Origin of the sequence: Pseudomonas sp. KCJK9016, assembly GCF_046231795.1 — a bacterium.
In the GTDB taxonomy this organism is placed as follows: domain Bacteria; phylum Pseudomonadota; class Gammaproteobacteria; order Pseudomonadales; family Pseudomonadaceae; genus Aquipseudomonas; species Aquipseudomonas bananamidigenes.
In genome coordinates this window covers 1-42523 of sequence record NZ_JBJJMM010000039.1, presented here as the reverse complement: position 1 = coordinate 42523, position 42523 = coordinate 1, and the positions used below count along the sequence as shown (strand labels likewise).

General features: G+C 59.6%; 38 protein-coding genes, 1 pseudogene and 1 riboswitch. Of the genes and pseudogenes, 16 read left to right on the top strand and 23 right to left on the bottom strand.

Annotation, left to right across the window (positions count from 1 at the left end):
• Positions 1-139: 139 nt before the first annotated feature.
• On the bottom strand, positions 140-1549 hold the full coding sequence (ahcY, locus tag ACK6BI_RS26105) for an adenosylhomocysteinase (RefSeq protein ID WP_065261843.1): 1410 nt from the start codon (positions 1547-1549) through the stop codon (positions 140-142).
• A gap of 22 nt (positions 1550-1571) precedes the next feature.
• Positions 1572-1670: riboswitch (S-adenosyl-L-homocysteine riboswitch) on the bottom strand.
• A 197-nt stretch (positions 1671-1867) separates the two neighbouring features.
• Here ahcY and ACK6BI_RS26100 point away from each other — a divergent pair.
• Together ACK6BI_RS26100 and ACK6BI_RS26095 are read left to right on the top strand one after the other, a co-directional pair.
• Positions 1868-2275: an acyl-CoA thioesterase gene (locus ACK6BI_RS26100; protein WP_065261842.1), complete on the top strand. Its 408-nt coding sequence runs from the start codon at positions 1868-1870 to the stop codon at positions 2273-2275.
• A gap of 128 nt (positions 2276-2403) precedes the next feature.
• Positions 2404-3291: a formate/nitrite transporter family protein gene (locus ACK6BI_RS26095; protein ID WP_409319368.1), complete on the top strand. Its 888-nt coding sequence runs from the start codon at positions 2404-2406 to the stop codon at positions 3289-3291.
• Here ACK6BI_RS26095 and ACK6BI_RS26090 read toward each other — a convergent pair whose 3' ends face one another.
• Positions 3292-4557 (bottom strand): cation:proton antiporter, encoded by a 1266-nt coding sequence (locus ACK6BI_RS26090; RefSeq protein WP_409319366.1) that lies wholly within the window; start codon positions 4555-4557, stop codon positions 3292-3294. It lies immediately after the preceding gene.
• A 239-nt stretch (positions 4558-4796) separates the two neighbouring features.
• Between ACK6BI_RS26090 and ACK6BI_RS26085 the strand changes: the two genes are divergently transcribed.
• On the top strand, positions 4797-5630 hold the full coding sequence (locus tag ACK6BI_RS26085) for an EamA family transporter (protein ID WP_409319364.1): 834 nt from the start codon (positions 4797-4799) through the stop codon (positions 5628-5630).
• Positions 5631-5667: 37 nt separating this feature from the next.
• Positions 5668-6051 carry an MAPEG family protein gene (locus tag ACK6BI_RS26080; RefSeq protein WP_134828375.1) on the top strand — a complete coding sequence of 128 codons (384 nt, stop codon included), beginning with the start codon at positions 5668-5670 and terminating at the stop codon, positions 6049-6051.
• Between the two features lie 49 nt (positions 6052-6100).
• Here ACK6BI_RS26080 and ACK6BI_RS26075 read toward each other — a convergent pair whose 3' ends face one another.
• On the bottom strand, positions 6101-7273 hold the full coding sequence (locus ACK6BI_RS26075; protein ID WP_409319362.1) for a murein transglycosylase A: 1173 nt from the start codon (positions 7271-7273) through the stop codon (positions 6101-6103).
• 128 nt (positions 7274-7401) lie between these two features.
• Between ACK6BI_RS26075 and ACK6BI_RS26070 the strand changes: the two genes are divergently transcribed.
• On the top strand, positions 7402-7851 hold the full coding sequence (locus ACK6BI_RS26070) for a c-type cytochrome (protein ID WP_409319360.1): 450 nt from the start codon (positions 7402-7404) through the stop codon (positions 7849-7851).
• A gap of 52 nt (positions 7852-7903) precedes the next feature.
• Here the strand turns inward: ACK6BI_RS26070 and ACK6BI_RS26065 are convergent, their stop codons facing one another.
• From ACK6BI_RS26065 to ACK6BI_RS26050, 4 genes are all read right to left on the bottom strand, one after another.
• The gene (locus ACK6BI_RS26065) at positions 7904-8299 is read right to left on the bottom strand and encodes a DUF1090 domain-containing protein (RefSeq protein ID WP_085731609.1); all 396 of its coding nucleotides are present in this window, start codon (positions 8297-8299) and stop codon (positions 7904-7906) included.
• Between the two features lie 96 nt (positions 8300-8395).
• Positions 8396-10075 (bottom strand): NAD-dependent DNA ligase LigB, encoded by a 1680-nt coding sequence (gene ligB / locus ACK6BI_RS26060; RefSeq protein ID WP_409319359.1) that lies wholly within the window; start codon positions 10073-10075, stop codon positions 8396-8398.
• Between the two features lie 148 nt (positions 10076-10223).
• Complete coding sequence (gene metK, locus ACK6BI_RS26055) at positions 10224-11414, bottom strand: methionine adenosyltransferase (RefSeq protein ID WP_065261833.1); 1191 nt, start codon at positions 11412-11414, stop codon at positions 10224-10226.
• A gap of 18 nt (positions 11415-11432) precedes the next feature.
• Positions 11433-12428 (bottom strand): ArsR/SmtB family transcription factor, encoded by a 996-nt coding sequence (locus ACK6BI_RS26050; protein ID WP_409319358.1) that lies wholly within the window; start codon positions 12426-12428, stop codon positions 11433-11435.
• A gap of 258 nt (positions 12429-12686) precedes the next feature.
• Here ACK6BI_RS26050 and tkt point away from each other — a divergent pair, with 258 nt between their 5' ends.
• The 6 genes from tkt (at position 12687) to fba (ending at position 19081) form a co-directional block, all read left to right on the top strand.
• Positions 12687-14684: a transketolase gene (tkt, locus tag ACK6BI_RS26045; protein ID WP_409319357.1), complete on the top strand. Its 1998-nt coding sequence runs from the start codon at positions 12687-12689 to the stop codon at positions 14682-14684.
• A 151-nt stretch (positions 14685-14835) separates the two neighbouring features.
• Entirely contained in the window at positions 14836-15888 is a 1053-nt protein-coding gene (epd, locus tag ACK6BI_RS26040) for an erythrose-4-phosphate dehydrogenase (protein ID WP_409319356.1), read from the top strand.
• 12 nt (positions 15889-15900) lie between these two features.
• Entirely contained in the window at positions 15901-17064 is a 1164-nt protein-coding gene (locus ACK6BI_RS26035; RefSeq protein ID WP_409319354.1) for a phosphoglycerate kinase, read from the top strand.
• A gap of 34 nt (positions 17065-17098) precedes the next feature.
• Positions 17099-17320: a hypothetical protein gene (locus ACK6BI_RS26030; protein WP_065261798.1), complete on the top strand. Its 222-nt coding sequence runs from the start codon at positions 17099-17101 to the stop codon at positions 17318-17320.
• A 57-nt stretch (positions 17321-17377) separates the two neighbouring features.
• Positions 17378-17710: an MliC family protein gene (locus tag ACK6BI_RS26025; protein ID WP_065261797.1), complete on the top strand. Its 333-nt coding sequence runs from the start codon at positions 17378-17380 to the stop codon at positions 17708-17710.
• Between the two features lie 306 nt (positions 17711-18016).
• Entirely contained in the window at positions 18017-19081 is a 1065-nt protein-coding gene (gene fba / locus ACK6BI_RS26020; RefSeq protein ID WP_064380164.1) for a class II fructose-bisphosphate aldolase, read from the top strand.
• A 73-nt stretch (positions 19082-19154) separates the two neighbouring features.
• On the opposite strand, the gene ACK6BI_RS26015 is transcribed toward fba, so the two are convergent.
• Positions 19155-20354: a type II toxin-antitoxin system HipA family toxin gene (locus tag ACK6BI_RS26015; protein WP_409319353.1), complete on the bottom strand. Its 1200-nt coding sequence runs from the start codon at positions 20352-20354 to the stop codon at positions 19155-19157.
• Positions 20354-20602: a helix-turn-helix domain-containing protein gene (locus tag ACK6BI_RS26010; RefSeq protein ID WP_409319352.1), complete on the bottom strand. Its 249-nt coding sequence runs from the start codon at positions 20600-20602 to the stop codon at positions 20354-20356. Before ACK6BI_RS26010 ends, ACK6BI_RS26015 begins: the two co-directional genes overlap by 1 nt.
• Before the next feature lie 83 nt (positions 20603-20685).
• On the opposite strand from ACK6BI_RS26010, the pseudogene ACK6BI_RS26005 reads away from it, so the two are divergent.
• Positions 20686-21075, top strand: a pseudogene (locus tag ACK6BI_RS26005) (class II fructose-bisphosphate aldolase); the annotation flags it as partial.
• A 606-nt stretch (positions 21076-21681) separates the two neighbouring features.
• Here ACK6BI_RS26005 and ACK6BI_RS26000 read toward each other — a convergent pair.
• From ACK6BI_RS26000 to ACK6BI_RS25975, 6 genes are all read right to left on the bottom strand, one after another.
• Entirely contained in the window at positions 21682-22116 is a 435-nt protein-coding gene (locus ACK6BI_RS26000; RefSeq protein WP_409319351.1) for a hypothetical protein, read from the bottom strand.
• 620 nt (positions 22117-22736) lie between these two features.
• Positions 22737-22994: a hypothetical protein gene (locus ACK6BI_RS25995; RefSeq protein WP_409319350.1), complete on the bottom strand. Its 258-nt coding sequence runs from the start codon at positions 22992-22994 to the stop codon at positions 22737-22739.
• A gap of 17 nt (positions 22995-23011) precedes the next feature.
• Positions 23012-23434 carry a hypothetical protein gene (locus ACK6BI_RS25990; RefSeq protein WP_409319348.1) on the bottom strand — a complete coding sequence of 141 codons (423 nt, stop codon included), beginning with the start codon at positions 23432-23434 and terminating at the stop codon, positions 23012-23014.
• A gap of 245 nt (positions 23435-23679) precedes the next feature.
• Positions 23680-24099, bottom strand: coding sequence for a hypothetical protein (locus tag ACK6BI_RS25985; RefSeq protein WP_409319347.1), 420 nt, complete (start codon positions 24097-24099; stop codon positions 23680-23682).
• Positions 24100-24415: 316 nt separating this feature from the next.
• Entirely contained in the window at positions 24416-24775 is a 360-nt protein-coding gene (locus ACK6BI_RS25980) for a DUF6124 family protein (protein WP_409319346.1), read from the bottom strand.
• Between the two features lie 517 nt (positions 24776-25292).
• Positions 25293-25961: a polysaccharide lyase family 7 protein gene (locus ACK6BI_RS25975; protein WP_409319345.1), complete on the bottom strand. Its 669-nt coding sequence runs from the start codon at positions 25959-25961 to the stop codon at positions 25293-25295.
• Between the two features lie 333 nt (positions 25962-26294).
• Here ACK6BI_RS25975 and ACK6BI_RS25970 point away from each other — a divergent pair, with 333 nt between their 5' ends.
• From ACK6BI_RS25970 to ACK6BI_RS25960, 3 genes are read left to right on the top strand one after another with little or no spacing between them, the layout of a single operon-like run.
• On the top strand, positions 26295-28418 hold the full coding sequence (locus ACK6BI_RS25970) for a putative bifunctional diguanylate cyclase/phosphodiesterase (protein ID WP_409319344.1): 2124 nt from the start codon (positions 26295-26297) through the stop codon (positions 28416-28418).
• Between the two features lie 40 nt (positions 28419-28458).
• Positions 28459-28950 (top strand): M48 family metallopeptidase, encoded by a 492-nt coding sequence (locus tag ACK6BI_RS25965; protein WP_260521325.1) that lies wholly within the window; start codon positions 28459-28461, stop codon positions 28948-28950.
• Positions 28951-28974: 24 nt separating this feature from the next.
• Positions 28975-29271 carry a helix-turn-helix domain-containing protein gene (locus ACK6BI_RS25960; protein WP_409319343.1) on the top strand — a complete coding sequence of 99 codons (297 nt, stop codon included), beginning with the start codon at positions 28975-28977 and terminating at the stop codon, positions 29269-29271.
• A gap of 42 nt (positions 29272-29313) precedes the next feature.
• Here ACK6BI_RS25960 and ACK6BI_RS25955 read toward each other — a convergent pair whose 3' ends face one another.
• Positions 29314-29766, bottom strand: coding sequence for a GNAT family N-acetyltransferase (locus ACK6BI_RS25955; RefSeq protein WP_065261000.1), 453 nt, complete (start codon positions 29764-29766; stop codon positions 29314-29316).
• 257 nt (positions 29767-30023) lie between these two features.
• Here ACK6BI_RS25955 and ACK6BI_RS25950 point away from each other — a divergent pair, with 257 nt between their 5' ends.
• Entirely contained in the window at positions 30024-30761 is a 738-nt protein-coding gene (locus ACK6BI_RS25950) for a substrate-binding periplasmic protein (RefSeq protein WP_409319342.1), read from the top strand.
• 22 nt (positions 30762-30783) lie between these two features.
• Here the strand turns inward: ACK6BI_RS25950 and yccS are convergent, their stop codons facing one another.
• From yccS to betA, 7 genes are all read right to left on the bottom strand, one after another.
• Positions 30784-32958, bottom strand: a complete 2175-nt coding sequence (gene yccS, locus ACK6BI_RS25945) for a YccS family putative transporter (protein WP_409319341.1) — start codon at positions 32956-32958, stop codon at positions 30784-30786.
• A gap of 110 nt (positions 32959-33068) precedes the next feature.
• Positions 33069-34247: an NAD(P)/FAD-dependent oxidoreductase gene (locus tag ACK6BI_RS25940; RefSeq protein ID WP_409319340.1), complete on the bottom strand. Its 1179-nt coding sequence runs from the start codon at positions 34245-34247 to the stop codon at positions 33069-33071.
• A gap of 156 nt (positions 34248-34403) precedes the next feature.
• A complete protein-coding gene (gene dbpA, locus ACK6BI_RS25935) occupies positions 34404-35741 on the bottom strand; it encodes an ATP-dependent RNA helicase DbpA (RefSeq protein WP_260523587.1) in 1338 nt (445 codons plus the stop codon).
• Between the two features lie 280 nt (positions 35742-36021).
• Positions 36022-37449, bottom strand: a complete 1428-nt coding sequence (gene mdtD / locus ACK6BI_RS25930; RefSeq protein ID WP_409319339.1) for a multidrug transporter subunit MdtD — start codon at positions 37447-37449, stop codon at positions 36022-36024.
• Between the two features lie 97 nt (positions 37450-37546).
• On the bottom strand, positions 37547-38884 hold the full coding sequence (locus ACK6BI_RS25925; protein WP_409319338.1) for a TldD/PmbA family protein: 1338 nt from the start codon (positions 38882-38884) through the stop codon (positions 37547-37549).
• A complete protein-coding gene (locus ACK6BI_RS25920; RefSeq protein ID WP_409319337.1) occupies positions 38884-40326 on the bottom strand; it encodes a TldD/PmbA family protein in 1443 nt (480 codons plus the stop codon). Before ACK6BI_RS25920 ends, ACK6BI_RS25925 begins: the two co-directional genes overlap by 1 nt.
• Before the next feature lie 283 nt (positions 40327-40609).
• Positions 40610-42313 (bottom strand): choline dehydrogenase, encoded by a 1704-nt coding sequence (gene betA / locus ACK6BI_RS25915; protein WP_409319336.1) that lies wholly within the window; start codon positions 42311-42313, stop codon positions 40610-40612.
• Positions 42314-42523 lie beyond the last annotated feature (210 nt).

Below are 42523 nucleotides of genomic sequence, written 5' to 3'. Positions count from 1 at the left end.
AGTGTGTTTGGGGGGGCGGGGGGTTCCGCCCGGGGGGGCGGCCGCACACAAAAAAAGGGGGGGCGCCCCCGCGGCACAGGGGAGCGACCCCCCTTCCTCGCCACAACAAGCCAGTCCGACAGATAAAACAGCCGGTTACTTAGTAGCGGTAAGCGTGCGGCTTGAACGGGCCTTCGACGGTCACGCCGATGTAGTCAGCCTGTTGCTTGGTCAGTTTGGTGACCACGCCACCGAAGCCACGAACCATTTCCAGGGCCACTTCTTCGTCGAGTTTCTTCGGCAGTACTTCAACGGTCAGACGCTCGGCTTTCTGGGCTGGCGACAGGTCGGCGTACTTCTGGCCGAACAGGAAGATCTGTGCCAGAACCTGGTTGGCGAACGAACCGTCCATGATGCGGCTCGGGTGACCGGTGGCGTTGCCCAGGTTCACCAGACGGCCTTCGGCCAGCAGGATCAGGTAGTCGTCGTTCTGCGCATCGAACGCGCCAGGGCCGGTACGGTGGATCTTGTGTACCTGTGGCTTCACTTCTTCCCATGCCCAGTTCTTGCGCATGAAAGCGGTGTCGATTTCGTTGTCGAAGTGACCGATGTTGCAGACAACGGCGCGCTTCTTCAGGGCTTTGAGCATGTTTGCGTCGCAAACGTTGACGTTGCCGGTGGTGGTCACGATCAGGTCGATCTTGCCCAGCAGCGCCTTGTCGATGCTCGCTTCGGTGCCGTCGTTGATACCGTCGATGAACGGCGAAACCAGTTCGAAACCGTCCATGCAGGCTTGCATGGCGCAGATCGGATCGACTTCGGAGACCTTGACGATCATGCCTTCCTGACGCAGGGACTGGGCCGAACCCTTGCCCACGTCACCGTAACCGATGACCAGCGCCTGCTTGCCGGACAGCAGGTGGTCGGTGCCGCGCTTGATGGCGTCGTTCAGGCTGTGACGGCAGCCGTACTTGTTGTCGTTCTTGGACTTGGTCACCGAGTCGTTGACGTTGATGGCCGGGATGCGCAGTTCGCCCTTGGCCAGCATGTCCAGCAGACGGTGAACACCGGTGGTGGTTTCTTCGGTCACGCCGTGAACGCGGTCCAGAACCTGTGGGTATTTCTTGTGCAGCAGCTCGGTCAGGTCGCCGCCGTCGTCGAGGATCATGTTGGCATCCCAAGGCTTGCCATCCTTCAGGATGGTCTGCTCCAGGCACCACTCGTACTCTTCTTCGGTTTCACCTTTCCAGGCGAAAACCGGGATGCCGGCAGCGGCGATGGACGCGGCGGCCTGATCCTGAGTCGAGAAAATGTTGCAGGACGACCAGCGCACTTCGGCACCCAGGGCAACCAGGGTTTCGATCAGCACGGCGGTCTGAATGGTCATGTGGATGCAGCCGAGGATTTTTGCGCCCTTGAGCGGCTGCTCGGAAGCGTACTTGCGGCGCAGACCCATCAGGGCCGGCATTTCCGACTCGGCGATGATGGTTTCGCGACGGCCCCAGGCAGCCAGGGACATGTCGGCAACTTTGTAATCGTTAAAATCTGCAGGCGTGATAACAGCGCTCATGAGAGCCTCCATTCGTAATGTATGCGAATGGGCGCCGTTGTGCGTTTAGTGTCCGGCCTGAGCCGGTCAACGCCCCATCCGAGCCTGACAGGTTGAACCTGCTGCAGCGCCCCTCGGACAGGTGGCGGGAAAACGGTATCAAGTGAAGGTTACCGTTTTGAAACGGGGGCGATTATAGCCGTCTGGACTGATCTTCCAAAGGGTTTCTGTCGGCCAAATGAAGATCGCTAATAGCGACCATAGTAGAAGGCTCATGGAGCATGACCGCTCAGTCTGCCAAGATGGCCCCATCATTCGGCAAGACGCTCAGGAGTGAAGATGAATTTCCACACCCGCAAGTGGGTAAAACCCGAAGACCTCAACCCCAACGGCACCCTGTTCGGCGGCAGCCTGCTGCGCTGGATCGACGAAGAAGCGGCGATCTACGCCATCGTCCAACTGGGTAACCAGCGCGTGGTGACCAAGTACATTTCCGAGATCAACTTCGTCAGTGCCTCGCGCCAGGGCGACATCATCGAACTGGGCATCACCGCCACCGAGTTCGGTCGCACCTCGATCACCCTGACCTGCGAAGTGCGCAACAAGATCACTCGCAAAAGCATCCTGACCGTCGAGAAGATGGTCTTCGTCAACCTCGGCGAGGACGGCCTGCCGGCGCCGCATGGGCGGACCGAGATCAAGTACGTCAAAGACCAGTTCAAGGATGACGAACTCGTCACCAAGTGACATCGGCGAGGCCTTCTTCGCGAGCCTGCTCGCGAAAGCGATGTGGCAGGCAATGTAGATTCATCTGCCTACTGAACAGCCGGGAACCGCTGGGGTCGTAGCTAAATGCCCACCACGGTCTCCACGCCATGACTACACCAACAGAAGGCAAGACCCCCGACCTCTCGGCAAAGGAACGGCACGAAGTCGAAAAAAACCAGCCGCCCCGGGCGGCGGTGCTGCATGAAATCATCCGTAAACAGGGCGATCAGGAACTGGAGCGCAGCATCGCCGCGCTGTGGTGGTCGGCGCTGGCGGCCGGGCTGACCATGGGCCTGTCGCTGATGGGCATGGGATTACTCAATTCACGTCTGCCCGAGGGCGACGAATTCAAGGTGATCGCCAGCTTCGGCTACTGCGCCGGTTTCCTCGCGGTGATTCTGGCTCGCCAGCAACTGTTCACCGAAAACACCCTGACCGCGGTCCTGCCGGTCATGACCAAACCGACGCTCGGCAATCTCGGCCGGCTGATCCGGCTCTGGACAGTCGTGCTGTTCGGTAACCTGTGCGGCACGATTCTGGTGGCCTATGTGATGCTGGAACTGCCGATCTTCGACAGCAAGACCGACATCGCCTTCCTCGAAATCGGTCGCAAGGTCATGGAAAACCATGCCAGCCAGATGTTCGCCAAGGGTATCGTTTCCGGCTGGATGATTGCCACCATGGTCTGGATGATCCCGTCCATGGAAAGCGCGAAGATGTGGATCATCATCCTCATCACCTACCTTATGGCGCTGGGTGACTTCACGCACATCGTGGTTGGATCGGCGGAGGTGTCGTATCTGGTATTTGCCGGCGAGTTGCCGTGGCGTGATTTCTGGGCGGTGTTTGCCGGGCCGACCCTGGCGGGGAACATCATCGGCGGCAGCTTCATCTTCGCCCTGATCAGTCATGCGCAGATCCGCAGCGAAAGCGGCGCACCGAAAGAGTCTGCGGATCCGGCCGAAAAGCCCGATCCGCAGCAGATCAGAAAATGATCAGTGGTGCGCCGGTCCGGCAGTGGTCGCCGGTTCATCATGGGTGGCGTGCCGAACCAGCTTGCCGATGGTCAGGCCCTGCAACAGGATCGATGACAGCACCACGATGTAGGTGATGCTCAGCAGCAGATCGCGCTCCGGACCCAGCGGCAAGGCCAGTGCCAGTGCCACCGAAACCCCGCCACGCAAGCCGCCCCAGGTCAGGATCCGAATAGTGCCGCGCGGCACCGTGCGCCAGCGGCGCAGCAGGACAATGGCCGGTGCCACGGTGAGCAGGCGCGACAGCAGAATCGCCAGCGCCAACAGGCTTGCCGCTGCCACGTGCAGCCAGTTGAACGGCAGTAGCAACAGCTCCAGGCCGATCAGTGCGAACAGCAAGGCGTTGAGCATGTCGTCGAGCAATTCCCAGAAGCCGTCCAGGTATTTGCGCGTCATGTCGTTCATCGCCAGGTTACGGCCCAGGTTACCGATGATCAGACCGGCGACCACCATCGCAATCGGCGCCGACACGTGCAACTCGGTGGCCATCGCCGAACCGCCGATTACCAGTGCCAGGGTCAGCATCACTTCAATCTGGTGCTGCTCAATGCTTTTGATCATCAGGTAGACCAGGTAACCGATCAGCCCGCCGAACAGCACGCCGCCGATGGCTTCATGGGCAAACAGCAGGGCGGTGGCACCGACGGTCGGAGTTTCGCCCAGTTGCGCGATGCCCAGCAACACGGTGAACACCACCACGGCGGTGCCGTCGTTGAACAGTGATTCGCCGACGATTGTGGTTTTCAGCGGTTTCGAGGCATTGGCGGTACGCAATACACCGAGCACCGCGATCGGGTCGGTCGGGGAAATCAGTGCGCCGAACAACAGGCAGTAAAGGAAGCTCACGTGCCAGCCGAACAGGGCGAAGATGTAATAGGCGAGGCTGCCGATCACGGCGGTGGCGATCAGCACGCCGATAGTCGCCAGCAGGCCGATCGGCCAGCGGTAGCTGCGCAGGTCGTTCAGGTTGACGTGCAAGGCGCCGGCGAACAGCAGGAACGACAGCATCCAGTTCATCAGCAGATCACCGAAGTCGATCTGGCCGATCAGTTGCTGCACGCGTTCTTCAAGGCCGGGATAACCGAGCAGGCTCAGGCCTTGCAGCAGCAGGGAAAACATCAGAGCGGTCACCATCACACCGATGGTCGGAGGCAAACCGATGAAGCGGAAATTCACGAAGGTGAGCAGGGTGGTGAGGCAGATGAAAGCGGCGACAAGTTCAAGCATCCGGGGTCCTTTGGATGGGAGGTGAAAAGACAGCGCGCCGGTTCGTGGGCGCAAGGGTTGGATGGGTAGACACCGGGCGGGGGCACAATTGTGTATTCCCGGGCAGGATTTTCGGGATTTTGTCTGCGCACAACCGGGTGTATCGAGGTCACTTGACGTATAAACATCGCCTGACACATCGCGAAGCAAAGACCTGATCAAGTGGCTCAGGTTCAACAACAGGAATGAAGGAGCGGGACGTGCTGGCGACAGCTCTGGTGTTGATGGCGGCGTTGCTGCACGCCGCATGGAATACCCTGATCAAATTCAGCGCCGAGCGCCTGCTGGTGGTGGCCTGCATGGACACCGTGGCGCTGTTGTTCGTGGCGCTGGCGTTTCCTTTCATAAGCTTGCCACCGGCAGAGATCTGGCCGTGGATTCTGGCCTCGGCGGCGTTCGAGCTGCTGTATCGCTACCTGTTGATCCAGGCCTATCGGGTCGGCGACCTGGGGCTGGTCTATCCGTTGATGCGCGGATTGTCGCCGCTGGTGGTGCTGGCGCTGACCCTGATCTTCGCCGGCGAAGTACTGAACACCCAGCAAATCTTCGGAATCATGCTGATCCCGCTGGGCATGGCCTGCCTGCTCTGGCAGGGCGGTGGCGGGAAACACTTGCCATGGTCAATGCTGCCGGTGGTGGCGCTGATCGGGCTCTGCATCGGTTGTTACACCTACATCGATGGCCAGGCTTTGCGGCGTTGGTCGCATCCGCTGGATTATCTGGTCTGGGTCACGCTGCTCAGTGCATGGCCCTTCCCGTTGCTGGCGTGGGTCGCCAGGCGTCCGGCGTTCAGGCTGTTCTGGCGCGAACAATGGAAGCTGGGGCTGGCGGTCGGATTCTGCGTGTTGTTCAGCTACGCTCTGGTGCTGTGGGCGATGCAACTGGGTTCGATTGCCGAGGCTGCGGCATTGCGTGAAATCAGCGTGATCCTGGTGGTGCTGTTCGGTATGCGCTACCTGAAAGAACCTTTCGGCCGGCCGCGGCTCTTAGCCTGTGGGCTGGTGCTGATCGGCATGCTGGTGATGAAGTTCTGACCCGCCAACACTCAAAAAACCGAAGAAGGACGGCGTTATGACGGTGGCTCTGTGGTGTGTTTTCATTGCGATTTTTCTGCCCTATGTGTGCACGGGCGTGGCCAAGGCAGTCGGTGGTTACCGGCTGAGCGACAATCACGATCCCCGGGACTTCCTTGAAAGCCTGAATGGTGTGGCCCGACGGGCTCACGCGGCGCAATTGAACAGTTTCGAAGTGACACCGGCCTTTGCAGCGGCGGTAATCGTCGCGCACCTGGTGGGCACCGCGCAATTGGTGACGGTCAATGTGCTGGCAGTGCTGTTCATCACCAGTCGCTTGCTTTACATCATCTGCTATCTGGCGGACTGGGCGATTCTGCGGTCGCTGGTGTGGTTTGTCGGGATGGGGCTGATTGCCAGTTTCTTCTTCGTTTCAATCTGAAGCCGAAAGGATCGCAGGCTGACGAGGCCGGCGATCCTTCGCGCAGCGCTTACTGCTTGTCGGCCACCTGCGGCACTTGCGGCAACGCCGCGCCTTTCGGCCAGAGCATCCAGATCTGCCCCTGCTGCTTCATATCGCCGGCCAGTTGCCCGGCGGCATCGCCGGTGCCCCAGAACAGATCCGCCCGAACCTCGCCAGCAATTGCGCCGCCGGTGTCCTGCGCGGCCACCGGGCGTACCAGTGCCGTACCGTCAGGGCGTGTGGTCGACAGCCACAACAGACTGCCCAGCGGAATCACCTTGCGATCCACCGCCGCGCTGTAACCGGCGGTCAGTGGCACATTCAACGAACCGCGCGGGCCTTCGTTGCTGTCCGGGTTGCGGGTGAAGAACACATAACTCGGGTTGCTGCCCAGCAGTTCCGGGATGCGCGACGGGTTGGCCTTGGCCCAGTTGCTGATCGCGCCCATGGTCACGTCCTCTTTCTTCAGTTCGCCCTGTTCCACCAGCCAGCGTCCGATCGGACGGTATGGGTGACCGTTCTGGTCGGCGTAGGCGATACGCAGTTGTCGGCCGTCATCGGTCTGAATCCGCCCCGAGCCCTGGATCTGCAGAAATTGCAGGTTCATCGGATCGGTCAGCCACGCCACCACGGGCGCCTTGACGCCTTTGCTCTCGATGGTCGCGGCGTCGTCGTAAGGTTTGAGCACGCGGCCCTCAAGTCGTCCGCGCAGGCGCTTGCCTTTCAGCTCCGGGTAAATGCTGTCCAGGGAGACGATGATCATGTCTTCAGGCACGCCGTACACCGGCACATTGGCGGTGGTGGTTTGCGTCAGGCTGCCGGGATAGACCGGTTCGTAGTAACCGGTGATCAGCCCGTTGGGGTTGTCATTTTCGGCGCGCAAGCCAAACACATCGAGGTGTTGCTTGAGGAACGTGCGGATATCGCCAGCGCTTTGCGGCACATTGGCCGCCGCCGCGCAGGTGGCGCCCCAGATCGGGTCAGCCTTGAGTCGGGTGCAGGCGCTGCGCCACGAACCGAAGCCGGCCACCAGATCGTTGTCGGAAACCGCAGGCAGAGATTCCCAGGTGGCGCTGGAGTAAGTGGCCAGTGCGTGGGTTTTCGGCTTGGCACTGTCGCCGCCGGTGCAGCCGGCGAGGATCGCCAGCAGCGGCAGGGTTGCGACGAGCGGGTGGCGCCAGGCCTTGAAACGGCTGTTCATGGAGAATTTCCTGTGTCGATTGCAGGCGTGCTCCATGCGCGCCAGCAACCCATATTATTAATAGGGCTATTGGTGTTTGGCGGTGACGCGAGGATACTGGCCGCCGAATTCCGTGACCTGAAGCCACCATGACTCTTAAAAGACTTTCTGTTGTATTGCTGGCCTGTCTGACCTTGTCCGCCTGCGGCGGTGTCGACCCGAATTCCCCGCTGGGCCAGCGCAAGGCGATCTTCAAGCAAATGCTCAAGACCGGCGAAGACCTGGGCGGCATGCTGCGCGGGCGCATCCCCTTCGACGGACCGAAATTCACGGAAGGCGCGGTCAAGCTCGATGCGTTGTCCCATGAACCGTGGAAGCATTTCCCGTCGGTGCGCGAAGAAGATCACACCAGCGCCAGGGACGATGTCTGGCAGCGACAGGCACGTTTCCAGGAAATGGCCCGCACCCTTGAGGCGGCCACCGGTGAACTGGTGATCGCCAGCCAGGTTCAGCCGTACAAGGCCAGCAACCTGGGGCCGGCGGTGCAGAAGGTCGAAGATGCCTGCAGTGCCTGTCATAAAGAGTTTCGGGATCATTGATCCTGAGGCGCGGTGACGGAGAAAGCTCTGTCACCGCATATGGCCTGCCGAATTACTTGTCCAGTTCGTCCAGCGCGTCCTGCAATTCCTTGCGCGACTCGGCGAGCTTGTTCTTGCGCTTGTCGATCTTCTCCGGGTCGCCTTTCTTCATGGCCTTGTCGAGGTCGGCCTGGCGCTTGCTCACTTCATGCTTGGCATCGAGCACCTTGTTTTCGCGTTCCTTCTTCAGGCCGGCATCGGTGCAGTGTTCGGTGACTTCGCGCAGGGCGGTTTCCAGGCCGGCCTGCTGGTCAGCGTTGCCACGGGATTTGGCCTGTTCGATCTGATTGATGATGCCTTGCTTCTTGGCGGCACAACCGGTCAGGCCCGGGGCGTCTTCGCCAGCCATCGCGGGTGCGGCCATTACGCCGCAAAGAGTCAGCATGGCGAGCGGTGCGAGAAATTTCATAAAAGCTCCATGTGCAAAGGCAATCGGGTCGGGAAAGCACTGCGCTGTTGGAGCGCTTCGGCGACCGTTGGGTTCCCGGCTTGCCGGGATGCATGTTCAGAAGCCGTCGATTCCGGCGGCACGTAAGGTTTCACTCAGGGCCAGCACCTGCGGGTCGCGGAAAAAAGCGCTCAATTGCGCCGCGCGACCGGGGCCGATTCCGGGTTCTGCCTGCCATTGTTCGGTATTTCGTTGTGCCAACGCTTGCCATGAATCAGCCAAAGAGGCCTGACCGGTCGGCGGCAGCCCGAGGGCCTTGAGCCACTGGGTGAACGGCCGCTGGCGAGCGCTGTGAAAACTGTGGAGCAGGCGGGCGCTGCTGCGCTCGCCGAGGCCGGCAATCTTAGCAAGCTCTGGCTCGTCGAGGGCCAACCAATCCAGCAGGTTGTTCAGGCGGCCTGTATCCAGAAGTTTCTCCCACGTACCGCGACCGACATGGGGCAGTGCCAGTCCCTGTTTGCCGCCAAGCCAGGTCAGGCGCGCGAGGAATTGACTCTCGCATCCGGGCGTCGGCTGCCAGCAGCTCAGGGAGTGAAAGTCACTTGTGAGCGGCACCTTGAGCTCGACACGCTCCGGGCTGCGCAGCACAACGCTGTCGAGCCGCGGAATGGTCATTCCAGCCAGGCTGATCGCCACCTGATCACCGGGACGAATGTCCAGTTCCTGCCAACGATTGAAAGAGCTGACGCTGACTCGTGTGATCTGGCGGTCATCGAGCCTGACCGGCGCCAGTTCCAGCACGGGAGTGATACGCCCGGTGCGGCCGACCTTGAAATCGACCTTGCGCACATCGGCCAATGCCTGGGCGAACGGGTATTTCCAGGCCACGGCCCAATAGGGTGGGCGCGCCTGCCAGCGTTCGGCGGGAGGACGCTGGCTCTGCCGCAAGACGATGCCGTCACTGGCGAACGGTAGTGGCGAGCGATACCAGTGATCGCGCCACTTTTGCGCATCGGCAAGGCTGCTGACAGGGTGGCTGTAAGGTTCTGTCGTGGCGAAGCCCAGTGTCGTCAGCCCGGTGATTCGCTCTTTCAGGGTGTTCGGTCCCAGCGGCCAATCCCATACGAAAAGCCCGATACCCGCTGCCTGTTCGACGCTCAAGTCCTTGCGTCCCATCAGGCCGGCAACGGTCGCACGGGCGTTGGCACTGCCGGTGCGGGCCTGGATATGGTCATTGAGTCGCCAATAGAGTTCGCCCTGCACCGACAGATCCAGAGGTTGTGTCAGCTGTCGGGGAACGGCGTTGATCTTCTGTGCCGAAGCCGTCCAGTCCTGCCCGCGAACGCCGTCACCGCGACTGATCGCCTGCTGCAACCGCCCGGCGCGGTAGATCAGCGTGACAGCCACGCCATCGACCTTGGGTTGTACCCAGACCTCCTTGCGGTCACGCAGCCATGCTTCGACGTTTGCTGCGTCGTGAAGCTTGTCGAGGCCGGTATGGGCGATTGGATGCGCGATCGGACCTGATGCGGTGCTTAATGGCTTGGTCGGTGAAGGCAGTCCGAGGCACTGGCGCCATTCGCCGAGCCGGATGCGGGACTGGTCATAAAGTTCGTCGGCAATCAGCGAGCGGCCTTCACGGTGATAAGCATCGTCCCATCTATCGATCTGCTGTTGCAGGGCGGCGATTTCGCTTCGGGCCCGGTCGGCAGCCCAGTCCGGGCAATCGTCAGCGAAGGCGCCGAGGTGGATGGAGAACAACAGGAAAATACAAAAAAGGCGCAGTGTGGCAAGCATCTTGAGCGTCCTTGCTCAGGGAGATACCTGAAGGCTAGCCCGAATTTTCCAGCGGGCCGGACGGCTGTTTTGCCGGGTGTTTCGCGGCCATGAAAAAGCCCCGCACGGCGCGAACCGTGCGGGGCTTTTCTGTACCGCCAGGGAAGGCTTACAGGCCGGCAGCGGAACGCAAGGCGTCGGCGCGGTCGGTTTTTTCCCAGGTGAAAGTGGAGAAGGTGTCTTCGCCAACAGTCTTGGTCTGCGGTGTACGACCGAAGTGGCCGTAGGCTGCGGTGTCCTGGTACATCGGGTGCAGCAGGTCGAGCATGGTGGTGATTGCGTATGGACGCAGGTCGAACACTTCACGGACCAGTTTGATGATCTTGTCATCGCTGATCTTGCCGGTGCCGAAGGTGTTCAGCGAGATCGAGGTAGGCTGGGCCACACCGATCGCGTAGGAAACCTGGATCTCGCAACGCTCGGCCAGGCCGGCAGCCACGATGTTCTTGGCAACGTAACGGCCAGCATAGGCAGCCGAACGGTCAACCTTGGATGGGTCCTTGCCGGAGAACGCGCCGCCGCCGTGACGGGCCATGCCGCCGTAGCTGTCGACGATGATCTTGCGACCGGTCAGACCGCAGTCGCCTACCGGGCCGCCGATGATGAACTGGCCGGTCGGGTTGATGTGGAACTGGGTGTCCTTGCTCAGCAGTTCGGCAGGCAGTACGTGCTTGACGATCAGTTCCATCACGCCTTCGCGCAGGTCGTTGTACGACACTTCAGGGTTGTGCTGGGTCGACAGCACCACGGCGTCGATACCGACAACCTTGCCGCCTTCGTAACGGCAGGTCACTTGCGACTTGGCGTCCGGACGCAGCCATGGCAGCAGGCCCGATTTGCGGGCTTCGGCCTGGCGCTGTACCAGCTGGTGCGAGAAAGTGATCGGTGCCGGCATCAGCACGTCGGTTTCGTTGCTGGCGTAGCCGAACATCAGGCCCTGGTCGCCGGCGCCCTGGTCTTCAGGCTTGGCACGGTCAACACCCTGGTTGATGTCAGGGGACTGCTTGCCGATGATGTTCATCACGCCGCAGGTGGCGCCGTCGAAGCCGACGTCGGAGCTGGTGTAGCCGATGTCGCAGATCACGTCACGAACGATCTGCTCCAGGTCGACCCAGGCACTGGTGGTCACTTCACCGGCAACGATGGCCACGCCGGTCTTGACCAGGGTTTCCACGGCAACGCGTGCGTGCTTGTCCTGGGCGATGATGGCGTCCAGCACTGCATCGGAAATCTGGTCGGCGATTTTGTCCGGATGCCCTTCAGACACGGACTCGGAGGTGAAGAGGGAGTATTCGCTCATCTCGATGTTTTCCTGAATTTACCGATGGTGAGTGTCGCCAGCCGGCCGCTGAAAGTGGCGGACCTGGATCTGGAAACCATTACGTAAGCCTACATAGAGGCTTTCCCCGGGAACGAGTCCCGCAGCGGTGGCCCAACGGGCCAGATCGTCCTGTTCAAACCCCAACCACAGATCACCGCAGGCCTCCCTGGCCCAACTCTGGTTGTGGCTGCATAACTCTGTCACGAGCAGGCTACCGCCCGGTTGCAGCAGGCCGGCCATGTGCTTGAGCGCTTCGGCCGGCGCAGCGAAATGGTGCAACACCATGTTCAGTACCACGCAATCGGCCTGAAGGCTTGTGCCATTCAATGCATCGGCCAATCGCAGGCTGACGTTAGTCAGCTTTTCACGTTCACACACCTGTCGCGCCAGTTCGAGCATCGCCGCGCTGTTGTCCAGTGCGGTTACGGTGCCGAAGCGGCGTGCCAGTTCCGGCAGGAATGCTCCATCGCCGGGGCCGACTTCGATGGCCGAGGCTGCACCATCGAAATTCAGTTTGTCGAGCAGGGCCAGCACGCTGTCGCGGTACTGCGGGAGGCCGGCAATCAAGTCCTGCTGAGCGCGGAATTTTTCTGCAACCCGGGCGAAAAAGTCCTGGCTGGCAGCGGCCCGTTGTCCGTGGACCTGGCCAATGCGCGCCTGCACATCGTCCGGCAGCGCCAGATTGTCGACTTCTTCTAACAGGGCGCTGTGCAACTTGCCGCCCAGCAGCTCGGTATGGGGCAGGGCGCGGCGATAAAAAATCGCGTTGCCTTCGCGGCGGGTGGCCACCAGATCCGCCTGTGCCAGCACCTTCAGGTGGTGGCTCATGCCGGACTGACCGATACCGAAAATCTGTGCCAGCTCCAGTACGCCGAACGAATCGTTGGCCAGGGCGCGCAATACGTTCAGCCGCAGCGGATCGCCGCCGGCCTTGCACAGGGCCGCCAGCTCGTCGCAATCGTCATGGCGAATGGAAGGCACACGTAAATTCATAGGGCCGCAGTCTAGTGATGGCCGAAAAACACCGCAAGGGCAATATCAAAAAGTTTTGATATTGCTCGATGGATGGCACTTCTCACGGACCGGCCAGCTCTACAAACGAACAGCGGAAAGGTTTCATCAACCGAAACCGATGTTATCCATGGGAAAAACGCCTCCGGATGACTATCTGTCATTGCCCCGAGGCGCTCGGGTGAGGGAAAATGCCCTCCTTTTTTCCGTTTCAATCCATTCACACCCAGGAGATCAGCGATGCCTAGCCGTCGTGAGCGTGCCAACGCCATTCGTGCCCTCAGCATGGATGCCGTGCAAAAAGCCAACAGCGGCCATCCCGGTGCCCCCATGGGTATGGCAGATATCGCCGAAGTGCTTTGGCGCGACTACCTCAAGCACAATCCGAGCAATCCATCGTTCGCCGACCGTGACCGCTTCGTGCTGTCCAACGGCCACGGCTCGATGTTGATCTACTCGCTGCTGCACCTGACCGGTTACGACCTGTCGATCGACGACCTGAAGCAGTTCCGTCAACTGCACAGCCGTACCCCGGGCCACCCGGAATTCGGTTACACCCCGGGCGTTGAAACCACCACCGGCCCGCTGGGTCAGGGCCTGGCCAACGCCGTGGGCTTCGCCCTGGCTGAAAAGGTCCTGGGCGCACAGTTCAACCGTCCCGGCCACAACATCGTCGACCACCACACCTACGTGTTCCTGGGTGATGGCTGCATGATGGAAGGCATTTCCCACGAAGTCGCTTCCCTGGCCGGCACTTTGGGCCTGGGCAAACTGATCGCCTTCTACGATGACAACGGCATTTCCATCGACGGCGAAGTCGAAGGCTGGTTCACCGATGACACGCCGAAGCGTTTCGAGTCCTACAACTGGCAGGTGATCCGCAACGTCGACGGTCACGATCCGGAAGAGATCAAGACCGCCATCGAGACCGCTCGCAAGAGCCCGCTGCCGACCCTGATCTGCTGCAAGACCACCATCGGTTTCGGTTCGCCGAACAAGCAGGGCAAGGAAGATTGCCACGGCGCCCCGCTGGGTGACGCGGAAATCGCCCTGACCCGTCAGGCGCTGAACTGGAACCACGGTCCGTTCGAAATCCCGGCCGACATCTACGCCGAATGGGATGCCAAGGAAAAGGGCCGCGCGGTCGAAGCCGAGTGGGACCAGCGTTTCGCTGCCTACTCCGCCGCGTTCCCGACCGAAGCCAACGAGCTGATCCGTCGCCTGAGCGGCGAGTTGCCGGCCGATTTCTCCGAGAAGGCCGATGCCTACATCGCTGACGTCGCGGCCAAGGGCGAAACCATCGCCAGCCGTAAAGCCAGCCAGAACACCCTGAACGCGTTCGGCCCGCTGCTGCCGGAAATGCTGGGCGGTTCGGCCGACCTGGCCGGTTCCAACCTGACCCTGTGGAAAGGCTGCAAAGGCGTCAGCGCCGAAGACGCGAGCGGCAACTACATGTACTACGGCGTGCGCGAATTCGGCATGACCGCGATCATGAACGGCGTTGCCCTGCACGGCGGTCTGGTGCCTTACGGCGCGACCTTCCTGATGTTCATGGAATACGCCCGCAACGCGGTGCGCATGTCCGCCCTGATGAAGCAGCGCGTGATCCACGTCTACACCCACGACTCCATCGGTCTGGGCGAAGACGGCCCGACGCACCAGCCGATCGAGCAACTGACCAGCCTGCGCAGCACGCCGAACCTCGACACCTGGCGTCCGGCCGATGCCGTTGAATCGGCGGTGGCCTGGAAGAACGCTCTGGAGCGCAAGGACGGTCCGTCGGCGCTGATCTTCTCCCGTCAGAACCTGCAGCATCAGACCCGCGATGCCGGCCAGATCGCCGACATCAGCCGTGGTGGCTACGTGCTGAAGGACTGCGCGGGCGAGCCTGAGCTGATCCTGATCGCCACCGGTTCGGAGGTGGGTCTGGCCGTTCAGGCCTTCGACAAACTGACCGCACAGGGCCGCAAGGTGCGCGTGGTTTCCATGCCATGCACCAGCGTGTTCGATGCCCAGGACGCCAGCTACAAGCAATCGGTCCTGCCGTTGCAGGTCGGTGCGCGTATCGCGATCGAAGCGGCTCACGCCGACTTCTGGTTCAAGTACGTGGGTCTGGAAGGTCGCGTGATCGGCATGACCACCTACGGCGAATCGGCTCCGGCTTCGGCTCTGTTCGAAGAGTTCGGCTTCACCCTGGAAAACATCCTGGGTCAGGCTGAAGAGCTGCTGGAAGACTGATACAGATCAGGTGTCGTCTTAACTGACACCATCGCGGGCAAGCCCGCTCCCACATGGGCGATGCAGATCCTTGTGGGAGCGGGCTTGCCCGCGATGGCGGTCGGTCGGGCAACATCGCTCTGACTGATACACCACGGTAATCGAGAACCCCATGCCTCAACCGCGTCCCTACAAAGTTGCACTCAACGGCTACGGCCGGATTGGTCGTTGCGTCTTGCGTGCGTTGTTCGAGCGAGGCGAGAAGGCTGGCTTCGAGATTGTCGCGATCAACGATCTGGCCGACATGGCCAGCATCGAATACCTGACACGCTTCGACTCCACTCACGGTCGGTTCCCCGGCGAAGTGAGGGTCGACGGCGATTGTCTGCATATCAATGGCAACTGCGTGAAAGTCCTGCGCAGTGCCACCCCTGAAGGCATCGATTGGGCGTCGCTGGGCGTCGATCTGGTGCTCGAATGCTCAGGCGCCTGGCACACCCGTGACGACGGCCAGCGTTTCCTCGACGCCGGCGCGCCGCGTGTGCTGTTCTCGCAGCCGATGGCCAGCGAGGCGGATGTCGACGCCACCATCGTTTACGGCGTCAATCAGGATTGCCTGACCGGCGACGAACTGCTGGTGTCCAACGCTTCCTGCACCACCAACTGCGGCGTGCCGCTGCTGCGTCTGCTGGACAAGGCGATCGGCCTGGAATTCGTGTCGATCACCACGATCCACTCGGCGATGAACGATCAGCCGGTGATCGACGCCTATCACCACGAAGACCTGCGCCGCACCCGTTCGGCGTTCCAGTCGGTGATCCCGGTGTCCACCGGTCTGGCGCGGGGCATCGAGCGCCTGCTGCCGGAACTTGCCGGGCGAATCCAGGCCAAAGCCGTACGCGTGCCGACGGTCAACGTGTCCTGCCTCGACATCACGATGCAGACCGCGAGCGACACCGACGCCGATGAGGTCAACCGGATCCTGCGCGACGCCGCCACCAGCGGCCCGCTCAAGGGCCTGTTGGCTTACACCGAACTGCCTCACGCAAGCTGTGATTTCAACCATGACCCACATTCGGCCATCGTCGATGCCAGTCAGACCCGCGTTTCCGGCCCCCGGCTGGTGAACATCCTGGCCTGGTTCGACAACGAATGGGGTTTTGCCAACCGAATGCTGGATGTTGCAGAACACTATCTGCAGACAGCGACTTCAAAAAAACCGTAGGAAGTGCGACCCATGACCGTGTTGAAGATGTCCGACCTCGATCTGCAAGGTAAGCGCGTATTGATCCGCGAAGACCTCAACGTCCCAGTCAAGGACGGTGTTGTCACCAGCGATGCGCGTATCCTGGCTTCGCTGCCGACCATCAAGCTGGCCCTGGAAAAAGGCGCGGCGGTGATGGTCTGCTCGCACCTGGGGCGTCCTACCGAAGGCGAGTTCTCCGCCGAGAACAGCCTCAAGCCAGTCGCCGACTACCTGAGCAAGGCCCTGGGCCGCGAAGTGCCGCTGGTGGCTGACTACCTGGGCGGCGTTGACGTCAAGGCCGGCGACATCGTGCTGTTCGAAAACGTGCGCTTCAACAAGGGCGAGAAAAAGAACGCCGACGAACTGGCCCGGCAATACGCCGCCCTGTGCGACGTGTTCGTGATGGACGCTTTCGGTACTGCTCACCGCGCCGAAGGTTCGACCCACGGTGTGGCCAAGTTCGCCAAGATCGCTGCTGCCGGCCCGCTCCTGGCCGCTGAACTGGATGCACTGGGCAAGGCCCTGGGCAATCCGGCCAAACCGATGGCGGCCATCGTTGCCGGTTCCAAGGTCTCGACCAAACTCGACGTGCTGAACAGCCTGAGCCAGATCTGCGATCAACTGATCGTCGGCGGCGGTATCGCCAACACCTTCCTCGCGGCAGCCGGTCATCCGGTCGGCAAATCGCTGTACGAGCCGGACCTGCTGGACACCGCCCGCGCCATCGCCGCCAAGGTCAGCGTGCCGCTGCCGGTGGACGTGGTGGTTGCCAAGGAATTTGCCGAAAGTGCTGCAGCGACGGTGAAACTGATCGGTGACGTGGCCGCTGACGACATGATCCTCGACATCGGCCCGCAAACCGCGGCCAACTTCGCCGAACTGCTGAAGTCGTCGAAAACCATCCTGTGGAACGGTCCGGTCGGTGTGTTCGAATTCGACCAGTTCGGCAACGGCACCAAAGTGCTGGCCGAGGCCATCGCCGAAAGCGCAGCGTTCTCGATTGCCGGCGGTGGCGACACCCTGGCGGCCATCGATAAATATGGCGTGGCTGAAAAGATCTCCTACATTTCCACCGGCGGTGGCGCGTTCCTCGAATTCGTCGAAGGCAAGGTGCTGCCGGCCGTTGAAGTCCTGGAAAGCCGGGCCAAGGCCTGAGGCCGCCCGATTGACCAGGCAAAGGAGTGTTCAGATGGTCAAGTCGTTAGCGCTGTTGTTGCTGACCGGTACATTGGCAGCCTGCGGGAGTCACCCGAAGGCAGCGCCTGAGCCGGCACCCGGCGAGGACCGGAAAGGCTGCTACCAGGCCGACTGGCAGGCCGAAACCAACCCGGTGCTGAACAAGCGCTCGGGGCCGGAAGGCCTGGACAAATACGAGACGCAAACCCCGGCCAAGGAACATGGTTGCCCTTGACCGGTCTGACTCTTTAACTCAGGGCCGGCGGCGTGCGCTGCCGGTCGAGGAACACGGATGAAAGGCTTGATCGCCGTTGCGGCGCTGGGATTGTTGGGTGGTTGCGCGCAGTGGAACCCGTTCCAGTCGTCCGCTCCTGTGGACAACTGGACCACCTGGACCTGCGACAGCCAGGCCAAGGTGCTGTGGCGCTACACCGACGCCGGCCAGAAGGAAGTCGATGTACGGCTGGGCGGCGGCGATCAGGTCTATCGCCTGAAAGAAGAGCCGGGCGCCTCGGGCGCGTTGTACAGCGACAACATGCTGGCGTTTCACATCAAGGGTAATGAAGGCCTGGTCTACTGGGTCGCTACCAATGATCTGATCGGTCGGGGCTGCAAAGCGCAGTAATCGAATACGCCGCAGATTCATTGTGGCAATGGCCTTTGTGGCGAGGGAGCTTGCTCCCTCTGGAGCGCGAAGCGATTCCAAAACCTTGCAGCGCGGTGTTTCAGATTGTCCGTGTTGACAGGTTTTACGACTGCTTCGCAGCCGGGCGCGAGCAAGCTCGCTCGCCACAGGTCAGCTGGACACACGATTTTGCTTTATCGAATCACCAGGCCGGGCCTCAACCCCCGATCTGCAATCACTTGAATAGCCGCCGCCGCTCCGGCAGGCTGGCACGATTAACGACCCAAACCGGGAGAGAGACACACAATGGCACTTATCAGCATGCGCCAGATGCTGGACCACGCAGCCGAGTTCGGCTACGGCGTTCCAGCCTTCAACGTCAACAACCTTGAGCAGATGCGCGCCATCATGGAAGCCGCTGACAAGACTGACTCCCCGGTGATCGTCCAGGCTTCGGCCGGCGCTCGCAAATACGCCGGCGCGCCGTTCCTGCGTCACCTGATCCTGGCCGCGATCGAAGAATTCCCGCATATCCCGGTGTGCATGCACCAGGACCACGGCACCAGCCCTGACGTCTGCCAGCGTTCCATTCAACTGGGTTTCAGCTCGGTAATGATGGATGGCTCCCTCGGCGAAGATGGCAAGACCCCGACCGATTACGAATACAACGTCCGCGTGACCCAACAAACCGTTGCCATGGCTCACGCCTGCGGCGTTTCGGTAGAAGGTGAGCTGGGCTGCCTGGGTTCCCTGGAAACCGGCATGGCCGGTGAAGAAGACGGCATCGGCGCCGAAGGCGTTCTGGATCACAGCCAGATGCTGACCGACCCGGAAGAAGCCGCCGACTTCGTCAAAAAGACTCAGGTCGACGCCCTGGCCATCGCCATCGGCACCAGCCACGGCGCCTACAAGTTCACCAAGCCGCCTACCGGCGACGTGCTGGCCATCGACCGCATCAAGGAAATCCACAAACGCATCCCGAACACCCACCTGGTGATGCACGGTTCCTCGTCGGTTCCACAAGAGTGGCTGGCGATCATCAACCAGTACGGTGGCGACATCAAAGAAACCTACGGCGTACCGGTTGAAGAAATCGTCGAAGGCATCAAGCACGGCGTGCGCAAGGTCAACATCGACACCGACCTGCGTCTGGCATCCACCGGCGCCATGCGTCGCCTGATGGCCACCAACCCGAGCGAGTTCGACCCACGTAAATTCTTCGGCGAAACCGTGAAGGCGATGCGCGACGTATGTATCGCTCGTTACGAAGCCTTCGGTACTGCCGGCAACGCTTCGAAGATCAAGCCGATCTCGCTGGAAAACATGTATCAGCGTTATCTGAAGGGTGAGTTGAACGCCAAGGTCAATTGAGACTGGGTGTTGAGCTGATTTGAAAGAAACCCGCCGTGAGGCGGGTTTCTTTTAGGTGATGGTTTTGTGCGCGTCACCCGAAAGTCAGCGTAAACGGCGCTGCTGCTTGCTCAATGGCATTGACCACATGAGGCGCCTGTTCCCGATACTGTGGATAGCGCGCAAGCACCGCTTCAACCGAGGCCAGCAATCGCTGAATGCGCGCCCTCGGCTCCTCGATCTCACAGGTGTGGGCAAACTCCAGCAAACCCTGTCGGGAGGCAAACATCGACTTGTTGCCCGCCAGATCCAGAGCCAGAACATCCTCCGGAATATAAGCCGTGGTGTTGACGATGTCGTAAGCCGGCGCCAGACGCGCATCGCGCTGAGTCGGTTCGGAGTAAAGCAATCCATAGTTTTTCAAATGAGCGTCGCCATTCCCGACAATGCAGCTCAAGGCAACGCTATCGAAAAGTTGATCAAGTGATGCGCGTACATGCTTGGCCGGGCAGTACACGCGGATGGCTTTGGCGATTGCCGCATAGCTTTTGCTGTACTTCTGGCTGGCCGACAACCCCATCAACACCGCCATGTCTTCAAAACCGATCGGGTTGAGCTGATCATCACGGTCAAAGCGGCGCATGACGAACAGCTTGGCATTATTGGAAAGGTAAAACGGCGGAACGGGAATACCCGCTTCTTTCGCCATGGACATGCAAAGAAACTCGTTGATTGCCAGACCGGGAAACTCGTCTCGGCCACTTTTAATAATCAAATCCGAGGTTTTCGAGGTCACGCGGGGTAACGTGGTTTCTTGTCGTTCCGGAACCAGCAATTTTGGCTGAACACCTGAGATACCCGCCCGCAGGATGTAGCGATCCATAAGGCCGGCAAAGATATCCTCCGTGCCGTCCCACGTCAGAATCTCCTCAAGTTTTTCTCCTGGAAATTGTTGCTCTTCCAGCAAGGCATCAACCGTTTCAGAGCGCACTTGAACCCTGCCGATGGGCGAAGTGCTACCGGAAAGCGCCAATAGAAGCATGGGATCGACATTCACCGTCTTGGCCAGACGATTGCGCAGTTGCTCCAGCACGTAGCCTTCCGGCAGGTTCATCTGAAAAATAGGGTGCAGTTCTCGCCGGCGAAACTCGTCATGCCGCACTGGCATCGACAGGCTGATAGCCACATCTGGCGATGCATCGTCGTGATAACGGAACGTGAAGTCCTCATCATCGGTGAAAAGCCTGCCGCTATGCCCCTCAGGTGTACTGATTTTGAGAGAGGTCATCTTCATCAGAATAAATCCCCGAGTTCTTCAAGGGTTGGCATGGCGGCTGGGACGACGGCGAGTTCGCAATCCAATGCACCAAGGACGCGCGCATAGGCGATCATGCCGACAGAAAGGGTGCCTTTTTCTACGGCGATGACCTTGTATCGTGTCAGCCCGGCGAGGTCGGCTAGCTGAGCTTGGGTCAGGCCTCGGCCGATGCGTTTTTCGCGCAACTGGTCGCCAAGGCGAGCGATCAACAAAATATAATCCATGTGTTGTTACCGGAACATCAATAGTTGAATGTTACGTTAGCACAACATTTTGGCAGCGCTACTGTTTTGAGGGCCTAATGCAGACGTGTGGTAACGACCGCATCAAGGAAATCCACAAACGTATTCCGAATACCCACCTGGTGATGCACGGTTCCGCAAGAGTGGCTGGCGATCATCAACCAGTACGTTGGACATCAAAGAAACCTACGGCGTACCGGTTGAAGAAATCGTCGAAGGCATCAAGCACGGCGTGCGCAAGGTCAACATCGACACCGACCTGCGCCTGGCATCCACCGGCGTCATGCGTCGTCTGATGGCCACCAACCCGAGCGAATTCGACCCGCGTAAATTCTTCGGCGAAACCGTGAAGGCTATGCGAGGTATGTATCGCCCGTTACGAAGCCTTCGGTACCGCTGGCAACGCTTCGAAGATCAGGCCGATCTCGCTGGAAAGCATGTATCAGCGGTATTAGAAGGGTGAGTTGAACGCCAAGGTCAATTGAGACTGGGTGTTGAGCTGATGGAATAAAAATCCGCCGAGAGGCGGATTTTTTATGGGTTTCATAAAACTTCTCCAGTTGTTTCATATCATTGTCAATAAATAGGATTAAATGATTCTATATATTTTGCTCCAGGAGCTTACGGTTGTTACCCCGGTTTTTCCTGTCTGAGTATAGTAAAACTCATAGTCTCCCGGTTGCGGTCGTACGATTGTAACCGTTTCTAACATGTAAATGCCTGCCTTCAGGTTGCTTAGTAATGTGGTGGTAAGTTTATCGCTATAAATTGGATTGTTCGAAGGAGGCCCTGCAAGTGGATCCAGGTAAAAGTTGATGATGTCGTCTGCTCGGGTGTTGCTATGCAAATACGCAAATGGAGAAAATGTGCTATCTGAGAAAAACAAAGCGGAAGGCGCAAGGCCTACAAGTATATTCGGCGGAACTGAAGTATTTATGGATGCCATCGTGTAGGCTGCTGTTGAAGGTGTTGGGATTAATGAATATGGCGAAATCTGGGTTGAGATCTGTCCCATGTTGTTGTCTCCTTTTAAATTGTTGATTTAATTGAGGTTAATTGGCTTATGGTAGAACTTGCTCGATATAGGCTGATGTAAATACGTCTATTATGTTTCCGTTAGCGGATATCAAATTTCCGTAAATCTCAAGTTTACCTACTCCCAAAGCCTTCTGGTCAGGCACGCCGACCATTGCGACTAATGGTCTGCTTGGGTTGAGGCTAGTTACTGTGTATGAATATGTCTTGCTGTTTGTGGCATTATTTGTGGTTGTGTTATCAATAAAAATCTCTACTTTATCCCCAAGTTGCGGCGATAGTGTTTTTGGAATTTTTACATTGAAACCGCCAAGGTGTTGATATTGATCATAGGATTTGCTGAAGGATATATAAGCTATGTTGCTCTTGTTGGTTGGTTCAAACCCGATTTTTGGTTCTGCTGGTATATCAGTGTCCGAAACAAAAAGATCGGGTGCTGGGGCTACTCTGTAAATTGGCATGAGGAAACTCCATTTTTTTTGTCAGCCTATCTGTATGTGAGATAGGGTTTATAAAATTTACTTCTTAAATTCTATAAATCAGAAGTAAGCTGTGCATGAGAATTTACTGTCGTTTTTGTAGCCATATTCTTGGGCGATCAGGGTTGTATTTTTTGATATTGTTATTGAAAAATACTGATCGGTATATAGGCACTACGCCGGCGTAGGAAATCACGCCTCCTGGCTCTGGGTGGAAGTTATAGATGTCAATGGTTGAGGGGCCGGACGTAGATATATAACTCGAAGTCGTTCCGTCTTCGAGTTGAATCGGTGTATAAAAAATGGGGTCGTAAGATTCTATATGTATAATGCTGTTCACCTCGTAAATGGAAAGATTGTATGTTTTATTGTCGGTTGTCTGAACGTGAACCTCCTTAGTTGTGGGGTCGGCCCAGATATCTATTGCTGTAAAAGTACCGCGTGAGGTACATATTTCAAAAATGTCGCCGGGCTCCGGTGAAACAAGGGTTCTTGAAGCTCCAAAGGTGAATGCCATAAGATCCTCAACTCAGCCCCATGTTCATAATTTAGATAATTACAAGGCCATGGGGCTATATTTTTCCAGTTTGGAATTTTTCTGGCTAACCCAGAACCAGAACGTCCACCGGCCTAAGAGACGATGGCGAGGTGAAATCAGCAGGCAAAAGGAAAGTACATTCTTTCACTGAAAAAGCACGTGGCCTGTTTCCTGTTGATGTCCCCTGCACGATAAAAGCTCCAGCTTTTCTATCAAGTCCTACTAGTTTTACATCTTCGTATATGTTCGTGGCTGTTTGAAATGTAATTGTGTCACCCACTTCGAGGGCCAGATTGAAGCCTAGAGAATCGATAGTTTGCATGATGGCTAGTCCAGTATTTAGTTTGTTTGATTTGTGATGGCGATAATGGGCAAGGTTGTATCCAGTTTTCTGCCCCATACATTGATATATGATCCTGGTGCGTTTACGTATGGGGTGTACGTGTTGTAGTTGTTGATTTCATAGTTGTTAATTACAGAGTAAGGTGCATTTATGTAGATTCTGTTCGTCTTTACATCAACTTTTGTCACGGTCCCCGTGGCTTCTTCCATAACTTCTATTGTCCCCCCCTGCATATCGACAGCTCTAAGGGTTGCCTTGCGCGCGATTTGTCCTTTTGGACCGAAAAATAACCACCATCCCAGCGGAACCAATGCAACCCCCTGAGTAGGCTGTACAGGTGTTGGAGGCGGCGGTGCGGACGGAAAAATAACTGGACCTTGATTGATTACGGTTGAGTTCGGTGCATAAATAGTTGCCATGTTTATAACTCCGGTTTGTTTACTGAAACTTGATTTTCTGTGTGTGTGTTTTGATGTTATGCGACTGTCAGAGATTGCAGTTCGTTAGATATTTTATTAGATCGTTCTCCTTTGTTTATTTTTTCATGATTGCTACAAATACATTTTCCTCGCAATTTGAATTGGTGGAGACTCCGGGCTGAATAGGAACGGTTGCGGACACTTAGTATTCGATGGGCGGAAAAATAAGTATATGTTGTGCGCCTTTATTTCGTAATGAAGGTGACGCCGAACTGAAGTGCCAAGTGATATACGTGAGGGGCATTTTTTGAACCGCTCTCGCAGTTTAATTCAAAGACACTATCAAGCATTTTTTTCGCGTCTAAGTGGTTAATTGTATAAGTTGTTTCTGTTGCTACTCCTCCAGTGGTCGGGTCGATCGCCACGGGAATTGTTGCGATTGGCGCTGAACTCGGGTTTCCTGTCACAGGTAGCCGATCTTGATAGATGTTTATTATGTCGCTGGGTAACCAGCTTGAATGACGTGGGATGAGTATATTTATAGGCTGGTTGTTGAAGATATCGGCGAATGGTTTTTGAGTGAAAAATGGTGGTGGGCGAAAGTTTGGGGCAGCTAATTTTGGTGCTTGGCCGATCGAAAGCGGGCGAAGGGTTGGCGTAGCCATCGGAGGAACTCCTTTATCAAGATGATTTAAATTATTGGCAGCCGGTGAAGGTAGCGCTACTGTCAAAGCTGACAGTTTTATAGATGTTGTTGAGCTAAAATTTTTATTTTTTATTCTGTTTTGTGAGGTCGTAGGAAGTTCGGTAACCTAAAACGATGGTTGTCCAAATACTTTTCAATTGAATAAAAAAAGCGCCCGGTACTAAGCGCCGAGCGCGTTGTATGCCAAGTGTAAATCCGCATTGAAGCCCAAACAGCGTTAAAGTCAGCTAGGTGTCATTCGGGTTAGGAATGGGTTTAGGAGTGCTGTGCAGCTCTCAGTTCGGCTCCACATGATCCAGCGCCTGGCTCACCGCCAATTCCCCCAGCATCACCACTTGCGCGATACCCAGCGCGGTCTTGCGGTGGGATGCCGGCAGTATCGCGGCGAAGTTGTTGAGCATTTCGCTGGCGGAGCCGAGGGTTTCGCTGGCGTTGGCCAGCAGGGATTCGGTGTTGTAGGCGGGGTTGGCGAGGAACATGGGGGCGGGTTCGTTGACGGTGGCCATGATGCGGGCGCCGGGGCAGAGGTAGTGGTCGAGGGCGCGTTCGGCGGCTTCGTTGAGTTTTTTGGGGTCGAGGGAATCGTAGGGGGAGGCCGGGTCTGTGACCGGCGGATGAGGCGTCGATTGAATCATGTTTCGTCTCCGGGAAATGGAGCCGACACCGGATCGCTACTAAACGATGGGGTGGCAGCTGAACGCAGGTTAGTAGACCGGGGAGACGCGAACCGGCGCGCCCGAAAGCGCCCTGCGTACAGCTACCATCAAGCGCAGATATCGAGATATCTCACTTTCTGGAGTGCAAATACGCCTCGCGAACCCTCGGGCTACTAAACCCGATCACTGCGAATCAGTGACCCGAATCAAGTTACCGACGGCCCTCCAGGCGCACAAGCCGGCGGATTCTGGCGTAACGGTAGGCCGCGACGCAAGCCGTTGTAGGCTTCGGGAAGTAACAGTTGCAGCCTTTAAACAGCGACGTTTAAAGGGGTATGACTGGCATAAATAGCCTGTGGCGAGGGAGCTTGTCGGGTCGCCGCATCGTCCCGCCAGGGCGCGAAGCGGCCCTGAAAAAGCGAGGTCTGCTGCGCAGCCCTGCGGGACGATGCGGCGACCCGACAAGCTCCCTCGCCACAGGGGTAGTCCGGTAGGACTATTTATCGTGATCGATATCCAGCTTGCTGAACGTTACCTGCCCACCCTCGCTGGTGTACCCGGTGTTGTCCTGCACATACACGCCGGCCTTGAAGTACAGCGGCCTGTTTCGCCATGTCGCGCTGATTTGCGAGTCCCACTGATACCCGGCCGCGCTGATGCCCAGCGCACCACCGGGGCTCAGGTGAATCAGGTAGTTGAATTCGCGATCCAGTTTGATCCCGGTCGCCAGGGTAATCACCCGGCCTTCGTCATCATCCGGGTGCATCCGCACCTTGATCACCAGGTTGCCGGACTCCAGTTTGCTCTTGTATTGATACTCCAGTTTCACCAGCGGCTTCTGGCTTTCATAGGCGTGGATCTGACCGATGACGATCTTGCCGGAGCTGGGCACCTTGTTGACCGCGAGGGTTGCGCGCAGCAGGTTGTCGGCGTCCGGGTAGTACCAGTTGCGCAACGTGCCGTTGCTGAAGGTTTCTCGCAGTTCGGTGCGCGGGTAGATGGCGTTTTCGGTTTTCGAGCCGGTCACCGGGGACCAGAAGAACAGGGTGCCGGTGTCGGAATGGAAGTACTGATCCTTGAAGCCGTTCACCAGCCGGGAGGTTTCGACGGTTTGCGGCGGGCTGCCAACGGGAACACTGAGGTTCCAGGTTGCGAGGTCGATCATGTCGGTTCTTCCACTGGTTTTCTGCTGCACGCGCGTGCCAGACGCTCTGGCCCGCGCCTCTTGAGGGCGGCCTTTATAAGCGTAGAGGGATTTTTTGTTAACGGCCGTCTGGCGGATGATTGGCGCCAACATCCTGTCGAAATGCCATGTTTCCCGGTTTCCGCGGGCTGCAGGGGTGACCGTTAGTCGGCTACTCATGAGTTTGATTACATGATGGCCTGATGACAGCTACTGCTTTTGCATATCCCGGACTAGAGTGAAGGCTCAGCAAGAGTACGGTTTTCACGAGAAACCGGCCGCGTCCCGTTAGGATGTCCCGACAAGAGAAGCAGCATGGAATGCGCGCAAACCCAGCCAGGTGAAGGCAGCTCCGTCCTTTTGATCGTTGATGATTACCCTGAAAACCTGATCAGCATGCGCGCCTTGCTGCAGCGTCAGGACTGGCAGGTCATGACCGCCGCTTCCGGTTTCGAAGCGCTCAACCTTTTGCTCGAACACGACATCGACCTGGTGCTGCTGGATGTACAGATGCCGGGCATGGACGGTTTCGAAGTCGCGCGCCTGATGCGCGGCAGCCAGCGAACACGGCTTACGCCCATCATTTTTCTCACCGCCAACGAGCAGTCCCAGGACGCCGTGATCAAGGGCTATGCCAGTGGCGCGGTGGATTATCTGTTCAAGCCCTTCGACCCGCAAATCCTCAAACCGAAAGTCCAGGCGTTGCTGGAGCATCAGCGCAATCGCCGGGCGTTGCAGCGTTTGAGTCAGGATCTGGAATCGGCGCGGGCCTTCAATGCGTCGGTGCTGGATAACGCCGCCGAAGGCATTCTGGTGTTGGCCGAGGATGGACTGATCCGCTTCGCCAACCCGGCGATTTCCCGTTTGTTGAATGCGCCGGTGAAGGAGCTGGAAGGGCAGGAGTTTCTCGATTTCCTGCAGAAACCGCATATTCCGCTGTGGGCCGATTCCGAGTTTTACGCCAGTTACAAACGTGGCGAAACACTGCGTTTACACGACGCACTGCTGCGAACCGTACCGGGCCAACAGGTGCCGGTGGCGCTGTCCTGCGCCGCGTTGCCGAGCGAGCAGCACGCGATGGTGGTGACGGTGCTGGACATGTCGGTGGTGCGTCATCTGCATCAACAGCTTGAGTTTCAGGCCGTCACCGATCCGCTGACGGGGTTGCTCAACCGCCGGGGTTTCTACCAGACAGTGGAAAACCTGCTGTTGCGTGGTGAGCGCACCGACAGCAGTTGGGTGCTGATGTACCTCGATCTCGACGGCTTCAAACGGGTCAACGATTCCCTCGGCCATGACGCCGGCGATCGGGTATTGCGCTGGGTCTCCGAACAACTGAAAGCCTGCCTGCGGCCATTCGACATTCTGGCGCGGATGGGCGGCGATGAGTTCACCGCGTTGCTGGACCTGGAGTTTCCCGAGCAGGCGGCGAAGATCGCCGAGAAACTCATCGAACGGGTGTCGATCTGTCAGCAGATTGAAGGGCTGGATATCGCGCTGGGTGCCAGTATCGGCATCGCCACGTACCCGGATTGCGGTAATAACCTTGATGGCTTGATGCGCGCCTCGGACATCGCCATGTACGAGGCCAAGCGGGCCGGGCGTCAGCAGTATCGCTTCTACGATCATGAGATGAACGGCCGCGCCCGTTCACGGCTGATGCTGGAAGAAAGCGTGCGCACCGCCATCGAGAACCGCGATTTCAATCTGGTGTATCAGCCGCAGGTGGCGATTGGCGACGGCAGGATTCGCGGTTTCGAAGCGTTGCTGCGCTGGCAGCATCCGAGTGTCGGCGATGTCCCGCCGGGGCTGTTCCTGCCGTTGCTGGAAGAGGCCACGTTGATCAGCCGGCTCGGCAGCTGGATCTATCATCGCAGCGCCGGGCAGCGTAAGGCCTGGGAGGCGGAGTTCGACCAGGATCTGGTGATCGGCGTGAGCCTGAGCAACACCCAGTTCGGCCTGCCGAATCTGGTGACCGAATTGCGCCAGGTGCTGGAACGTCATGGCTTGCAGCCGCAGCAGATGGAAGTGGAAGTCACGGAAGAGGCCTTGACGGTCAACCCGGACGATACCCGCAAACAGCTGAAGCTGCTGCGCAATCTCGGTGTGCGGGTGGCGCTGGACGATTTCGGTTCCGGCTCGTGCTCGCTGTCGCATTTGCGGGATCTGGATCTGGACACGCTCAAGCTCGATCGTCACTTGATCGCCCGATTACCCGACTCGACCCGGGACGCTTCGCTGGTGCGCAGTGTTATCGCGCTGGGCAAGGAATACGGCTTGCTGGTGATTGCCGAGGGCGTGGAAACCGTCGAGCAGTACCAATGGCTGCAAGCTCACGGTTGTGAATATGTGCAGGGGTTCCTGGTGGCGCGGCCGTTGGTCGCCGAGGACACCACACGGTTTGCCGAGCCTTTCGACTGGAGCGCGCTGGCCGGTTGAATTCGCTACACTGGCGGCCTTTTCATGACCCGTGCCGCCCATGACTGCGTTGAAATACCTCCAGGCCTATCCCGCGCCTTTGCAGGATCAGGTGCGCCGATTGATTGCCGAAGACCGTCTCGGCGATTACCTGAATCAACGCTATCCAGGTCGCCATGACGTGCAGAGCGACAAGGCGTTGTATGGCTATGCGCTGGATCTCAAACAGGAATTCCTGCGCAACGCACCGGCCATCGACAAGGTCTTGTTCGACAACCGCCTCGACCTGACCCATCGCGCACTCGGCCTGCACACTACGGTGTCGCGGGTGCAGGGCGGCAAACTCAAGGCAAAGAAAGAAATTCGCATTGCCTCGTTGTTCAAGGAGGCCGCGCCGGAGTTCCTGAAGATGATCGTCGTGCACGAACTGGCGCACTTCAAGGAGTCGGACCACAACAAGGCGTTCTATAAATTATGTGAGCACATGCTGCCGGGCTATCACCAGATCGAGTTCGATCTGCGGGTGTACCTGACGTGGCGGGACATGCAATAAAAAATCAAGAAACGGAGCGCAGGCATGGACGTGAGCAAGACCAAGAGCAGTTTCTATCGGCGCTTGTACGTGGCGTATCTGATCGACAGCGGCCTGGCCAGCAGCGTGCCGGCGCTGACCGACGTCACCGGCATGCCCCGGCGCACGGCGCAGGACACGATTGCGGCGCTGGCGGATCTGGATATCGTCTGCGAGTTCGAGCAGGAAGCGGGCGCGCGCAATCATGCGGGGTGCTACCGGATTCGTGAGTGGGGGGCGATTGATCGGGGATGGATCGAGCGCAATTTGCGGCAGATAAAAGCGGTGCTTGAGTATCCCTGACTGATGTTGCCCTTTCGCGGGCGCGCCCGCGAAAGGGCAACATCAAGACCGCCGCATACCAATATGCGGAATGTCATCCTCCAGATATTCCTCACCCGCGACGACGAACCCGTACCGCCCGTAATACCCCTGCAAATGCGCCTGGGCCGACAGATAGATCGGCACTTCCGGCCAGCGCTTCTCGGCCTGTTTCAGCGCCTGTTCCATCATTTCGTGGCCCAGCCCTTTGCCCCGTCCTGCCGGAGCCGTCAGCACGCGGCCGATCACTACGTCACCGCCCTGGGATTCAGGATCCAGCAAACGCAGATACGCCACCAGTTGATCGCCGTCCCAGCCCATCAAATGGCAGGTGTCACCGTCCAGATCCTGTCCATCGGGGTCCAGGTAGGCGCAGCGCTGTTCGACCACGAATACTTCCGAGCGCAATTTCAAAAGGGCGTACAGCTGTTCCAGCCCCAGATCGCTGTGATGTTTGCAGACCCACTCGATTGTCATCTTCCGATTCCTTGAACGTCGTCGCCCGATACTAAGCGCCACGTCGAAATATGTCTGTATGGCTGAGAAATCTGTGACAAAGGCCAAAATGCCATCATTCCCTTCTGGCGGCGTCGACATCTTTGTGTAATCTGCTGGGAAGCGCTGTGCAACGGCTTCAATGAGCTAATGTTAGGTCCTGGGACTCACCGTTGGGGGGATCTTGGGGTTTTGACTGAAAACACGCCGGGCGGCCCGCCCGCTAAGGATTTTCAAGCATGCCGCGATTGCATCGAGCGTTGGCTTTGATCGGATTGCTGTTGCTGGGTCAAAGCGCTGCAGCGGAAAAATTGCGTCTGGTGTTCGACATCTGGCCGCCCTTTACCGATGTCACGCTGGTCAACGGCGGGTTGGCCACGGACATCGTCAGTACGGCCCTGGCCCGGGCCGGCTATGCGAGTGACTATGAACAGGTGCCATGGGCGCGGGCCATGCTCGGCATTGGCGAGGGGCGTTACGACGTGCTGGTCAACGCCTGGTACAACGACGAGCGCACGAAACTGGGGCAGTTTTCCGACGAGTACCTGCTCAACCGCGTGCGTTTTCTCAAGCGCAAAGACACGCCCATCGAATACAACAATTTGCAGGAGCTGCACACCTACCCGATTGCGGTCGTGCGCGGCTACGCCTATTCGGCGCCGTTCGATGCCGACTCGGCGTTGCAGAAAGTGCCTGTGCATAACTTCGCCATGGCCGTTCGCATGCTGGCGGCGGACCGGGTCAAGCTGACCCTGGAAGACGAATACGTCGCCCGTTATTACCTGGCCCGGGAGTCACCCAAGGTACGCAACGCCGTGGAGTTTCTGCCCAAACCATTGAGTGAAAACAGCCTGCACATTCTGGTCAGCCTGAAAAACCCGGAGCACGAAAAAATCGTGGCCGGGTTCGACAAGGCCATTGCGGCGATGAAGGCTGATGGCAGCTATGACAGGTTGCTGAGGCAGCACGGCATGTAGAGGAGAGCTTCGAGCGACCGCTTTAAACCTCCTTGATCAGGTGCGCCGCCAGCGTCCGCAACGGACCTAGCTGGCGGCAGATCAACGCCAGTTGCGTCTGCACCAGTCGCTGACCTTCGTCTGTCTCGTCCGCCATTTGCTCAAGCTCATTGGCCAGCGCCTCTTCCTCATCGCTCTGGATCGCGATCGGCGTTTTGCTCGCCAGGCCCTGGGCGATTTCGTCGATGCTGCTGGCCAGTTTCACCCCCGCGCCATCGATCAGATGCTCACGCACCTCCGCCGGCAACTGGGTTTCCCGGTGCGCGCCAAGGCCCGACAGGTAGCTGAGCAAAGTGTGCGACAGCACCAGGAAGCGGAAGCCGACATCGGCTTCTTTGCGAAAATGCCCCGGCTCCATCAGCATGTTTGCCAGCGTGGTCGACAACGCGGCGTCGGCGTTGTGCGCGTTGCGCCGGGCGAGGCGATAGGCGAGGTCGTCGCTCTTGCCGGCGGCGTATTGCTGCATGATCTGGCGCAGGTAGATGCTGTTGCAGGTCAGGGTGTTGGCCAGCACCTTGTTCAGGCGCCGACCCTGCCAGTCCGGCAGGAACAGAAATACGGTCAGCCCCGCGATCAGACTGCCGAGCAGGGTATCGAACAGCCGTGGCACAAACAGCCCGTAGCCGTCGCCGACCTGGTTGAAGCAGAACAGCACCATGATCGTGATTGCCGCGGTGGCTACGGTGTAGCGGGTCGTGCGGTTGGTAAAGAACACCACACCGGCGGCGATGGCGAAACACGACTGCACCAGTGGGCTGGGGAACAGATCGAACAGCGCCCAGGCGATGGTCAGACCGATGGCGGTGCCGAGAATCCGCTGGCCGAGCTTGCGCCGGGTGGCGCCGTAATTCGGCTGGCAGACGAACAGTGTGGTGAGGATGATCCAGTAGCCCTGCGACGGGTGAATCAGATGCACCATGCCATAGCCGATGCTCAACGCCAGCGGCAGGCGCAGGGCGTGGCGGAACAGCAATGACGTCGGCGTCAGTTGGGTGCGCAGGCGAGTCAGCACATCCTTGAAGTTGCGCGGCGAGCGGTCGAGCAGGCTGCTGTCGGTGGCGTCGGCCAGGGCATCGGGGTTGCTCGCGTCGCTGAGCAAGCGGTCGAGGGTGCCGAGGTTGGCCGCCAGCGCGCGCAGCGAACGCAACAGGCCGCGCCAGGCCGGGTTGCTCTGGATGCGCAGGTGTTCGAGGGAGGCGTGCAGGTCGTTCAGGGCTTCGGCAAAACTGGCGTCGTAGACGAACGGCTGGCGCATTTGGATCGATTCGGCCAGCGCCCGGCAGGCCTTGCCTTGCTGACGCAACAGACGCTGGCAGCGGAACAGTACGTCGCTGTGAAAAAACGCTTCGGCCAGCGCGTTGTATGGGTAGTGCGAAGAGCTGGCGCGTTCGTGGATGTCCTGAGCGAGGAAGTACAGCTTCAGGTAGCGACTGACCTTCGAGCCGGGACGCCCATTGCCGACCCGATGGAGAATGATTTCCTTGGCACTGTTCAGGGCTGCGACAACACGGCCGTTCTGCTGGGCGAGTTCCAGGCGCCGCGCTTCGACATCCAGCTGACGGATCGGCTCGAACAGCGAGGCTTTCAATTTCAGGTAATAACCCAGTTCACGGAACAGCCGCGCCAGGCTCTGCTGCACCGGCTGGTTGGAAAACATCGCCTGCCACAGCACCGACAGCAAGCCGTACCACGCGGCGCCGGCCACCAGCAGCATCGGTTCGTGCCAGAAATCCGTGACCGCGCCGCCGCGCTGGTCGACGCCGATCATGGTGTAGACGGAGAGAATCAGGGTCGCCGAGGCAATCGCGCCATAACGCTCGCCGAGCGCACCGAGCATGGTCAGGCCGAAACTGGCCAGCGCCAGGGCGATGACAAAAACGATGGGGTAGGGGAAGAGCAGTTCCACCGACAATGCCGCGACGCTGAAACACACCAGCGTCACCGCCAGTGCATTGAGGCGGCCCTGCCAGCTGTCGTCGGTCTCGGCCAGGGCGCTGGCGATGATCCCGAGGAACAACGGGATCAGCAGCCCCATTTCATCCTGATACCAACACAGCGCCATGCTGCCGGTCAGGGCGATGAACACCCGCACGCTGTAGCTGAATTTATCCAGCGCCCACAGGCGCCGCAAAGACTGACGAAACGAGGTCGAGGACATGAAGTGCGAAGGCCTTCCGAGGCGATGCCGCTAAATTGAGCCAGTAATGACGCCGACGCAATGGCGCCGATCACATCCGACAGCAAAAAGTGTTCCGCACGACCTTCAAGTCAGACGTATTGCGCCGCCGCGTAACCCGATGCCCAGGCCCACTGGAAGTTGAAACCGCCCAGGTGCCCGGTGACATCCAGCACTTCGCCGACAAAGTACAGGCCCGGGCTTTTCAGCGATTCCATGGTCTTGGACGAGACTTCGCGGGTGTCGACGCCACCGAGGGTGACTTCGGCCGTGCGGTAGCCTTCGGTGCCGGCCGGGACGACCTTCCAGCTGCCGAGCTTCTCGGCGATGTCCGCCAGTTCGGCGTGGGTGTATTGCTTCATCGGTTTGGAATCGAACCAGTTGTCCGCCAGCAGGTTGGCCATCTTCTTGGTGAAGATTTCCCCGAGCAGGGTTTTCAGTTCGCTGTTAGGACGTTCGGCAGTCTGCTGTTGCAGCCAGCTCGCGGCGTCGTGGTCGGGCAGCAGGTTGATCTCGACGGTGTCGCCGGGCTCCCAGAACGAGGAAATCTGCAGAATCGCCGGGCCGCTGAGGCCACGGTGGGTGAACAGAATGTTCTCGCGAAAGCTCTGGTCGTTGCAGCTCACCAGACAATCCACCGAGGTGCCGGACAACTCGGTGCATAGCGCCTTGAGCTGATCGGTGATGGTGAACGGCACCAGCCCGGCGCGGGTCGGCAGCAAGTCATGACCGAATTGCTTGGCGACTTGATAGCCGAAACCGGTCGCACCCAGCGTCGGGATCGACAGGCCACCAGTGGCGATGACCAGCGACTGGCACTGGATCTGGCCGAGGGTGGTGTCGAGCAGATAACCGCCTTCGACTTTCTCGATCGTCTGGATCGAGGTGTCCAGATGCAGATTGACGCCGACCTGATCGCACTCGTCCAGCAGCATGCCGAGGATGTCGCTGGACTTGTTATCGCAGAACAGCTGACCGAGTTTTTTCTCGTGATACGGCACGCCATGCTTGGCGACCATGCCGATGAAATCCCACTGGGTGTAGCGGGCCAGCGCGGACTTGCAGAAGTGTGGATTCTGCGAAAGAAAATTGCCCGGTTCGGTGTACAGATTGGTGAAGTTGCAGCGCCCGCCGCCGGACATCAGGATTTTCTTGCCGGCCTTGTTCGCATGGTCGAGCAGCAGCACCTGACGCCCGCGCCCGGCGGCGGTCAGTGCACACATCAACCCTGCGGCGCCGGCGCCAATGATCACGACTTCGGTAGAGCGCAAAACGGTGTCCTCACACAAAATTCAAATTCACCGGAAACCAATGTGGGAGCGAGCTTGCTCGCGATAGCGGTGTGTCAGTCACAAAGATATCAACTGACAGATTGCAATCGCGGGCAAGCCCGCTCCCACAAGGATCTACTTTGGGTGGTAGATCGTTTACAAAGCCCGAACCCGCAGCGAACGGCCCTTGATTTTGCCGTTGTTCAAACGCTGCAGCGCCTGCATGACCACGGTGCGCTCGACGGCCACATAGGACTGGAAGTCGAAGATCGCGATCTTGCCGACCTTCGCGCCCGGAATGCCGGCTTCACCGGTCAGTGCACCCAGAATGTCGCCCGGACGTACCTTGTCCTTGCGCCCGCCAGCGATGCACAGCGTGCTCATCGGTGGCTGCAGCGGGGCACCGCCCTGGGATTTCAGGTTGTCCACCTGATCCCAGTTCAGCGGGGTTTTCTGCAGTTGTTCGATGGCTTGCGCGCGATGCGCTTCCGACGGCGCAACGAGGCTGACCGCGATGCCTTTCTCCCCGGCCCGACCGGTACGGCCGACGCGGTGAATGTGGATTTCCGAATCCCGGGCCAGCTCGACGTTGATCACCATGTCCAGCGAATCGATGTCCAGGCCACGGGCCGCGACGTCGGTAGCTACCAGCACCGACGTGCTGCGATTGGCGAACATCGCCAGTACCTGGTCGCGGTCACGCTGTTCCAGATCGCCGTGCAGGCCGACGGCGGAAATGCCCTTGGCGGTCAGGTGATCGACGGTTTCCTGCACTTGCTGCTTGGTGAAGCAGAACGCGACGCAGGACGCCGGGCGGAAGTGATAAAGGACTTTGGTGACCGCGCTCATGCGCTCCTCCGGAGAAATCTCGTAGAAGCGCTGCTCGATCTGGGTGTCGTCGTGAAACGCTTCGGCCTTCACCGTTTGCGGATCACGCATGAACTTCGACGCCAATTGCTTGATGCCCACCGGGTAGGTGGCCGAGAACAACAGGGTCTGACGACGTTCCGGAGTCTGCTGGATGATGTCTTCGATGGCATCGTAAAAACCCATGTCGAGCATGCGGTCGGCTTCGTCGAGGACCAGCGTGTTCAGGCCGTCGAGCGCCAGCGAACCCTTGCGCAGGTGCTGCTGGATACGCCCCGGAGTGCCGACGATGACGTGCGCGCCGTGCTCCAGCGAACCGATCTGCGGGCCGAACGGTACGCCGCCGCACAGGGTCAGGACCTTGATGTTGTCTTCGGCGCGGGCCAGACGGCGGATTTCCTTGGCGACCTGGTCGGCGAGCTCGCGGGTCGGGCAAATGACCAGTGCCTGGCAACCGAAGTAGCGCGGATTGATCGGGTTCAGCAGGCCGATGCCGAACGCAGCGGTCTTGCCGCTGCCGGTCTTGGCCTGGGCGATCAGGTCCATCCCCTTGAGGATCACCGGCAAGCTCTGCGCCTGGATCGGCGTCATCTGGGCGTAACCGAGGGATTCGAGGTTAGCCAGCATGGCGGCGGACAGCGGCAAAGTATTAAAAGCGGTGGCGATGGTGGTCACGGGACTGGCCTGCAAAACAAAATGTCGCGCAGTGTAGCAGCCCTGTGCCACTTTCCTCGAAAGTTCTGGACGAACAGCGACGAAAACCCAGGTGACAGGACTTGCCCGTGGCGAGAGAGCTTGCTCCCGTCGGGGCGCGAAGCGGCCCTCGCTTTTCTACTGAAAAAGCAGGGGACTGCTGCGCAGTCCAGCGGGAGCAAGCTCCCTCGCCACAGAAGCCGCTCCCCACAGATCAATGTTCGATGTGTTCTTCCGGCCGTTTCGCGCGTCGCCCGTCCTCTTTCGAGAGTTGCGAAAAGATAGTCGCCGCCAGCATCGCCATGACCCCCACGGTCACAAACGTCAGCTGGAACGCGCCCAGCACGGTTTCAACGCCATCGTTGCCGATCTGCGACGTGAAGCCGCCGAGCAGGGCGCCGGCGCAGGCCACCCCGAGACTCAGCGACAACTGCGCGACCACCGACAACAGGCTGTTGCCGCTGCTGGCGCTGGCGTCGTCGAGGTCGATCAGGGTTACGGTGTTCATCGCGGTGAATTGCAGCGAGTTGATCGCGCCGAGAATCGCCAGCAAACACAGCAGCAGCCAATAGGGCGTCTGCTCACTGACCAGGCCCATGCTCGCCAGCATGATCCCCAAAGCCAGCGTGTTGCCGGTGAGCACGATTCGATAGCCGAGACGTTCGATCAGCGGTCGCGCCATCCACTTGGCAAACATCGCGGCAGCGGCCAGCGGCAGCATGCTCATCCCGGCCTGTGACGGTGAGTAACCCAGCGCTACCTGCAGCAGCAATGGCACCAGAAACGGCAAGGCACCGCTGCCCAGGCGGGCAAACAGGTTGCCGATGATCCCTACCGCGAACGTCCGTGTCTTGAACAGTGAAGGCGCGAACAGCGGATTCTCCACACGTCCGGCGCGCAGCCAGTACGCCGCCAGACACGCCATGCCGCCGAACAGCAGCAACATCACCCGCAGGTGCGGCAGATGCAATTCGCCGAGGCCTTCCATGGCGATGGTGATCAGAATCATCGCCGCGCCGAACAGCAAAAAACCCAGGCTATCGAAGCGCGTGCGCTCGGTGCCGCGCAGATCCGGTATGAATTTCCACACCGCGTAGCAACCGATGACGCCGACGGGGAGGTTGATCAGGAAGATCCAGTGCCACGTCAGGTACTGCACCATCCAGCCGCCCATGGTCGGGCCGATCAGCGGGCCGAGCAGGCCGGGAATGGTGATGAAGCCCATGATCCGCACCAGCTCCGAGCGCGGGTAAGCGCGCAGCACCACCAATCGCCCGACCGGCAGCATCAGTGCACCGCCGAGGCCCTGGATCACCCGGGCGCCGACCAGCATGGTCAGGCTGCTCGACAGGGCGCAGAGCAGCGAGCCGATGCTGAACAGCAGGATCGCACCGAAGAAGATCTTCTTGGTGCCGAAGCGGTCGGCGATCCAGCCCGAGGCCGGAATCAGCAACGCTACGGTGAGCATGTAGGCAATGACCACGCCCTGCATCCGCAGCGGGTCTTCGGCCAGATCCCTGGCCATGGCTGGCAGCGCGGTGTTGAGGATGGTCCCGTCGAGGGATTGCATGAAGAACGCGATGGCGACGACCCACGGCAACCAGCGGGCGGTGATGGCGTCGAGCGGTGGGCGGTTGGGCATGGAACCTCTGGTGGCTTGTTAATCCGAATGCATGACTGAACCTTAAACTCTGTGGCGAGGGAACTTGCTCCCTCGCCACAGTTGTTGCGTGCTGCTTTTACAGGGTCAGGGTCAGTCGGCTCACCAGCGCCCCCGGCAGCAGCGCCGAAGAAGTGCTGCGCTGGCTGTAGGTGCTCGGCGACAGCAGCAATTCCCGCTCGGCGGTCAATGCTTCCAGCTGCGAACCCAGCAGGCTGTAGGCGCTGTCGTCGAAACGCATGGTGCTGACCGGCGCCTGGATCTCGCCGTTTTCTACCCAGAACGTGGCAAACCGGGTCATGCCGGTCAGGCGCGCTGCCGGTTGATCGGAGAAGTTCAGGTACCACAGATTGCTGATGTATAGCCCGGTGCCCAGTTGCTTGAGAATCTCGGCTTGCGGCAGATCGCCCGCCCCCATGTTCAAGGCGCTGGGTGATTCTCCGCCGCTGGCGCCGTTGGCCGTCAGCCCATATTCGGCGGCGCTGCGTGAACCCACCAACTGATCGCCCGCTTTGCCTTCGATGATCAACCGCAGATCGCTGCGCGGATAACCTTCGCCGGAAAACGCCGGGCTCAGCGAGCCGCTGACTTTCTCGTCGAGGGTCACCAGCGGGCTGAACGCCTGATCGCCGGCATACAGCTTTTGCAGCGGACTGCTCTTGCTGGCAATCGACTGCGCCGAGAAACCGCCCCAGCACAACATGCCCATGATTTCTTCCAGCGCCGCCGGTGCCAGATAGGCGCGGTAATGGCCGGGTGGCAGGGTGCGCAACGGTCGTGCGAGAAATGCGAGCTGCTCGCGGGCCTGTCGGAAACGTGCGGCGAAACTTTCGCTGCTCCACGCGTGCCCCGCATAGCTGGCTTTCACCGCTTCGCCGTTTTCGTGAAACAGGCTGAAGTCGAAGTTGAAGCTGTTGGCCTGATGCCAGCCGAACGCCCCGGAAGAACTGGCGAAGCCGCGGCTGATGGGACCTGCGGCATAGAAGCCGACCAGATCCAGGCCTTCGGCTGCCTGGGCGATTTCAGCGACCACCTGCTCGGTGTCCGGCAGCGGATATTCCTGCACATTCTGGCTCTGCCAGCCGTCGTGGTTGAGCAGCAGGTAGGGATCCTGTGGCAGCAGCGGCAGGGTTTCGCGCAGTTGTTGCAAGCCCTCGGCCAAGCGTTGCAGGTCGGTGGACTGCTCCCCGGAGAGGGTGATGTGCAGGTCGGCATGGCGGCCGTCGTCGATCAGTTTCAGGCCGATGGTCGCCTGCTGGACTTGTCCGGCCTGACGCACTTTGGCGTGGTTGAAGCGTACGAAGGCCGACGATTCGGCGTCGTAACTCAGGGTGAACTGTTCCGGCTCGCGCACGGCATCGCGCAGCCAGTTGACCAGCACCTTGAAGGTCTCGACCTGGCTTTTGGAAATACTCATCAGGCGTCTCCCCCAAACACATCTACATTGCTGAACACGCAGGCCGGTGAAGCGTGGCCGACGCGGATCACCTGGTTCGGTTCGCCCTTGCCGCAGTTCGGTGTGCCCAGCACCCGGGTGGTGCCGGCGTTGCCGACCGCGCGCAGGCTCTTCCAGAAGTGCGCGGAAATGCCCCGGTAATTCGGATTTTTCACCACACCCTTGAGTTCACCGTTTTCGATCAGCTGGCCCCATTCGCAGCCGAACTGGAATTTGTTGCGTGCGTCGTCGATCGACCACGAACGGTTGGTGCTCATCAGAATGCCGTGCTCGATACCGCCGATCAGCTGTTCCAGCGACTGGTCGCCCGGCTCGATGTTGAGGTTGGCCATACGGTCGATCGGCGGTCGGTTCCAGCCGCAGGCGCGGCTGTTGGCGACGCCGTCGAGACCGGTGCGGAACTGTGACAGCGCTCCGCCCAAGGGCCGTACCAGCAGGCCCTCGCGAATCAGGAACTGCTTGCTGGCCTTGGAGCCGTCGTCATCGTGGCCGTAACTGGCCAGTTCTTCGGGGATGTCCGGATCGAAGGTCACGTTGAGCAGTTTCGAGCCGTATTGCAGGCTGCCGAAATCCGAGGCTTTGACGAAACTGGTGCCAGCGTAATTACGTTCGTCGCCGAGGATCCGGTCGAGTTCCAGCGGGTGGCCGATGGATTCGTGAATCTGCAGCATCATCTGGTCGGGCATCAGCAGCAGGTCGCGCGGGCCTTGCGGGGTGTTCGGCGCGAGCAGCAGTTGCAGCGCCTGATCGGCGACTTGCGGACCGGCGCCGATCAGGCCGCAGCGGCTGATCACATCGGCGCCGCCTTGCTGGCCGAAGTTCTCGCGGCCGAGGCTGCGGGTCTGGCTGTCGCTGCCGTCGTAGGCGGTGACGTCCAGGCCGGGATAGACGAAGCGCTGGGCCTGGCGCAATTCGGCCCCGGCGCTGCTGAGGTAGATCTGTTCGACGTGGGTGATGCCGAGGCTCACTTCCCAATTCACCAGGCGCTCATCCTTGGGCACCGAGGCGGATTCCGCGCCGAGCAGCTCGAAGCATTCGCTCAGGGAGGCAATGGGTTGTTGCAGATTGGGTGAAAAGTAATCGGCGCGGTCGCCGGAAACCGGCTGGTGGCTCAGGTCGAGCAGGGCGTGGGGCTTGATTCGCCGGGCGTGCTGCTCGGCGCGTTCGAGGGCGGCTTGCAGGCCTTGTTGCGACAGATCATTGGTCGCTGCGTAGGCTTCGACGCCGTTGACCCGGACGGTGAGCATCGCGCCTTCATCGCGGCTCAGGCTCGGTGGTTCGGCGACGTTCTTGCGCACTGACAGGTACTGGCCGGATTCGCGTACATACCGCAGGGAAAAAAACTCGGCGCCCGTGCGCAAGGCAGCGAAGCGCTGCTTGAGCCGGGGGTGGAAATCGAACATCAGGGAACCTCCTTGTCATGGGAGTAACGGCGAAGCGGATTCGGCGGGGAGGGGTGAAACGGTTGCGCGAGGACTAGAGTAGGCCTGCGTGGGGGTAGGATCAAGTGAAGAGGGGGGTAGGAGGATTTACTGTGTAGCGGGGAGATTTGTGCTGAATGACAGGGCCTCATCGCTGGCAAGCCAGGCTCCCACAGGTTTTCTGTTGAACACAATATTTGTGAACGGCGCAAAATCCTGTGGGAGCTGGCTTGCCAGCGATCAGCCTTGATGCGGTGTAGCTGAATTACTGGGCAGCCGTGTTCACTTCACGCAGCGCCTTGCCTTTCACCGGCGCATCGCCGGCGACGTAGTACGGCGCCTTGCTGCGTGGCAACGGCTGACGGCCACGGATCTTGTCGGCGATTTTCTCGGCCATCATGATCGTCGGTGCGTTCAGGTTGCCGGTGGTGATGATCGGCATGATCGAGGCGTCGACCACACGCAGACCCTGCATGCCATGCACGCGGCCCTGGCCGTCCACGACCGCCATTTCGTCGGTGCCCATCTTGCACGAGCAGGATGGGTGGAACGCGGTTTCGGCGTGTTCGCGGATGAACTTGTCCAGTTGCTCATCGGTTTGCACTTCGATACCCGGGCTGATTTCACGGCCACGGAAGGCGTCCAGCGCAGGCTGTTGCATGATTTCACGGGTCAGGCGGATGCCGTCGCGGAATTCCTGCCAGTCCTGCTCGGTGGCCATGTAGTTGAACAGGATGCTCGGGTGCTGACGCGGATCCTTGGATTTCAACTGGATGCGACCGCGGCTCGGCGAACGCATGGAGCCCATGTGCGCCTGGAAACCGTGTTCCTGTACGCCGTTGCTGCCGTTGTAGTTGATCGCCACCGGCAGGAAGTGGTACTGGATGTTCGGCCATTCGAATTCCGGACGGGTGCGGATGAAACCGCCGGCTTCGAACTGGTTGCTGGCGCCGATGCCGGTGCCGTTGAACAGCCACTCGGCACCGATGGCCGGCTGGTTGTACCAGAGCAGCGAGGGGTACAGCGAGACTGGTTGGGTGCAGGCGAATTGCAGATACAGCTCAAGGTGGTCCTGCAGGTTTTCGCCGACGCCCGGCAGATCGTGAACGACCGGGATGTCGAGGCTTTCCAGCAGTTTCGCCGGGCCCACGCCGGAGCGCTGCAACAGTTGCGGCGACGCGATCGCGCCGGAGCAGACAATGACTTCCTTGCGGGCACGGGCTTCAACGCGCTCTTCGGCAGCGCCGACCAGGTAACGCACACCGATGGCGCGCTTGCCTTCGAACAGCACCTTGTCGGCCAGGGCGTGAGTGACGATGGTCAGGGTCGAACGCTTCTTGGCGACGTCCAGGTAGCCACGGGCGGTGGAAGCACGACGGCCTTTCGGCGTCACGGTGCGGTCCATCGGGCCGAAGCCTTCCTGCTGGTAACCGTTCAAGTCTTCGGTGCGCGGGTAACCGGCTTGAACGCCGGCTTCGACCATGGCGTGGAACAGCGGGTTGTTGCCCGCTTTCGGCGTGGTGACGCTGACCGGGCCGTCGCCACCGTGGTAGTCGTTCGGGCCGATGTCGCGGGTTTCTGCCTTGCGGAAATACGGCAGGCAGTCGAGGTAGGTCCAGTCTTCCAGGCCTGGCAGTTTCGCCCAGCCGTCGTAGTCCATCGCGTTGCCACGGATGTAGCACATGCCGTTGATCAGCGAGGAACCGCCGAGACCCTTGCCGCGACCGCACTCCATGCGACGACCGTCCATGTGCGGCTCCGGATCGGTTTCGTACGCCCAGTTGTAGCGACGGCCTTGCAGCGGGAACGCCAGTGCGGCCGGCATCTGCGTGCGGAAGTCCATACGGTAGTCCGGGCCGCCGGCTTCAAGCAGCAGGACGGTGACGCCTTCGTCTTCAGTCAGGCGGGTCGCCAGGGTGTTCCCGGCAGAGCCGGCACCCACAATGATGTAATCGAATTCATGGGACATTGAATGCACCCTCTTTGAAAGTTGGTCAGGTCGCCGAATAGCCAATTATTGTGGCGAGGGAGCTTGCTCCCGCTCGGCTGCGCAGCAGTCGCAAAATCTGCGACCGTGCTCTTTCTGGGTAAAAGGGGTGTTGGTCATCCGGGCCGCTTCCCAACCTCGCGGGACGAAGCTCCCCCGCCACAAAAGTCCCCACTGCCACCCTCCGGTGGG

What these genes read in the sequence shown, in the direction of transcription:
- ahcY (WP_065261843.1), bottom strand. Translation starts at nt 1,549, where the DNA reads ATGAGCGCTGTTATCACGCCTGCAGATTTTAACGATTACAAAGTTGCC.
- ACK6BI_RS26100 (WP_065261842.1), top strand. Translation starts at nt 1,868, where the DNA reads ATGAATTTCCACACCCGCAAGTGGGTAAAACCCGAAGACCTCAACCCC.
- ACK6BI_RS26095 (WP_409319368.1), top strand. Translation starts at nt 2,404, where the DNA reads ATGACTACACCAACAGAAGGCAAGACCCCCGACCTCTCGGCAAAGGAA.
- ACK6BI_RS26090 (WP_409319366.1), bottom strand. Translation starts at nt 4,557, where the DNA reads ATGCTTGAACTTGTCGCCGCTTTCATCTGCCTCACCACCCTGCTCACC.
- ACK6BI_RS26080 (WP_134828375.1), top strand. Translation starts at nt 5,668, where the DNA reads ATGACGGTGGCTCTGTGGTGTGTTTTCATTGCGATTTTTCTGCCCTAT.
- ACK6BI_RS26075 (WP_409319362.1), bottom strand. Translation starts at nt 7,273, where the DNA reads ATGAACAGCCGTTTCAAGGCCTGGCGCCACCCGCTCGTCGCAACCCTG.
- ACK6BI_RS26070 (WP_409319360.1), top strand. Translation starts at nt 7,402, where the DNA reads ATGACTCTTAAAAGACTTTCTGTTGTATTGCTGGCCTGTCTGACCTTG.
- ACK6BI_RS26065 (WP_085731609.1), bottom strand. Translation starts at nt 8,299, where the DNA reads ATGAAATTTCTCGCACCGCTCGCCATGCTGACTCTTTGCGGCGTAATG.
- ligB (WP_409319359.1), bottom strand. Translation starts at nt 10,075, where the DNA reads ATGCTTGCCACACTGCGCCTTTTTTGTATTTTCCTGTTGTTCTCCATC.
- metK (WP_065261833.1), bottom strand. Translation starts at nt 11,414, where the DNA reads ATGAGCGAATACTCCCTCTTCACCTCCGAGTCCGTGTCTGAAGGGCAT.
- ACK6BI_RS26050 (WP_409319358.1), bottom strand. Translation starts at nt 12,428, where the DNA reads ATGAATTTACGTGTGCCTTCCATTCGCCATGACGATTGCGACGAGCTG.
- tkt (WP_409319357.1), top strand. Translation starts at nt 12,687, where the DNA reads ATGCCTAGCCGTCGTGAGCGTGCCAACGCCATTCGTGCCCTCAGCATG.
- epd (WP_409319356.1), top strand. Translation starts at nt 14,836, where the DNA reads ATGCCTCAACCGCGTCCCTACAAAGTTGCACTCAACGGCTACGGCCGG.
- ACK6BI_RS26035 (WP_409319354.1), top strand. Translation starts at nt 15,901, where the DNA reads ATGACCGTGTTGAAGATGTCCGACCTCGATCTGCAAGGTAAGCGCGTA.
- ACK6BI_RS26030 (WP_065261798.1), top strand. Translation starts at nt 17,099, where the DNA reads ATGGTCAAGTCGTTAGCGCTGTTGTTGCTGACCGGTACATTGGCAGCC.
- ACK6BI_RS26025 (WP_065261797.1), top strand. Translation starts at nt 17,378, where the DNA reads ATGAAAGGCTTGATCGCCGTTGCGGCGCTGGGATTGTTGGGTGGTTGC.
- fba (WP_064380164.1), top strand. Translation starts at nt 18,017, where the DNA reads ATGGCACTTATCAGCATGCGCCAGATGCTGGACCACGCAGCCGAGTTC.
- ACK6BI_RS26015 (WP_409319353.1), bottom strand. Translation starts at nt 20,354, where the DNA reads ATGAAGATGACCTCTCTCAAAATCAGTACACCTGAGGGGCATAGCGGC.
- ACK6BI_RS26010 (WP_409319352.1), bottom strand. Translation starts at nt 20,602, where the DNA reads ATGGATTATATTTTGTTGATCGCTCGCCTTGGCGACCAGTTGCGCGAA.
- ACK6BI_RS26000 (WP_409319351.1), bottom strand. Translation starts at nt 22,116, where the DNA reads ATGCCAATTTACAGAGTAGCCCCAGCACCCGATCTTTTTGTTTCGGAC.
- ACK6BI_RS25995 (WP_409319350.1), bottom strand. Translation starts at nt 22,994, where the DNA reads ATGCAAACTATCGATTCTCTAGGCTTCAATCTGGCCCTCGAAGTGGGT.
- ACK6BI_RS25990 (WP_409319348.1), bottom strand. Translation starts at nt 23,434, where the DNA reads ATGGCAACTATTTATGCACCGAACTCAACCGTAATCAATCAAGGTCCA.
- ACK6BI_RS25985 (WP_409319347.1), bottom strand. Translation starts at nt 24,099, where the DNA reads ATGGCTACGCCAACCCTTCGCCCGCTTTCGATCGGCCAAGCACCAAAA.
- ACK6BI_RS25980 (WP_409319346.1), bottom strand. Translation starts at nt 24,775, where the DNA reads ATGATTCAATCGACGCCTCATCCGCCGGTCACAGACCCGGCCTCCCCC.
- ACK6BI_RS25975 (WP_409319345.1), bottom strand. Translation starts at nt 25,961, where the DNA reads ATGATCGACCTCGCAACCTGGAACCTCAGTGTTCCCGTTGGCAGCCCG.
- ACK6BI_RS25970 (WP_409319344.1), top strand. Translation starts at nt 26,295, where the DNA reads ATGGAATGCGCGCAAACCCAGCCAGGTGAAGGCAGCTCCGTCCTTTTG.
- ACK6BI_RS25965 (WP_260521325.1), top strand. Translation starts at nt 28,459, where the DNA reads ATGACTGCGTTGAAATACCTCCAGGCCTATCCCGCGCCTTTGCAGGAT.
- ACK6BI_RS25960 (WP_409319343.1), top strand. Translation starts at nt 28,975, where the DNA reads ATGGACGTGAGCAAGACCAAGAGCAGTTTCTATCGGCGCTTGTACGTG.
- ACK6BI_RS25955 (WP_065261000.1), bottom strand. Translation starts at nt 29,766, where the DNA reads ATGACAATCGAGTGGGTCTGCAAACATCACAGCGATCTGGGGCTGGAA.
- ACK6BI_RS25950 (WP_409319342.1), top strand. Translation starts at nt 30,024, where the DNA reads ATGCCGCGATTGCATCGAGCGTTGGCTTTGATCGGATTGCTGTTGCTG.
- yccS (WP_409319341.1), bottom strand. Translation starts at nt 32,958, where the DNA reads ATGTCCTCGACCTCGTTTCGTCAGTCTTTGCGGCGCCTGTGGGCGCTG.
- dbpA (WP_260523587.1), bottom strand. Translation starts at nt 35,741, where the DNA reads ATGCTGGCTAACCTCGAATCCCTCGGTTACGCCCAGATGACGCCGATC.
- mdtD (WP_409319339.1), bottom strand. Translation starts at nt 37,449, where the DNA reads ATGCCCAACCGCCCACCGCTCGACGCCATCACCGCCCGCTGGTTGCCG.
- ACK6BI_RS25925 (WP_409319338.1), bottom strand. Translation starts at nt 38,884, where the DNA reads ATGAGTATTTCCAAAAGCCAGGTCGAGACCTTCAAGGTGCTGGTCAAC.
- ACK6BI_RS25920 (WP_409319337.1), bottom strand. Translation starts at nt 40,326, where the DNA reads ATGTTCGATTTCCACCCCCGGCTCAAGCAGCGCTTCGCTGCCTTGCGC.
- betA (WP_409319336.1), bottom strand. Translation starts at nt 42,313, where the DNA reads ATGTCCCATGAATTCGATTACATCATTGTGGGTGCCGGCTCTGCCGGG.